General features: G+C 66.9%; 32 protein-coding genes and 1 rRNA gene. 14 read left to right on the top strand and 19 right to left on the bottom strand.

What is annotated here, in order from left to right:
• The first annotated feature begins 171 nt into the window (after positions 1–171).
• Together F7D09_RS08090 and F7D09_RS08085 are read left to right on the top strand one after the other, a co-directional pair.
• Entirely contained in the window at positions 172–1,305 is a 1,134-nt protein-coding gene (locus F7D09_RS08090; RefSeq protein ID WP_152234883.1) for a LacI family DNA-binding transcriptional regulator, read from the top strand.
• Between the two features lie 306 nt (positions 1,306–1,611).
• Positions 1,612–6,573 carry a discoidin domain-containing protein gene (locus tag F7D09_RS08085; protein WP_152234882.1) on the top strand — a complete coding sequence of 1,654 codons (4,962 nt, stop codon included), beginning with the start codon at positions 1,612–1,614 and terminating at the stop codon, positions 6,571–6,573.
• Between the two features lie 259 nt (positions 6,574–6,832).
• Here F7D09_RS08085 and F7D09_RS08080 read toward each other — a convergent pair whose 3' ends face one another.
• The 12 genes from F7D09_RS08080 to F7D09_RS08025 all read right to left on the bottom strand — a co-directional run bounded on the left by F7D09_RS08080 (position 6,833) and on the right by F7D09_RS08025 (position 18,581).
• Positions 6,833–7,375, bottom strand: a complete 543-nt coding sequence (locus F7D09_RS08080; RefSeq protein WP_152234889.1) for an ACT domain-containing protein — start codon at positions 7,373–7,375, stop codon at positions 6,833–6,835.
• Between the two features lie 126 nt (positions 7,376–7,501).
• Positions 7,502–8,266, bottom strand: coding sequence for an aspartate kinase (locus tag F7D09_RS08075; protein ID WP_152234881.1), 765 nt, complete (start codon positions 8,264–8,266; stop codon positions 7,502–7,504).
• Between the two features lie 256 nt (positions 8,267–8,522).
• On the bottom strand, positions 8,523–9,125 hold the full coding sequence (gene recR / locus F7D09_RS08070) for a recombination mediator RecR (protein WP_152234880.1): 603 nt from the start codon (positions 9,123–9,125) through the stop codon (positions 8,523–8,525).
• On the bottom strand, positions 9,125–12,355 hold the full coding sequence (locus F7D09_RS11465; protein WP_226836130.1) for a DNA polymerase III subunit gamma and tau: 3,231 nt from the start codon (positions 12,353–12,355) through the stop codon (positions 9,125–9,127). The genes recR and F7D09_RS11465 overlap by 1 nt, the downstream gene beginning before the upstream one ends.
• 226 nt (positions 12,356–12,581) lie before the next feature.
• Complete coding sequence (locus F7D09_RS08060; RefSeq protein WP_193312392.1) at positions 12,582–13,724, bottom strand: diacylglycerol/lipid kinase family protein; 1,143 nt, start codon at positions 13,722–13,724, stop codon at positions 12,582–12,584.
• Positions 13,725–13,861: 137 nt separating this feature from the next.
• Complete coding sequence (locus F7D09_RS08055; RefSeq protein ID WP_226836128.1) at positions 13,862–14,293, bottom strand: Rv3654c family TadE-like protein; 432 nt, start codon at positions 14,291–14,293, stop codon at positions 13,862–13,864.
• A 239-nt stretch (positions 14,294–14,532) separates the two neighbouring features.
• Entirely contained in the window at positions 14,533–14,877 is a 345-nt protein-coding gene (locus F7D09_RS08050; RefSeq protein ID WP_152234879.1) for a TadE family protein, read from the bottom strand.
• Positions 14,878–14,890: 13 nt separating this feature from the next.
• Positions 14,891–15,178 (bottom strand): DUF4244 domain-containing protein, encoded by a 288-nt coding sequence (locus tag F7D09_RS08045; RefSeq protein WP_152234878.1) that lies wholly within the window; start codon positions 15,176–15,178, stop codon positions 14,891–14,893.
• A 175-nt stretch (positions 15,179–15,353) separates the two neighbouring features.
• Positions 15,354–15,911, bottom strand: a complete 558-nt coding sequence (locus tag F7D09_RS08040; RefSeq protein ID WP_226836126.1) for a type II secretion system F family protein — start codon at positions 15,909–15,911, stop codon at positions 15,354–15,356.
• A complete protein-coding gene (locus F7D09_RS08035; protein WP_152234877.1) occupies positions 15,908–16,708 on the bottom strand; it encodes a type II secretion system F family protein in 801 nt (266 codons plus the stop codon). The genes F7D09_RS08040 and F7D09_RS08035 overlap by 4 nt, the downstream gene beginning before the upstream one ends.
• Positions 16,705–17,700, bottom strand: coding sequence for a CpaF family protein (locus F7D09_RS08030; protein ID WP_152234876.1), 996 nt, complete (start codon positions 17,698–17,700; stop codon positions 16,705–16,707). The genes F7D09_RS08035 and F7D09_RS08030 overlap by 4 nt, the downstream gene beginning before the upstream one ends.
• Before the next feature lie 5 nt (positions 17,701–17,705).
• Entirely contained in the window at positions 17,706–18,581 is an 876-nt protein-coding gene (locus F7D09_RS08025) for a septum site-determining protein minD, TadZ-like protein (protein WP_152234875.1), read from the bottom strand.
• A gap of 1,004 nt (positions 18,582–19,585) precedes the next feature.
• Here F7D09_RS08025 and F7D09_RS08020 point away from each other — a divergent pair.
• From F7D09_RS08020 to F7D09_RS08010, 3 genes are all read left to right on the top strand, one after another.
• Complete coding sequence (locus tag F7D09_RS08020) at positions 19,586–21,823, top strand: RNA degradosome polyphosphate kinase (RefSeq protein ID WP_152234874.1); 2,238 nt, start codon at positions 19,586–19,588, stop codon at positions 21,821–21,823.
• A 333-nt stretch (positions 21,824–22,156) separates the two neighbouring features.
• Entirely contained in the window at positions 22,157–23,176 is a 1,020-nt protein-coding gene (locus F7D09_RS08015) for an NUDIX hydrolase (protein WP_193312393.1), read from the top strand.
• A gap of 1 nt (position 23,177) precedes the next feature.
• Positions 23,178–23,867 (top strand): hypothetical protein, encoded by a 690-nt coding sequence (locus F7D09_RS08010; RefSeq protein ID WP_152234885.1) that lies wholly within the window; start codon positions 23,178–23,180, stop codon positions 23,865–23,867.
• 779 nt (positions 23,868–24,646) lie between these two features.
• On the opposite strand, the gene F7D09_RS08005 is transcribed toward F7D09_RS08010, so the two are convergent.
• The 3 genes from F7D09_RS08005 to cbiM all read right to left on the bottom strand — a co-directional run bounded on the left by F7D09_RS08005 (position 24,647) and on the right by cbiM (position 27,902).
• Positions 24,647–25,345 carry an energy-coupling factor ABC transporter ATP-binding protein gene (locus tag F7D09_RS08005; protein WP_152234873.1) on the bottom strand — a complete coding sequence of 233 codons (699 nt, stop codon included), beginning with the start codon at positions 25,343–25,345 and terminating at the stop codon, positions 24,647–24,649.
• A 173-nt stretch (positions 25,346–25,518) separates the two neighbouring features.
• Complete coding sequence (locus F7D09_RS08000) at positions 25,519–26,499, bottom strand: energy-coupling factor transporter transmembrane component T (RefSeq protein WP_193312391.1); 981 nt, start codon at positions 26,497–26,499, stop codon at positions 25,519–25,521.
• Positions 26,500–26,522: 23 nt separating this feature from the next.
• A complete protein-coding gene (cbiM, locus tag F7D09_RS11185; protein WP_193312390.1) occupies positions 26,523–27,902 on the bottom strand; it encodes a cobalt transporter CbiM in 1,380 nt (459 codons plus the stop codon).
• A 697-nt stretch (positions 27,903–28,599) separates the two neighbouring features.
• Between cbiM and F7D09_RS11460 the strand changes: the two genes are divergently transcribed.
• From F7D09_RS11460 to F7D09_RS07960, 7 genes are all read left to right on the top strand, one after another.
• On the top strand, positions 28,600–29,385 hold the full coding sequence (locus tag F7D09_RS11460) for an urease accessory protein UreE (RefSeq protein ID WP_226836124.1): 786 nt from the start codon (positions 28,600–28,602) through the stop codon (positions 29,383–29,385).
• A gap of 159 nt (positions 29,386–29,544) precedes the next feature.
• The gene (locus F7D09_RS07985) at positions 29,545–30,405 is read left to right on the top strand and encodes an urease accessory protein UreF (RefSeq protein WP_152234871.1); all 861 of its coding nucleotides are present in this window, start codon (positions 29,545–29,547) and stop codon (positions 30,403–30,405) included.
• A 227-nt stretch (positions 30,406–30,632) separates the two neighbouring features.
• Positions 30,633–31,241, top strand: coding sequence for an urease accessory protein UreG (gene ureG / locus F7D09_RS07980; RefSeq protein WP_152234870.1), 609 nt, complete (start codon positions 30,633–30,635; stop codon positions 31,239–31,241).
• A gap of 358 nt (positions 31,242–31,599) precedes the next feature.
• The gene (locus F7D09_RS07975) at positions 31,600–32,436 is read left to right on the top strand and encodes an urease accessory protein UreD (RefSeq protein WP_152234869.1); all 837 of its coding nucleotides are present in this window, start codon (positions 31,600–31,602) and stop codon (positions 32,434–32,436) included.
• 318 nt (positions 32,437–32,754) lie between these two features.
• Positions 32,755–33,240: an FMN-binding protein gene (locus tag F7D09_RS07970; protein ID WP_193312389.1), complete on the top strand. Its 486-nt coding sequence runs from the start codon at positions 32,755–32,757 to the stop codon at positions 33,238–33,240.
• A 427-nt stretch (positions 33,241–33,667) separates the two neighbouring features.
• On the top strand, positions 33,668–34,753 hold the full coding sequence (locus tag F7D09_RS07965; protein WP_152234867.1) for an FAD:protein FMN transferase: 1,086 nt from the start codon (positions 33,668–33,670) through the stop codon (positions 34,751–34,753).
• A 77-nt stretch (positions 34,754–34,830) separates the two neighbouring features.
• A complete protein-coding gene (locus F7D09_RS07960; protein ID WP_152234866.1) occupies positions 34,831–36,165 on the top strand; it encodes a ferric reductase in 1,335 nt (444 codons plus the stop codon).
• Between the two features lie 297 nt (positions 36,166–36,462).
• Here the strand turns inward: F7D09_RS07960 and F7D09_RS07955 are convergent, their stop codons facing one another.
• Positions 36,463–43,845, bottom strand: a complete 7,383-nt coding sequence (locus tag F7D09_RS07955; RefSeq protein WP_193312388.1) for a leucine-rich repeat protein — start codon at positions 43,843–43,845, stop codon at positions 36,463–36,465.
• A 546-nt stretch (positions 43,846–44,391) separates the two neighbouring features.
• Between F7D09_RS07955 and F7D09_RS07950 the strand changes: the two genes are divergently transcribed.
• On the top strand, positions 44,392–45,111 hold the full coding sequence (locus F7D09_RS07950; protein WP_152234864.1) for a hypothetical protein: 720 nt from the start codon (positions 44,392–44,394) through the stop codon (positions 45,109–45,111).
• A 438-nt stretch (positions 45,112–45,549) separates the two neighbouring features.
• Here F7D09_RS07950 and ureC read toward each other — a convergent pair whose 3' ends face one another.
• On the bottom strand, positions 45,550–47,274 hold the full coding sequence (gene ureC / locus F7D09_RS07945; RefSeq protein WP_152234863.1) for an urease subunit alpha: 1,725 nt from the start codon (positions 47,272–47,274) through the stop codon (positions 45,550–45,552).
• Between the two features lie 10 nt (positions 47,275–47,284).
• Entirely contained in the window at positions 47,285–47,965 is a 681-nt protein-coding gene (gene ureA, locus F7D09_RS07940) for an urease subunit gamma (protein ID WP_152234862.1), read from the bottom strand.
• A 170-nt stretch (positions 47,966–48,135) separates the two neighbouring features.
• Between ureA and F7D09_RS11180 the strand changes: the two genes are divergently transcribed.
• Positions 48,136–48,288: a hypothetical protein gene (locus tag F7D09_RS11180; RefSeq protein ID WP_193312387.1), complete on the top strand. Its 153-nt coding sequence runs from the start codon at positions 48,136–48,138 to the stop codon at positions 48,286–48,288.
• Positions 48,289–48,527: 239 nt separating this feature from the next.
• Here the strand turns inward: F7D09_RS11180 and rrf are convergent.
• A 5S ribosomal RNA gene (gene rrf, locus F7D09_RS07930) occupies positions 48,528–48,644 on the bottom strand.
• Positions 48,645–48,653 lie beyond the last annotated feature (9 nt).

The following is a 48,653-nucleotide window of genomic DNA, read 5'->3' as shown; positions in this document are numbered from 1 at the left end:
AACACTGGCACTGCTACCCTTGACCATGGAGGCTCCTTCGCTAGAACGGATAGGTTTAAGGCACCACCCATTCTGCCTAGAAGCCTCTCGTCATATCAACCCACCCATCAAAACAACAAACACGGTCAATTTTCCCTGACCGTAGCGAAAAACACGAGTATCATGGTCGGCATGAGGGGTACGACGACGAACGGCGACATCCAGACGTCGCAGGGGGCACGCACTGCGCCGCGCGTCACGTCACGTCCCACGCTGAGCGACGTGGCCGCGGCGGCCAACGTATCGGTGGCGACGGCATCCAAGGCGCTCAACGGCACCGGGCGGATCTCGGCGAAGACGCGACGCATCGTCCAGCACGCCGCCGCACAGCTCGGATACCGCAAATCCGCGGGGTCGGCACGGCGCTCCGGCACCGCGGCGCGGGCGCGCTCGGGGCTGGTGGGGCTGATCACATCCGACTACAACGGCCGGTTCTCGCTGCCGCTGCTCACCGGCGCCGAAAGCACGCTGGGAGCCTCGAACCACGCGGCCCTGCTCATGAGCTCGCACGGGCAGCCGGCGCTGGAACGCAGCCACATCGACCAGCTGGCGGCCCGCGGCGTGGACGGGCTGATCGTGGTGGGCGACACGACGAACCCGCGGCAGCCGCTCAAACCGTCCACCACCATGGGACTGCCGGTGGTGTACACGTACGACCCCTCGACCGACCCGGCCGACTGCAGCGTGGTGTGCGACAACATCGGCGCCGGCGCGCAGGCGATCGAATACCTGCTGAGCCTGCGGCGCCGCTATATCGCGGTGATTGCCGGATCGGACGACTTCCAGGCGGCGCACGACCGCGTCAACGGCGCCTGGCGCACGTTCACGCTCTACGACTTCCAGCCGGTGGACGTGCTGTACGACTCGTGGAGCGAGGAGTGGGGCGAGCGGGCGGCCCGGCTGCTGGTCGAGCGGCACCCGCACCTCGACGCGATCTACGCGCTGAGCGACGAGATCGCCCGCGGGGCCGTGCGCGGCCTGATGGCGGCCGGCAAACGGGTGCCGCAGGACGTGGCGGTCGTCGGGCACGACAACTGGTACGTGTTCTGCTCGAACTCGCACCCCACGCTCACCACGTTCGACAACAACATCGCGCTCATCGGCAAGACGGCCGCGAAGTACCTGCTCGACGCGCTGCGCGGGCGGCCGCACCACGGGATCACGGCGGTGGAATGCCCGCTGATCGTGCGCGAATCGACCGAGACCGAGCGCAAGACCACGCTGGACAGCTCGGACAAGCTCTGGCGTCGCGGCGGCGGCAACTGAGCCGGCACCGCAATCAGCCGTCTTTTGTCACAGCGGGTAGGTACACGCTGTGACGTGATTGCGAAAACCCAATGATCGCAAGGGTTGCGGCAGTCGTGTCACAGCGGGTAGGTACACGCTGTGACGAAACGGGGGACACAGGGAACAAGCCCGCGCGGTTTAAGTTAACATTCTTTACATTTATCTGTACCAGGCCTTAAGATTGACCATTGAAAACCTGCATAGACGTAGGTGTCTGACGTTGGCGGTTCGGCCTCAATGGGGAAGGAAAACCAGCGGAGGAGCAACAGATGAAAGGTACATGTAATGGAGCATGCAGTAAAGAGGTTCAAGGCGTGCGCTCTCGCGACGATCGTCGCGATGGCACTGTCTCCCTTTGCGTTGCAGGCGCAGGCGAAGGCCGCCGACGCGGCCGGAGTCGGCGGTGACGTCTCCGTCACCCAGACCGACAACTCGCTGACCGTCGGCAACGGCGCGCTGTCACGCACGTTCTCGACGGCCTCGAACAAGCTGTCGACCACGGAGATCAACAACAAACGCGCCAACGTTAAATACACGCCGGCCAGCGGCAGCGAGGAGTTCGTCGTCAAGATGACGAAGAACACCGGCGACACCAAGCCGCCGACCGCCATCGACCGCACCGGCTGGGAAGCGAGCGCCTCCAGCGCCGAGACGAGCGGCGAGAACTCGCCGGCGTCCAACGCCATCGACGGCAACACCAGCACGATCTGGCATTCACAGTACAGCAGCGGCAATATACAACTACGAACCGGCCACTGGCTGATGCTGGCCCTCGGCAAGGAGACGACGTTCAAGGCGTTCTCCTACACGCCGCGCCCGTCCGGCGCCAACGGCAACGTCAAGGGGTACAAGCTCATGTACTCCAACGACACCACTGCCCCGTCCGCCACCGACGCGAACGCCTGGACGGAGGCCAAGTCCGGCGAGTTCACCTATGACGGCGTCAACCCGATCTACGTGAACCTCGACAGCGCCGTCACCGCACGGTACGTCAAGTTCGTGCCGACTTCCTCGGTCAACGGAGCCAAGTTCGCCGGCTGCGCCGAGTTCAACCTGTACGCCGACACGTACACCGCACCCAGCGCCGGCCAGGACTATGACTTCGCCGCCAGTGAGCTGACGCTGGCCGGCAAGCCTGAGGTCAAGGACACGACCGCGACCATCAACAAGGTGAAGAAGACCGGCAAGGAGGTCGTGTTCACCTTCAAGCCGCACCAGTTCCGCGACGTCGACTACACGATCAGCGAGCACGTGGTCATGTACAACGGCGACCACTACATGCGCAAGTTCCTGTCGATCTCAGTGCCCAAGGCCCAGCAGGACGACGCGATCCTCGACTACATCGACCTCGAGTCGCTCAAGGTCACCGCGGGCAAGGACACCACGTGGACGATCCCGACCAACGCGGGCGGCGTCGTCGCGATGGACCAGTTCAAGGCGAACCTCGGCCAGCCGATCTACGTGGACGGCATGTTCATGGGCTCCGAATTCCCCGAGACCGATACGCAGATCGTGAACAACACCGGCTACATGCGCTACTACACCGGCAAGTCGTTCGCCCGTCTCGTCACCGACCAGCAGGCCGGCGCGAGCGCGGACGGCCAGTCGATCGTGTACAACACGTGGCAGACGGTCGTGGGCGCGGCCCGCAGCACCGACAACTCGGTCATCCAGTCCGACTTCTATGACTACATCACCGACATCGCCACGCCGACCGAGTTCCGTACGCAGTACAACTCCTGGTTCGACAACATGATGAAAATCGACGACACGAACATCCTCGACTCGTTCAAGGCCGTCGACAAGGACCTCAACGCGGCGGGCGCCGAACCGCTCGGCTCGTACGTGGTCGACGACGGCTGGAACAACTACAACCCGACCGAGACGTCCGTTGACGTGGAGCGTTCCGGCACCGGCAAGAACACCGCCGGCTTCTGGACGTTCAACTCGAAGTTCCCGAACGGCCTGACCCCCTCCAGCAAGCTCGTGCAGAAGCTCGGCAGCAACTTCGGCGTGTGGGTCGGCCCGCGCGGCGGCTACAACTTCTACGGCCAGCTCGCCGACATCCTCACCGCCAGCGGCAAGGGCTCCAAGGCCGGCGGCTCCATCGACGTCGCCGACCGCGAGTACGTGAAGAACTTCGCGAAGATGTCGACCGACTGGCAGGACAAGTACAAGGTGAACTACTGGAAGTGGGACGGCTTCGCCGACCAGGCCCAGTTCAACGCCTTCCCCGCCACCGATGGCGTCCCCGGCTACGCGAACCGCCACATGACCGGCGGCACGAACAACATGTACCACGTGACCGACCTGTGGGAGGCGTGGATCGACCTGTTCGACCAGGTGCGCGCCAACGCCGAGAAGAACGGCATCGACCTGTGGATCTCGCTCACCTGCTACGTGAACCCCAGCCCGTGGTTCCTGCAGTGGGCGAACTCCGTGTGGCTGCAGTGCGTCTACGACCAGACCGACGCGGGCGCCAGCGCCAGCAAGATGGACCGTCAGCTCACCTACCGTGACGCCACGTACTACGACTTCATCAAGAACCACGAGTTCCAGTTCCCGCTCGGCAACGTGTACAACCACGACCCGATCTACGGCAAGGAGGGCACGAACATCACGGCGACCACCGCGACCGACGTGCAGTTCGCGAACTACCTGTACACGCAGGCCAGCCGCGGCACCGCCTTCTGGGAGCTGTACTACTCCGACAGCCTGATGAGCGAAGGCAAGTGGCAGGTCACCTCCGAGTTCCTCAAGTGGGCGAAGGAGAACCACCACATCCTGCGCAACGCGAAGATGTTCGGCGTCTCGCCGAACTCCGCAGTGAAGCTCAACACCACGACCAACAACAACGATCTCGGCGGCGCGTACGGCTTCTCCGCGTTCGACGGCGAGGACGGCCTGGTGATGGTCCGCAACTCCTCCACCACCGCCAAGGACATCACCTACAAGTTCGACGCGACCAACGGCGTGCAGATCGACTCCGGCACGTACAACGTGACGCTTGACCGCGTGTACAACCCGAAGGACTCCGCCGAGGCCAAGGACACCCCGAGCGACGCGAAGGTGACTTCGACCACGACGTTCGACTACGGCAAGTCCCACACGTTCAACCTGCAGCCGGACGAGTCCATCACGTTCCGCGTGAGCAAGACGACCGACAAGACCGCGCCGAAGATCGCGTCCATCGCCGCCGACGGCAAGACGGATGTCCGCGTGAAGTTCGACGAGCCGGTCAAGGCCTCCGCCGACGTCCCGTTCGAGCTCACCGGCGCCGAGATCGCGTCCGTCAAGGCCTCCGCCGACCGCGCGACCTTCGACATCACGCTCAAGGACGCCCCGGCCAACGGCACCAAGCTCACCGTCAAGGCGGGCGACAAGATCGCGGACCGCGCCGGTAACAAGGCCGACGACACCGCGTCCGTCACCTACCGCGCCGGCAACAAGGTGACCTCCTCGCCGGAAGCCGACTATGACGGCACGACGAAGAACCTCGGCACCAAGGGCCGTTCGCTCGACAGCGCCGGCGGCTTCACCGTCGACCTGGACGTGACGACCACCTCGACGAACGCCACGCTCGTCGCCCAGCCGAAGGGCTACACCGTCGCCATCGACAAGGACGGCTACCCGACCGTCGCGCTCAACGGCGCGACCGCCACGGCCGACGTCAAGGTCAACGACGGCAAGAAGCACAGCATCACCGCCGTCAAGGAGAACAACGGCATGCTCAAGGTCTACGTGGACGGCGCCCTCGCCGGCTCCGTGTACAAGGCCGGGAACATGACGTACACCATCCCGGCAGGCCGCGCGACGACCGGCTCCAAGGCGTTCGCCGGCAAGCTCGCCGTGGCCGTCTACGACACCGCGTGGGGCTATGACGACATCGCCGCCGCGGACGCCCCGGCGACCGTGGAAAACGTGGCGCTCAACAAGAACGCCAGCGTGCACTGGATGGACGGCTCCGAGGCCCCGACCGATCAGGGCCGCCCGGCGTCCATGGCGGTCGACGGCAACAGCACCGACACTGCTAACAACTATGTCGGTTTCGGCTCCGATGACAAGACCGAGGGCTCGTACCTGCAGGTCGACTTCGGCGCGGTGTACGACATCGAGAACACCGAAGGCGGTGCTGAGGGCGCTGCGAAGATGTACCGCTACTGGGCCGACAGCCGCACGTACAACGGCACGGTGGTCATGCTGTCCGAGAACGGCACGTTCGCCGAGGGCGACCGCACGATCATCTACAACTCCGACAAGGAGAACTTCTTCAAGTTCGGAGCAGGCACCGAGAACACCTACGCCGAGACCAGCGCCGGCAAGGCGTTCAACGTGCCGGCCGGCACGAAGGCGCGGTACGTGCGCGTCTACATGCACGGACGCAACGGCGGCAACACGAACCACATCGTCGAGCTGCAGGTCTTCGGCAAGAAGATCGCCGGCGAGACGACGCCCGACGCCGTGGACAAGTCCGAGCTGCAGGCGCGGCTTGCCGAGCTTGCCAAGGTCGATACCACCGGCAAGACCGCGGACAGCGTCGCCAAGTTCAAGGCGGCGGTCGAGGCGGCCAAGAAGGTGCTCGACGACGCCGACGCCACGCAGGCCCAGGTCGACGACGCGGTGAACTCGCTCGAGGGCATCGAGAAGGTGCTCGTGGACGAGACGCCGGAGGTCACGGTCGACAAGAGCGCGCTCAAGGCGCGGCTCGAGGAGCTTGCCAAGGTTGACCTGACCGGCAAGACCGAGGCTAGCGTCAAGGCGTTCAAGGACGTCATCGCCGCAGCGACGGCCGTGTACGAGGACGCCGACGCCACGCAGGCCGAGGTCGATCAGGCGCTGAAGAGCCTCGAGGGGCTCGAGAAGGTGCTTGTGGACGAGCCGGTGAACCCGGAGCCGGGCAAGGTCGACAAGACGGCGTTGAAGAAGCGGCTCGAGGAGCTCGCCAAGGTGAGCACCGACGGCAAGACCGCCGCCAGCGTCGCGACGTTCAGGAAGGCCATCGCGGCGGCCCAGGCCGTCCTCGACAACCCGAACGCCACGAAGGCTGACGTCGACGCCGCGCTGAAGAGCCTGGACGGCATCGAGAAGGTGCTGACCGACGAGAAGACGCCGCAGCCGAAGCCGCAGCCGAACAAGAAGCCGGGCCTGTCCAACACGGGCGCTGACGTGACGGCGGTGGCTGTCGCCGCAGCGGCCGTCGCGCTGGCCGGCGCCGCCGCGCTCACGCTGCGCCGTCGCCGCAGCTGAGCCGGCCGTTGTTGGCCGAGCCGTCGACTCGGCCAACAACGTAGCGTAAACGAAACGGGGCCCTCACCATGCATGTGGTGAGGGCCCCGTCATATGACATCGCCGTATCAGACCATGCCGTCGTAGCCGCTTGCGTCACGCGGGCCGGGCGAGCCGCGTGACGCAAGCGGCGAAACCATTGCGAGACAAAGGACCGCGCACTCACGTCACATGGGCCGGGCGGCCCGCGTGACGTGAGTGCGGCTCAGCAGGGTGCGGCTCAGCGGCCGGTGCCGCCGTAGACGACGGCTTCGATCTGGTCGGAGTCCAGGCCGTAGGCGGTGTGCAGCGCACGCACCGCGTCGTTGAGCTGCTCGAGCGGCACGAGGGCGGCGATGCGAATCTCGGACGTGGAGATCATCAGCACGTTGATACCCTTCTCGCTGAGCGCGGTGAAGAACTTGGCGGCGAGGCCGGAGTGCGTCTTCATGCCGACGCCCACGACGGCCACCTTGCCCACGTTCGTGTTGATGTCGAACGCGCGGTAGCCGAGCTCGTCATGCTTGTCGATGAGGACCGTCTCGACCTGCTTGACGGTCGATTCCGGCACGGTGAAGGAGATATCTGCGGTGCCGACGGACGCGCCGGCCTGCACGATCATGTCGACGTTCACGCCGGCCTGGGCCAGCTCGGTGAACACCTTCGCCGCCATGCCGGGTTCGTTCGGGACGCCACGGACGGTCGCCAGCGCCTCGCTGCGGTCATGCGCGACGCCGGAGATGACCGGCGCCTCCGGGCCGAGGTCGGGGAACAGGTCGCCCATCGACTTGGTGCTGGTGGTCGTGGCGGCCGCTTCACTGGTTGCCGCGTTGCTGTCGTTGCTCATGTTATGCCTTTGCTCGTGTGCTGTTGCTCGGATTGGAATGTGTGGGGGTGGCTACGCGCCGCGTCAGTCGAGGTTCGGCAGGCTGCGCGGGTCGACGCCGTCGGGGACGATCAGCGTGCCGGTGCGGTGCGAGAAGGAGCTGCGCACGTGCAGCGGCATGTCGAACCGCTGCGCGTATTCGACGCATCGCAGCGCCAGCACCTTCGAACCGCAGCTCGACATCTCCAGCATCGACTCGTAGTCGATGACCGGGATGCGGCGGGCGGCGGGCACGATGCGCGGGTCGGCGGTGAACACGCCGTCCACGTCGGTGTAGATTTCGCAGATGTCGGCGCCCAGCGCGACGGCCAGCGCGACGGCGGACGTATCGGAGCCGCCGCGGCCCAGCGTGGTCGCGTCGCCCTTCGAGTTGATGCCCTGGAAGCCGGCGACGATGGCGACGTCGCCCTGGGCGAGCGCGTTCTTCACACGGTCCGGCTTGACGGCGCGAATGTGCGCGGCGCCGTAGCGGGCGTCGGTGAAGAAGCCTGCCTGCTGGCCGGTGAACGAGTGCGCACGGTCGCCGGCCGCGTGGATGGCCATCGCGAGAAGGCTCATGGAGATGCGTTCGCCGGCGGTCATCAGCATGTCCATCTCACGTTCCGGCGGGTTCGAGTCGATGCTGAGGGCCTGGTCGATCAGGTCGTCGGTGGTGTCGCCCATGGCGGACACGACGACGGCCACCTTGTTGCCCTTTTTCTTGGTCTCGACGACGCGTCTGGCCACACGCTTGATCGAATCGGTATCGGCGACCGACGAACCGCCGTACTTCTGCACGATGAGAGCCACTGCTGTCCAATCTTCTCGTGGGTGTTCTCTATAAGCGCCCATACTACGCAAGTGGGACGATTATACGATTTGCGGCGGTTGGGTGCGCTCACATTCGCCACATTGCGGACGGCAGGGACGGGCGCAAGCGGACGGCGGACGGCGGCACAGCGAACGGCTCGTCATTCTGCCTTCTTTTGTCACAGCGGGTAGGTACCCGCTGTGACGGAACAGGGAGCGAGTGAGAGGGGTGGCGTACGTCAGGCGGCGCAGCACGTCAGGCGGCGCGGCGGCCTTCCAGTGCGCGGCCGAGCGTGATCTCGTCCGCGTACTCGAGGTCGCTGCCGACCGGCAGGCCGCTGGCAAGGCGCGTGACCTTGATGCCGAGCGGCGAAAGCAGCCGGCTGAGGTACGTGGTCGTCGCCTCGCCTTCGATGTTCGGGTCGAGCGCCAGGATGACCTCCTGCACCTCGTCGGTCTTGAGCCGGTCGAGCAGCTTGGGGATGTTGAGGTCGGCGGGCCCGACGTTGGCCATCGGGTTGATCGCCCCGCCGAGCACATGGTAGAGGCCGCGGTATTCGCGCGTGCGCTCGATGCTCATCACGTCCTTCGGCTCCTCCACCACGCAGATCATCGTGCGGTCGCGGCGCGGGTCCGCGCACACCGGGCAGGGGCTGGTCTCGCACACGTTGCCGCAGACGTCGCAGAACCGTACCTTCTCCTTGACCTCCGTGACGGCGTCGACCAGCTGCCGCGCCTCCTCGTCGCTGGCGGACAGCAGGTAGAAGGCGATGCGCTGCGCGCCTTTCGGGCCGATGCCGGGCAATGACGCGAACGCGTCGATCAGCCGCTGGATCGCCCCGTCATATGCCAATGCCATCAGTTCGCCTCCGTCTGCTTGTCATGCTGGATGTTGCGCGGGTTCTTCGGATCGTCGGCGGCGAACTCCTCGGTCTTCTTCACCTCGAAGAACCGTTTGAGGTCGTCCACGCTCATCGCCTTCGCCGTGCCGAGCGAAACATCGTCCATCGAGTATTCGTCGTCTTCGGGCGCGACCGTCGGCACGGGGATGTCCTCCTGCGCATACGGGTCGGCCTGCGGCGACGCGAAACCCGCGCGGCCGGGGTGGCGGCCGTTGGCGGGGTTGCCTTCGTTGCCGTTCCAGCCGGACGACGAACCCGCATGGACTTGGGGACCGCCGGCTTGCGGCGCGGCGGACTGCCATGGGTCAGCCTGATGGGCCGGTCCGCTGAACTGGCCCGACCGGCCGGGTTGCTGCTGCGGTACCGGCTGCATGCCCGGTCCGGGTTGCGCGGCCGTGCCGTCGTTAGCCCACGGGTCGTCCGTATCATCGACGGTCGTCGCGGCGCCGCCGTGTCCGACAGGCCGCCCGGCAAACCGTTCGTCGCCGGACTGACCAACGACGCCTGACGCCGGCGCATGACCGACGCGCGATGCAGCGGCATCCGCGGCATGTGTCGCGTTGCGCGGAGACTGCGCGGCCGGCTCTTCGTTCGCCCACGGGTCGGTGTCGTCGCTCATGTCGGGTACGGCGACATGCTTGACATGACCGGCTTGCGGCATCGGGCTCCGACCTGCGGACGAGCCGGATCGGCCGCCGCCTACGCTGGAGGCCGGTGCGGCGAAACCGCTGTCGGTCGACGCGGCGACGTTTCCGTCAGGCGACATGTCGCCGTTCTCCGGCATCGCCCAAGGGTCGCCATCCGCGGCGGCATCACCGCGCGCGGGGACAACGTCGGCGCCCATCGCAACGTTCTCGGCAGCGTTTGCATGTCGCGGCGATGAACCGTCGCCGGCGTGGCCCGCCGCATGATCGACGGACAAGGGCGCCGCGAAACCGTCTTCGCCCTGATGCACCGGCTGCCGGGCGGCTGCCGGGCCAGCGGCAGGGGCGTTCAGACGCCCATCAGCGGCGTGATCCGACGATGAGACAGCCCGATGAACCTCGTCCGACGACGCCGATTCGGCGGTCTTGTCGTCGGACGTTCCGGTGGTCTTCGGCTCCTTGGCGACGCCGGCGCTCACACCGCCCAGCGAACCCAGCGACGCAGCGAGGCTAGCCTTCGCGATCTGCGCGCTGATGCGCTGCTGCTCCTCGGGCGGCAGCTTGTTCAGCGGCGGAGCGAGCTGGCCGTCGGCCATGCGCTTGGTCGGCGCCAACTGCACGTGGTCGCCGAACTCCTTGCGCACTTCGGCGCGCAGGATGTTGACCACGTTGGTCGTACCGTCCACCGCCTCGCCGGCGACCGCCTTCGCGAACGCGTACTTGCTGAGCGCCTTGTCGAACTTGATCCACAGTTTGCCGGCGCCGGTGCGTTCGTTGAGCTCCATGTGGACGCGCGGCACCACGTCGCGGCCCACGTATTTCGCCACATCCTGCGGCAGGCGCTTGACCAGATCATCCCAGCGCTGGTCGATAGTGCGCGTGTCGTCGGCCTGCGCGGAGCCGGCCATTGCGGAGCCGACCATTGCGGAGGCGGCCGGCTGCGCGTTGGCAGCGCCCGCGCCGGCCGCGGCGTTCCCCGGCTGCACGGTCGCCGCCGATGCTGATGCCAGCTGGTGCGCGGGGGACGCCATGGACGGCGAGCCGCCGGGCTCCTGCTGCGATGAAGTCTGAGCCATAGACGAAGTCTGAGCCGTAGACGAGGCCGTCTGCGCCGGTGCGGCCGCGAAACCGTCCTGACCGGCAACGTCGGCCGTCGCCTGCGCCGAAGATTGCGGAACTGCCCCGGCTGTATCGGGAGCCGGCTGCACGTCGCCTGACGATGTACCGGCGGCAGCCGCATTCGGCCCATGCCCTGCGTGGTCATGGGTTGCGCCGGACGCCGGGGTTTCGGCCACACGGTTGCGCGTCGAGCCGATGAATCCGCCGCGACGGGCGGACTGACCGGACGGTTGAGAGGACTGCGATGCCGCGCTGGAAGACGCCCCGGCAGGCTGCTGCATGGCCGGCGAACCGCCGACCGCCTGCGGCAGACCGATGTTCTCGCGTCCGGCGAGCAGGCGGGCGGCAAGCAGCTCCAACCTCATACGAGGTGAGATAGCGCCGGTCATCGAGCCGAGTGTCGTATTGATGGTCTCGGCCATGCCGGTCAACGCGCCCAGTCCGAGTGCGGACGCCTGACGACGCAGGTCGTCCATGTCCTCGGCCTCCGCGGCGTCCGACAGCACGCTCTCCGCCTGTGCGCCGCCCAACGTCAGCACCAGCAGGTCGCGCACGCGGGCGAGCAGGTCCTCGACGAAACGCCGTGGGTCGAATCCACCGACCACGACCTTCTGCACGACCCCGTAGAGCGCCTCGCCGTTGCGGTCGATCACCGCGTCGACGGCCTCGCCGATCAGCGCCTCCGGCGTGAAGCCGAGCAGCGCCACCGCGGAATCATGGGTGATGACACCGTCCACCGCGCCGACCATCAGCTGGTCAAGCACCGACAACGTGTCACGCACCGAACCGCCGCCGGCGCGCATCGCCAGCTTGAGCACACCCGGCTCCGGCTTGATCTGCTCCTTGTCGCAGATCTGCTCGAGGTACGGGCCCATGACCTCCTGCGGCACCAGGCGGAACGGATAGTGGTGGGTGCGCGAGCGGATCGTGCCGATGACCTTGTCCGGCTCGGTGGTGGCGAAGATGAACATCACATGCTCGGGCGGCTCTTCGACGATCTTCAGCAGCGCGTTGAACCCCTGCTGGGTCACCATGTGGGCCTCGTCGAGGATGAAGATCTTGTAGCGGTCGCGCGCGGGCGCGAATCCGGCGCGTTCGCGCAGTTCGCGGGCGTCGTCGACGCCGTTGTGGCTCGCCGCGTCGATCTCGACCACGTCGATGGAGCCGGGGCCGCCGGTGGCGAGGTCCTTGCAGCTCGGGCATTCGCCGCACGGGTGCGAGGTCGGTCCCTTGGCGCAGTTGATGCAGCGCGCGAGGATGCGCGCCGAACTGGTCTTGCCGCAGCCGCGCGGGCCCGAGAACAGGTAGGCGTGCGTCAGCTTGCCCTTGTCGAGCGCGCGCATCAGCGGAATCGTGACCTGATCCTGGCCGATGACCCCGTCAAACGTGTCCGGCCTATACCGTCGATACAGTGCAAGTGCCATAAGCTCCAACCCATCGCCCCGGTCATCGCCCGAGTCGTCCTTGAAAATCGTTCCTCATTCAATATACGTGCAGGCCGGATTTGACTTGGCCCGCGCGCCTGATCCTGCCATCGACACGCGCACGCCGTCAGCCGGCTGCCATGTCAGCGACCGGCATCGCGACGTCAGCGAACGCAACGCCGGCGACCGCAACGCCGGCGACCGGCGGTGTCAGCGGCTTGCGACGTCAGCGGACCGCGCTGTCGACGAACGCGCCGGTGAGCGGATCGCGGCCGTCGCGCACGATGGCCGCCGTGATGTGCTCCTCGGTGCGCGCCGCATGCCAGCGTTGGACGGCGGGCGGCACGAGCACACGCAGGGCGCGCTGTTCGACGCACACCTCGACCGGCAGCCGGCCCACATACTCGCCGTCCGCCATGAACACCGGAGGCTCGTCGCCTTGCGCGGCCCGCGTGATCTCCACGCGGCGGATACGACGCCAGCCGAACACCTCACTGGCCAGCAGACGGCCGTTGTAGGCGTTGGACAGCGCCTTCGCGCACTGCCGCGCGTTCGGCATGCAGGTGATCCAGATCAGATCCAGCATGCCGTCGTCGAGCAGCGAGTACGGCGACACTTCCAGTCCGCCGCCGATGTAGCGCGCGTTGGCCACGGTCAGCAGCGGCGTGATGATGTCGCGTTCGTCCACCGTTCCGTCGGCAAGCTCGGCGCGCACATGGTAGCCGTACCGCTTCATGTGGGTCAGTTCGCCCAGCACGGCCGCGATGTAGCGCAATGAGCCGCCCGGCAGGCGGGAATGATTCGCGCGGTCGTTGATGCTCGCGTCCAGTCCGCAGTTCAGCATGCCCGCGTAATACCGGTCGATCGGCTCGGCCAAGGCATGGCCTTCGCCGTCCACGATTGGCTCGCCCGATGCGCTGCGCACCGCCAGACCGCCTGTCAGCGAGCGCACATGACCCATGTCGACGTCCATGTGCGTGTTGCAGGCGATGGCGCCCACGATGCCTTCGACGGCGACCTTGACGCGGTTCACCGGCAGGTGCAGGCCACGGGCGAAATCATTGCCCGACCCGATGGCCACGATGCCCAGCGGCACGCCACTGCCCTGCACGGCGTTGGCGCCAAGCGCGATCATGCCGTCGCCGCCGATCACCACAAGGGCGTCGTACCGCGAGCGCCATGCGCGGGCCACATCCAACGATTCGTCGAAACTTCCCCCGGTCAGGTCCATCACGTCAAAGCCGCGTTCACGACCCGCCTCGGACAGCATTGCGAACACCTGCTCGCTGACAGCGGCGCCCCGCCCTTTATTGGATGCCGGATTGCCGATCACCGCCACCATCTTCGTCGCTTTCATAGCCTCAAACATAACGCATGAGAGACGTCACGCGCCAGAAGCGGGGCGAGCGGATGCCTGCGGGCGGGCGCCGGCACCGGGCTGCATCATCATGCGAGGCTCCCCGGCCGGCTCCCGCCGTCAGCGTCAGGCGGAACGCTATGGCGGGGCTAGGGCGGGGCTACGCAGTCGACGGGGCCTGCCCGCGAGGAGCGGGACACCCGGGATGCGACGGGGACTTTGGTGGCCATGGATACCGTGACCGACACGTCATCACCGTCCACCGTGCAACGCTCCAAGCTGGCGGTGCCATATGCCGCCACCCGGACGGCCACGGCGCAGGGGTCGTCAGTGGTGCCGGCCCAGTACGACTGCGCCGCGGACAGCGCCGCAAGATCGGATGCCGACCGGGCCCTGGCCTGGCAGAGCAGCAGATGGCCCGCCGCCGCGGCGACCGTTATGAGCACGCCGGCCAGCATGATGAGCATGACGCCGGCCATGGTCCCCGACCCCTCATCATGCTTGCGCAGCCATGGCGGGATGGCCGCGAGGCGATGTCGGGCGGATTCGTGCCGGCGATGCGCCGGCGTCATTGCCATCATCGTGTTCCTCCTTTCCGTCGTATGGGCGGGTGGATGGCCCTCATGCGGGTGACGCTCCCCCAGTCAGCTCCGCTGACAGCCCCCTCCACCGAGGGGGCCAAGGTGGCGGGCCAGTCAGCTGCGCTCAGACAGCTTCCTCCACCGAAGGGCCAAGGTGGCGGGCCAGTCAGCTGCGCTCAGACAGCTTCCTCCACCGAAGGGCCAAGGCAGCGGCCAGTCGGCTGTGCTGACAGCGGTTTTCAATTGAGGACGGCGGTGGCGGAGCCGGTGACCTTGGTCGGCAGGACGCCGAACGGGTCGGGCAGCACCGGGCATTGCACGGTGACGCGGATGCCGTCACCGGACCGCGACACCGACGCCGCCGCGCCGCTCCCGGCGACCGCGCGTGCCGTCGCCTGCGGGTCGCCGCCGCCCGAGACCAGCTGCTCGCGGGCCACGGCGGACGCCGCATCCTGGCAATCCATGGATACGACCACGGTGCGGGTCATGCCCAGCAGCACCACGGCAACCATGGCCACGGCGGGCAGCACCATCGCGAATTCCGCAGTGGCGGCGCCCTCGTCATGCCGGGACAGCCATGTCATCGCCGCCCCACGATCATCCGACGTTCAACGCCTGCTTCACGATGTTCGTGAGCAGCGTCTTGATGGTGTCGGACTTGAGGATGACCAGCAGCAGTGCACCGAAGCCGGTGGCGGCGAGCAGCACGACCGTATATTCGGCCGTGACCGCCCCCTCCTCGGGCCGCGCGGTCAGCGTGCGCAGCCGCGAGTCGATCATGCAGGCGCGCCGGCGGACGGCGGAAGCAGCGGAGGATGGCAGGCGGCGCAGCCTCGCCAGACGGCCCCCACCGTCCGCGATCATCGTCGTCTCGTCGATGTTCATGACAGTTCCTTTCCCTTCATACGGATCCCGGCCGGTCGACCGGGTTCCTCCACTATCGCCGACCGGTCGGCCCGGCGAAAGCCGTGCGAGGCAATGTGGTCGGAGCCTGCCGGTTATCCACAACGCCGGCGTGTCATCCACAGTGATTGTGGACAACTCAGCCGGCTTCGACCACTCAGCCGCCCGTGGCGAACGTCGCGACCGTGGGGATGATGCCCAGAAACACGAACGCCGGCAGAAAGCACAGTCCCGTAGGCAGCAGGAGCCGCACCGACAGTGCCGCCGCCTCGCGTTCGATACGTCCGCGCGCATCGGCATCCCACTGCTGCAAGGCGGCGGACAGCCGCATGGACGGCGACACCCCATGCCGCCACGATGGCTCCAACGCGTCCCTGATCGTCACCGCGACGTCGGCCCGATCGCCGAAATCGCAGGACCGCCACGCCTCATCCCAACTTGCGCCGCCGTGCAGCGCATCGCAGACTGCCTGCAATCCGTCGCCGAGACGGCCGCCCACGGCCTGCCCCACGCTGCTCAACGAGCCGGTGATTGACATGCCGCCGCGCAGCGAGACCATCAGCAGGCCCAACACAAGCGTGATGGATGCGTTCCCGGACCGCGCATCGGCTGCGGACCGCCGGTCATCGTCCGGCATATTGGCCGCCACGCCACGGCCGCGACACAGCAGACAGCATGCCGCGGCCGCCGCCGCGGCGATAATGGACCAGCTCATGGCGCACCCGCATCCGCACGGCCATGGCCATCGCAATCACCACGACCGACACGGCCTCCACGGCCGCCGCTCTGGCCGTCACCACCGGCTCGCAGCATCGCCGCCATCCAGACCGCGCCGACCACATAGCCGAACCCGCCCAACGCCAGACAGACATGACCCTGCGCCGACGAAAGCAGGAACCGCAACGGGCCTGCGCCCATCAGCTCGCCAAGCAGTATCGTCGCGGCCGGCAGCCCCATGAGCAGCGACACCGTGGCTTTGGGCACGGCGAACGCGGTGCGACGAGCATCACGCATCATGCAGGAGCGTCGATGATCCCGGCCGACCACATCCAGACAGTCCGCCAGCGAGCAGCCCAGTCGGCCGCTCAGCGAGGCAGCCATCATGCAATCCGCGGCGACGGTGGCTACCTGCGCGGCAGTCTCGTCCTTGGATTTTCGGCGGTCAAGGACATCGCGGATGCGGCGTTCGCTCAGCGACTGCGACGCGAAACCGTCGCCGCCCAGCGAGGCGAACGCGGCGTATGCCGTCGCACCGGCCCGGGAGGCCGCCGCGACGGCGGCGATGGACGCCGCCAGCCCCATGCCCGGCGCCGACTGCCCTGCCAGCCCCTGCGTTTCCCCTTCACCGTCCGCCTGCGCAGCAGCCTTCCGCAAGACGCCGGCGAGCGCCGCTGTCGCGGTATCGGGAACGTCTCCGGCAACGGCGGACAGCCGCTCCGCCGCGCGTGGACGGGTCAACAGCAGCGTCATCGTCAACACGGCGACCATCATCGCTTCAGCCGATAGCATCATGCCGACCACCTCCCCGCGAATCGTTCCCAGGCCGGGCCAGGCATGGCGGCGCCGGCGCCATCCCACACGGCGACCGCCTCGCCGACGAGTTCGTCGCCATGCACGAGCAGACGACCGATCTGTGCGATCCGACGTCGCCCGTCCACACGGTCCAGATGCAGGACGACGTCGAACGCCCCTTCGGCCAGGACGGCGAGCGCCCGGGCGTCAAGTCCGGCGAGCATGCCCAACGCGGCGAGACGTGCGGGCACCCGTCGCACCCCGTCGGCGTGCAACGTGACCATGCCGCCCTGATGCCCCGAGTTGAAGGCACGCAGCAGGTCGGCGATCTCTTCGCCGCGGCACTCCCCCAGAACCACGCGGTCGGGCCGCATCCGCAGCGTGGCCTTGACCAGATCCGGCAGGCCGATGGCGCCGGCTCCCTCCACGTTCGCTTCGCGGCTCACCAGCGACACGTGGTTGCCGTGGGCAAGACCGCCCAGCTCGCGCACCTCCTCCACGGTGACGATGCGGTCGCGCGGGTCGCATCGGGACAGCAACGCCTTCAGCAGCGTGGTCTTGCCGGTGCCGGTGCCGCCGGAGATGAGTATGCGCGCCCGGCGCACCACCAGCGAGTCCAGCAACGGCAACCACGATCGCGGGAACAGGCCGCGGTCGCATAGGTCCTGCAGACCGGTGCGGCGACGGTCCGGGAACCGTATCGTCACCGCCGCGCCCTGCGGCACCAGCGGGGCGACCACCGCGTGGACGCGCACGCCGTCGCCGCTGGAGGCATCCGCTATCGGACAGGCGTCATCCAGACGGCGGCCCAGTTGGGCGCATAATTGCACGGCGTATTCGCGCACGATCTGCGGGGTGCGCAGCGGCGTCGCGAGATGATGCTCCTCCATGCCGTCGCCGCGATCAGCCCACACCCTCCCCTCGCAGGTGATGGCGACGTCGGTGACCGTCGGGTCGCGCGAGAGCGCATCCAACGGCCCGAATTCGATCATGGCGTTCACCTCCCGTCGGCCTTGCTTCGGTCCGACGCCGCTTCGATGGCGTCCGCGAGCGCATCCACTGCGGTTCGGGATCGTCGCCCTATGGCGCGGATCCCCAATCCCCGGGCCATGTCGGACTGCAGTTTCCGCTCGTGCGTCACCGTGCCCAGCAGTTCGGCGTGAAGATACGATTCGGCTTCTTCACGGCCGACCATGTCACGCCGTGACGGGGAGCCGCGGGGCGTCACGCCCAGCATCAGCGGCGCGCGGCCGCCATAGTCGCCGATCGTTCCCAGGGCGGCGCGCCCCCGGGCCAGACCAAGCACGGTCAGCTCCACGAGCAGCACCGTCGTGCAGGGGTGCAGCATCGGCATGGACGTCCATGCGCCGATGCCGCCCGCATCCGCGATGACGGTGTCGTTGGCCTTGCCCAGGGCCCGCAGCACGGCGGCCATCGTCCATGGTTCGGGCCGTTCGCCACGCCAGGGGTGACTGGCCAGTACGGGCATGCCCTCCCAGTGCGGCAGCTCCCGGTTCAAGGCGGCCGCGTCGAGACGGCCCAACGGGGCGTCGATGGTCTGCAGCCGCAAGCCGTCCTCCTGTTCGATGCCGATGAGCACGTCAAGACCACCGGCGTCGGTGTCGCAGTCGGCCAAGGCGCAGCTTCGACCGCGCTGCTTGAGACGCCACGCGGTCATGGCGGCGAGCGTGCTGGAGCCGATGCCGCCCGAAGCAGCGCAGAACACGGTGATGTTGCCACGTTCGGTCGGCGTCAGCATCGGCGTCTCATCGTATGCGACCGCACTTTCCGACGCGTTGGCCAGCAGCACGGCATCCGCCGAGACGTCCAGCGACCGGTCGGCTGCGCATGGTTCGAGGTCACGCGGCAGCACAAGCGGCCGCTGCCTTGCGCGGCCGGGCGGCGCGGCACGGCTGTTGCGTGCCGTGACCGCGGGCGATGGCGGCAACGGCAACGGTGATGACGGCAACGGCAGCATCGAGGACGACGATGACGGCGCGCGGGTCCGCGGAGGCGGGTTCCTCCGGTCCGGCAGGCCGCCGCGCGCGGGCAGATGCGCCCTTGGCGGCCCCGGGGACGACGGCGAATGTGAGACGGTACGCATGTTCATGAGGCCGATTGAACCGTACGTCATGAGGCGGCGGCAACCCGAACGGGGTCATGTGGTCGGAGCTTGGCGGTTATCCACATCCCGGGCGTGTCGTCCACAGGAATTGTGGATAACCGGGGCGGCGGGGCTAGAAGCGGGTGACGCTCCCCCAGTCACGGCCTGCGGCCGCGACAGCCCCCTCCACCGAGGGGGCCAAGGGGGCGGGACGAGCGGTTTGCGGGCGACGCTCCCCCCCCCGTCTTCGCTACGCTCAGACAGCCCCCTCCACCGAGGGGGCCGAGGGATGCGGGACTGCCGTGAACAAACGAAAAGGCCCGCCGGAGCGGGCCTTTTCAGCAAGTCAACCCCGAGCAGATCGCTGCACAACTTCCTCGTCGTAACGGTAAGTCTTTCCAATGCCCGTTCAACGTAACAGTCCTTCGTGACCATACACTCTTGTGGGCCTGCTCTTGAGTTTTCCTTGCACCTCATAAATTAGTCCGCCACCCCGGCCGTCGCAACCTGCACGGCACCCTTGTGCGCTTTTTATCGCAAATGTGCGCATCCGCGCGCAAATCAGCCCAATCCGTGCGTTCCTGTGCGCCAAAAACCGTGATTTGTGCGGTTCTGTTCGACTTCCTCCACGCCACGGCGTGTCGCCCGTCGCACCCCGCCGCGCCCCGACATCCGCCACCGCCGCGCGACCGCCGCCGGCCGATGGTAAACAACCGCTGAATTCTCACACGCCACAGGCGAAAACCGGCCCCGGCGCGCCTAAAGTAGAATGCATGGCACAAACATTTGACGCACCGTCCAAGGCGATTCTGCGCAGCCAAATCGCTGAGCACATCGCCGAGACCGACAAACCCGACAAGCGCGAGCCTCGGGCCGGCGAGGAGCCGCTGCCCCAGGACCGCTACTTCGACCGCGAACTCAGCTGGCTGAAGTTCAACCAGCGCGTGCTGGAACTCGCCGAGGACGAGGACCAGCCGCTGCTGGAACGCTGCAACTTCGCCGCGATCTTCGCCTCCAACCTCGACGAGTTCTTCATGGTCCGCGTCGCCGGCCTCAAGCGCCGCATCGACACGGGCATCGCCGTCACCGCCGCCAGCGGCCTGAGCCCCCGCCAGCAGCTGCGCGCCATCAGCGAGCAGGCCCACCGCCTGCAGAACGAGCACGCGCACTACGTGATCGAGAAGCTGCTGCCCGCCCTCGGCGAGGAGCACATCGTGCTGCTGAGCTGGGACAAGCTGACCACCGCCGAACAGGAGCGCCTGTCGCGCTACTACCGCCAGCAGGTCTTCCCCGTGCTCACGCCGCTCGCCGTCGACCCGGCCCACCCGTTCCCGTACATCTCCGGCAACTCGCTGAACCTCGCCGTGCTCGTCGAGAACCCGACGTCCGGCAAGTCGCACTTCGCACGCGTGAAGATCCCCGGCAACATGCCGCGCCTGGTGCCCGTCGACGACCTGACCGACGAGGAGAGCCGCGAGGAGCGCTTCGGCTTCATCACGATGGAGAACCTGATCATCGCCCACCTGGAATCCCTGTTCCCGGGCATGATCATCAAGGAGGCGCGCTCGTTCCGCGTCACCCGCAACGAGGACATCGACGTCGAAGAGGACGACGCCGAGAACCTGCTCAACGCGATGGAGAAGGAGCTGCTGCGCCGCCGCTTCGGACCGCCGATCCGCCTGGAGATCTCCGACGCGACCAGCCCGTTCCTCTCCCAGCTGCTCGCCGACCAGCTCGGCGTCAACCCGGAGGAGGTCTACCGCCTGCCCGCGCCGCTCGACTTCACCGTGCTGTTCGAGCTGCAGTCGCTGGACCGTCCGGATCTGAAGAACCGCCCGTTCATCCCGACCACGAACCGACAGATCGCCGAGGTCGAGTCGAGCCGTGCGCAGGACATCTTCGCCGCCATCCGCGAGCGCGACATCCTGCTGCACCACCCGTACGACTCCTTCTCCACGTCAGTGCAGGCGTTCCTCGCGCAGGCGGCCGCCGACCCGAAGGTGCTCGCCATCAAGCAGACGCTGTACCGCACGTCCAGCAACTCGCCGATCATCGACGCGCTCATCGACGCCGCCCACGCGGGCAAGCAGGTGCTGGCGCTGGTCGAGATCAAGGCGCGCTTCGACGAGGACGCGAACATCGCGTGGGCCCGCAAGCTCGAACGCGCGGGCGTGCACGTCGTGTACGGCATCGTCGGCCTCAAGACCCACTGCAAGCTCATCGAGGTCGTGCGCCAGGAGCAGGACGGCCTGCGCCGCTACTGCCACGTGGGCACCGGCAACTACAACCCGAAGACCGCCCGCCTGTACACCGACCTTGGCCTGCTGACCTGCGACCCGGTGGTCGGCCAGGATCTGACCCGACTGTTCAACCAGCTGAGCGGCTACGCGCCGAAGTCCAGCTTCCACCGTCTGCTCGTGGCGCCGCGCACCGTGCGCACCGGCCTGATCCAGCGCATCCGCCGCGAGGAGGACGCCGCGAAGGCCGGCAAGGAGGCGTGGATCAAGATCAAGGTCAACTCGCTGGTCGACGAGCAGACCATCGACGCCCTGTACCGCGCCAGCCAGGCCGGCGTGAAGATCGACATCGTGGAGCGCGGCATCTGCGCGCTCAAGCCCGGCGTGCCCGGCATGAGCGATAACATCCGCGTGCGTTCGATCCTCGGCCGGTTCCTGGAGCACAGCCGCATCTACGCGTTCTGCAACTCGGATGGACCGCAGATCGGCGAGGGCCCGATCTCCGGTCCGGAGGTGTGGATCGGCTCCGCCGACCTCATGCACCGCAACCTCGACCGCCGTGTGGAGGCGCTGGTGCGCATCACCGCGCCGGAGCAGATCGACGAGCTGATCCGCTACGTGGACCTGCAGATGGCCGATTCGACCGCCTCGTGGCACATGCAGCCGGACGGCACGTACGTGCATCACTCGCGCGACGACGAAGGCCGTCCGCTGGTCGACTGCCAGGAGTACCTGATCCGCAAGCACACGCGCCGCCCGCGTGCGAACAGCTGACACGGCGGACGTGACGGACACGGCGGAACGGCGTCCGTGAACGCTCACTCCAAACCGGTGCTACAGTAGTACCAACTATCTCGACGATGGCCGGCCCCACACGGGGTCGGCCTTCGTCGTTCCTTGGGACAACCGGAAAAACAACGTAGCCGAGACATACCGGACCACCCCGGAATGAATCGATACACAGTCGCAACGCGACAACCGACGGCCACCAGCACGACGTGGTCAGGACGCACGCTGGGGCATAATGGAAGGGTGAGTGGCGAAGTGAAGATCGTAGAAGCGGCCGGAGCAGTGCTCTACCGGCGCAACACGGATTTTCAAGGCTGGATGAAATTCTCCGACACCGGACGGCAGCCGGACACGGCGAGCGCCGAGTCCGTGTTCGACACACTGCAGGTGTGCATCGTGCACCGGCCGAAATACGACGACTGGAGCTGGCCGAAAGGCAAGCTGGAGCCGAACGAGACGCACCGGCATGCGGCCGTGCGCGAGGTCGGCGAGGAGACGGGCACGCCCGTCGCGCTCGGCCCGTTCCTCGGCGAGGTCGAATACCCGCTCGCCGAAGAGGGCAAGAAGAACCGTTCCAAGGACCGCACCGTCGACACGAAGCACATCCTGTTCTGGATGGCCAGCCCCATCAGCGACGAGGAGAACGCACGGCTCGTCGACGCCTTCGGCCCCGTGCACCGCGCCGACCTCGGCGAAATCGACCAGGTGATGTGGGTGTCCGTCCAACGCGCCCACCGCATGCTCACCCACTCGACCGACCGCGACATCCTCGCCCTGTTCGTCGACCGGGTTGAGCAGGGCGCCGTGGACGGCGACATGCTGCTGCTCGTGCGACACGGCAAGGCCGAGGCACGCAAGGCGTGGAAAGGCAGCGACGGCAAGCGGCCGATCACGCCGAAAGGCGCCGCCGCAGCCTACGCGCTCGACCGCGAACTCGCCTGCTACAACCCCACCCGACTCGTCACCTCGCCGTGGCTGCGCTGCCAGCAGACCATCCAGATGCTCGCCTGGCAGACCGGGCTGCCGCTGCACATGGCCGAGCCGCTCACCGAGGACGCGTTCGCCGCCGACCCCGACGCCGCCTGGGAGTGCTTCCGGTACGAGCTGGAGTTCACGATCCGGCATCACGGGGCGACCGCCGTGTGCATGCACCGACCGGTGATCGGCGGCATATTCGAGCATCTGCGCGGACTATGCGCCGCGAACTCGCTCGCCAAGAAACTCATCCCCACATCGCCCTACATGCCCACCGGCACCGCCATCGCGCTGTTCGTGGTGCAGAAGGGCGAGGAACTGTCCATTATCGACGTACAGAAAGTCACGCCACTTGTCTACTAGCTTGCATTACGGTTCAGGTTCCGTCGTCTCCAGCCGCACCGGCTTCACGCCGACCGGCTCCCCGCGCCCATCGCGCCCCGGCCAAATCGACCCGGGCATCATCGACGGCATCGCAGGCGGCGCCGACCCGAGCGTGGTCAGTGAAATGAGCCACGCGTCGGCGGCCGCACTGCTCGACCGCGTGCGGCACGACGCCGACACCGATCCGCAGATCGTGCAGCGCGTGCTCACGCTCGTCGACCGCGAAGGCGTGGACCTGATCGCCGAACTGTGGAGCCGCTCCGAGCCGGATTCGCTGCCGGGCATCATGTGGCGGCTGTACACGTTGCGTTCGTGGATGCGCCGCGACCGCGACCTGATCTCACGTCTGTGGCGGCTGGGCGAACCGGTGGCGACCACGGCGTCGGCAATCGCCGGCATCGACCAGGCACCCGACGAGGACGACATCGCGCGGTTGGCCGATTCGATCCTCTCCGGCGCGTTCACCGGGGATTTCGCCGTGGCGTTGGACCGTGCGAGCGCGTTCACCGACGTGGTGGCGCAGGGCCTGCACGTGGAGGCGAAGCGCATGAGCGCGATCGAGCAGCGCGAGCGGGCGGCCCGGCTGCTGCATACCGCCGGCAATCTGATGGTCACGTCGCGCGACTTCCGGCACGGCGCGCAGCTGTGGCGGCAGGGGAAGCTGGATTAGGCGGGGCGCCGCGCGGGCGCTGTGGTTGCGGTCACGGTGGCGGCTGCGGCGGGACCGCGACGGAAACTGCGGTAGAAGTGGTGAGATGGCCGTCCGTGGCGTCCGTTTTCGACTGCGTGCAGGCGGATTATGGTCAGAAACGACCGCCAGCAGCGTCGTTGGCGTCCGTTTTCAACCATCAGACGCGCAGTTCTAGTTGAAAACGACCGCTGCAGGCACTATTCGCGGTCGTTTTCGACCAAGAGCTGCGGGATGTTGGCGGGAAACGACCGCCAGAGGGAAGGCGAATCCGTCACTCTGCTCGCCCAATCACGGTGACGCACCACTGAAACCCCTTGCAAACACTGGGGTTTCGTACCCGCGTCACCGTGATCGGGCGAGCAGAGTGACGCAAGAGCGACCGACGATATGCGACCAGACGGACCGGTGACGACGCGGGGTCGCCCCGGCAACACGCGGCCGGGCGGCATCACCGCGGAATCGGTTATACTGATATCCGCGCCGGGCCATGCATAGCCCCGGGCTCCATTTTTTGCCGCTGCGAGCGGCCTTTGCGCCGACAGGCGCTTTCGTGGTTCGGCGCTTCACTTTTCTTGACGGCGTAAATGTCGACGTCTTCCTCTCCCCTTCCCCATGAATTGCGGTGGCGCCATCGGCGGCGCTAATCATCGAGCCCATCGGCGGCGCATCCCCAGCGCAAGATATTACGGATGAAGCGCCCGTTTTCCGTAAATCCTTGCGCCCGCATGTGGCCGCACCATCCGGCACCATCACCTGCATTATTCGGCGGCCGGCTCGATCCGCACAATCCGTGCGCCGAGCCGCTCCACGATATCCTGGTGATGCGTGGAGATCAGCACGGTCTTGCCGGCGGCGACGAACGCTCGCAACACGTCGACCACAATGTCGGTGTTACGCTCGTCGAGACCGTCGGTCGGCTCGTCCAGCACGAGCAGGTCGGGATTGAGCGACAGGCAGCAGGCGATGGCGACGCGCTTCTTCTCGCCGCCCGACAGCCGGTACGAAGCTCGCCCGCGCAACCCCTCCAGCCCGAACAGCGAGACGACATCATCCACCCTTCGGGACACCTCGTCTTCCGGCAGCCCCATCTGCATCGGACCGAACGCGATCTCCTCCTCGACTGACGGACAGAACAACTGGGTATCCGAATTCTGGAACACGAATCCCACATGCTGATGCAAAGACTTGGCGAACGCACTGTTGCGCCGCTCGACGGCCGCGCGCTCGACCGGCACACCACCCAGCCGGTACGTGCCGGCATCCGGGAACTCCAGAGCGTTGACGATCCGCATGACCGTGGTCTTGCCGCTGCCGTTCGGTCCCAGCAGCGCCACGCATTCGCCGCGCGCGATCGTCAGCGAAAAGCCGCGCAGCACCTGCCGCACCGAACCACCACCGACCCCTCGATACGAAAAATCGATGTCGTGCAGCTCGATCAACGGGTCACCGTCGAACATCGCCGCCTCCTTTCCCGACTCATGATACCGGGATTGCCTGCCGGGAGCGACCGCGCCGGATAGCTGGATATGTCCGCCTCAGCCGCGGCATCGCGATCTGCCGCACCGCAACCCATGCGCCGCAGCCTGCACCCGCGCGCCCGCACCCCGCGCACCGCTCACCCACACCCCGCTCACCCGCAGTACACGGCGAAGGCGACCATCATCACGACACCCACCGCATAGCAGCCGTTCGCCCACGTCAGCCACGGCTCGCGGCGCACGCGATACCGGCCGGAAAAGCCGCGGCACACCATCGCCTCAGCCATCTGCCGCGCCTGCGTATGCGCCCGCAGGAACAGCACGCCCAGCAGCCGTCCGGCCGACATCAGCTTGGCCCGGTCTCGTCCGACACTGCGTAGCCGCAACGCCTCCAGCAACTCGACCATCGACCGTCCGAGCACGTCGACGAACTGAATCGTCACATCACACACGTACACCACGGCGTTCGGCACGCCCAGCGCACGCAGGCCGCCGATCAGCCGGTTCCACGGCACGGTGAGCGCAAGCACGGCCACCGGCGTCACCGACACGAACGCGCGCACAACCAGCCGCATCGGCGCACTGTACTGGCCGACGAACACGGCCGGCAACGCGACAGCCAAGCTGAGCAGACAGACGGCCAACGCCGGTTTGAGCAGTGCGACGATCAGCGACGCCGGACGCACGGCCAGCGACACGAGCACGACCGCGAGCATGACGTAGGCGAACAGCATGTTGCGTGTGAGTCCGGCGCAGAGGATCACCGCGAGCACGCCGACAAGACGCAGCGCAGGAGACACGGCGCACAACGCGCGGTCGAGCGGACTGCGGTCGAGCGGCATCGCGGCGCCGACATCGGCGAGCATGCCGCCAAGGTGCGTCAGGTTGCGGCCGATGAACGACGAGCGGTCGCGCGGCGGACGATAGTCTTCCGACCTGCGTAGCCAGTCCGGGAGCGCAAGCGGCGGCGCTGCGGGGTGCGGACCAGCTTGGGATGCGGCGGCTGGCGACGATACTGACGACAGCGCTGTTGACGACAACGCTGCTGACGACGCAACGGACGACGCCGCAGCCGCTTCGCCGTAGCCGAACGGCCGCCGGTCGGCCGACTGCGCGTTCCCGGCCGGCGTCATCCGGGCAGACGGTCGCGCGATCATCAGGCGGCGCCCCTCCCGGCTTGCGCGCTGCGGCCGCCCCGCGCGGCGGCGGCCAGCAGACGGAAGACGATGGTCAGCACCGCGACGCCGATCACCGCGGACAGCACATAGCCGGCCGCATCCGGCAGGCCGCGCAGCGAATAGTCAGGCAGCAGCGCGTTCCACGTGAAACCGTGCGCGATGTACTGCGGCACATAGTCAAGTCCCGTGGCGGCCATGAAATCCTCGGCTCCCCACTCGCCCCACGCATCGCCGGCGGCCAGCAGACCCAGCGGCGAGAGCAGCGCGACGACCGCCAGACCGATGCGCAGCGCACGGCGACGCAAGCCGACGCGCGAACCGCCACTGCGAACGGCGTCACTGCGCGAATCATCACTGCGGACGGCACCACTGCTCGAATCGCCGCCGCGCAAACCGCCGCCACGCAAGCCACCGCGGACATCAGCCACGCCCGACCCAGCGGAGCCGCGCACACCGCGAGCGCCGGCGACCGCAGCAGCCGGCCGCACGGCACCCGCGACCGCGTCCGCACCCACAACAGCACCCACAACAGCACCCACGCCAGCTCGCGCCGAAACGTCACCATCCGCGCCTGCCGCCTCACCGGCCGTCGCCCGCGTCCCCCACGCGCGCACGGCCTCCGGCGCGGCGTCGCGCACGAATCCGACCACCACGACCGTGATCAGCCCTTCGACCACGCCGGCGACCGCCAGGTGCGGAATCAGCATGGCGGGCACCGTCACCGCAATCGGGAACGGAAAGTACAGCGCCTGGCCGTTCGCGGCGCGGAACAGCAGCGGCTGCACGCCCAGTTCCAGCGCAACGCACAACGCCGCCGCGCACAAACCAACGTATCCGCCGGCGAACGCGCCCACACGGTCGGCCAGGCGGTTTCGCGCCGCACGCCGATCACCGCGCACACCCAGCGCACCCAGCCGTCGCACACCGGCCGCCAGCCCATACGCGACGAACGGCAGCACGACCGCCATGTTGAAGCAGTTCGCACCCAACGTCAGCAGGCCGCCGTCGCCGAAGAGCAGCGCCTGCAGCAGCAACGCGACCGACACTGCGACCGTCGCGTACTGAGGCCCCAGCAGCAACGCGATGAGCGCGCCGCCGACGCCGTGGGCCGTGGTGCCGCCGGGCGTGGGCACGTTGAACATCATGACGAGGAACGAGAACGCGGCTCCGGCGCCGAGATACGCCATGCGTTCCGGCGTCGCCTCGCGCATCACGGACCGCAGGCACAGCGCCCAGATGGGGATCATGACCACCCAGAAGACCGCCGAGGTGGACGGCGAGATGAAGTTGTCGGGGATGTGCATCGCGAGCGTGAGCGTGCCGTCGGACGGCAGCGTCGTCGCGGGGACGTCGATCATGGGTTCCTCCGTTCGTTGGGCTCGCGTCTTCGGGGTGGCGCCGCCGCGTGGCGTGGAGGTCACGCGGTTGCGCGGCATCGGCGTGACGCGGGAATGGTTATGTCATAGCACACTTATGATTCGGCGGCGGGGAGGTCGTCCGGCAATCGGCGGCAGGGCGGAGGGGCGTGTGCGCCGGATTACGAAAGGCCGAGGCGGCGGCGTTCGCGAATGACGGGCGCCGGGCATGAAACCACGGAGTTTTGGGCGGTATTCCGTATTCTTAGGAGCAGTGTCTGGCCGCCGTACGGCAAACGCCGTCGATGCGGCCGCGAAAACGGCGCGATTCCAACGCTCTTCCGCACGCAATGACTCCGCGTACACACGACGGGAACCTACGAATACGGAATATGCCTCGGCGCAGGCCGGTTCTGCGGCCGCGGCCGGCTGCGGAATCGGCAACCTCTCCCGTGCCACCGCTCCTAGCCGAGGCCCCGCGATCCACACAGCGCCCCGAAGCGCCGCGTTCCACGATGTGAGAACGCCGGCAACCCGCGGGAACAGCGGGCTTTGCGGCTTGCGGCCGGCTTTGGCGTGCGCCTGTTACATTGGGGCGCGATGCGCGCACCTACACTGTTACGCAACCGCCGCCCGGCCCGACGGCGCAGGCGATGACAGCGGCAGACGGCCACAGGCAACGACAACAGAAGGAGCGCGGATGATAGCCAAGGAAATCACCGGGAACATCATCGACAACCCGCCGAACGACGGCAAGCTGAGCGTGCCGATCGAATTCGACTGGTTCGAGACCGACAAGAAGCGCATGCGCAAGGTCGCCGAGGACGGCACCGAGTTCGGTGTGATGGTCGGCCGGACCATCAAGGACGGCGATGTGCTGGCCGAGACGGACGACAAACGGTATTTTGCGCGGATCCGCACCGCGCAGCTCATCGAGATCCCGGTGAGCACCATGAAGGAGATGGGCCGCCTGTGCTTCGAGCTGGGCAACCGGCATCTGAGCCTCAAGGTCGAAAACGACCGCGTGCTCGTGCCGTACGACCATCCGACGATGGAGTACACGAAGAAGATCGGCTTCGAGCCGCGCATCATCGAGGGCGGGTTCGACGGGTTCCTCATCGTCAAGGCGCACGCCGGTTCGGGCACGATCGTGCCGGGCACCGGCAAGACCACCGGCGATCTGGCCGAGGAGGAGCAGGAGGCCGAGGCGGACGCCGCGTTCGCCGGCGAACAGGCCGCGGGGCATCTGGACGTGCACGCGCACGCGGCGGACGAGACGGACGCGGCCGACGGTCACGATGATCGTCATGCGCACGATCACGGCGACCACGCGCACGGCCATCATCACCACATCGTCGAAGAGCCGAACGTGGACGCCGACCACCCATACCAGCTGAAACCCGGCGAATACGAGACGAACGGCGTGCTGCACCGGCCGGACGGCTCGCACAGTCACGACGGCGGCCGTACCTGGCACACCCACTGAGCCGCCGGAGCTTCGGCCGGGTGCCCCAATCGTCGCCCCGAGCGGATCGTCGCCCGACGCAGGACTCTCGTCACTCCCCCGAGGTACGTCGGCGCCGCAGCCATCCGGCACCGCAGCAGCCCACCGCACAGCCAACCACAGAACAGCCGGAAGGATCATATGGACGTCAACGAGACCGAGTCGCGCAGGCTCGCCATGCTGCAGGTGTGCGACAGTGTGTTCCCCGTGGGTGCGTTCGCATTGTCGAACGGCATGGAGACGTTCGTGCAGCGCGACTTTCTGCGGCGCGGCGCGGATTTCGAGCAATATATGAAGAACTATCTCGAGGTCGCGCCGTACAAGGAGATCGGGCAGATGGCGCTGGCCGGACGGTATGGCGTCGAGGCGCGCGAGTCCGGCGGCACAGTGTCCGGCGACACAGTGTCCGGCAGTGCAGTGTCCAACGACGCAGTGTCGGACGATGCGGCGTCCGGCGAGCGGCTGGAGCGGCGGCTCGTCGAACTGGACGAGCTGGCGAGCGCCCTGCAGTCGGCGCGCGAGATCCGTGAGGGCAGCGAGCGCATGTGCACGCGGCTCATCAAGCTTGTGCGGCAGATGGATGCGGCGGACCGCGCGGCCGGCCATACGACATGGGCGTCCGCCACCGAACGAGCGTCCGCCGCCGCGGCCGGGTCCCCTTTGCTGGACCGGTACGCGAGGCTGATCGGCGAGGGCCGTTGCCGCGGCGTGCACGCGATCGCGATGGGACTGTACGCGGCCGACCATGCGCCTGACGTGCGTGACGCGGCGATCATGTACGGCTATTCGCTGCTGAGTGCGTTGACGATGTGCGCGGCGAAGGCGATTCCGCTCAGCCAGTACGCCGGCCAGGTGGCGTTGCATGACTCGTTTCCGCGGCTGGTGCAGGCGGTGGATGTCGCGATGATGTTGGAGCCCGACGACCTCGGCATTTCCGGCGCCTACCTCGACATCGCCGCCATGCAACACGAAACCCTCTACTCGAGGCTCTACATGAGCTGACCAATCCCAATCCCCTCCCAATCCCCTCCCCTCAAAACCGGGACCGGCGACGTCGCACCCAGCGAGGTGGCTGTGGGCGGTGGATATATGATGCTCGACCGTAGGCTTGGCCGAACGGCCTTGAGTGTGTCGAGCATCATATATCCACCGCCCACAGCCACCGTTCCCCGCACCGTCAACAACCCAAAACCACACACCCACACAACCCAACCCAAAGGAGAACCCACATGTCATACGTACGCATCGGTGTCGCCGGCCCCGTCGGCTCCGGCAAGACCGCGCTCATCGAGCGTCTCACCCGCAAGATGGCCGACGAATACAGCATCTGCGTGGTCACGAACGACATCTACACGAAGGAGGACGCGGAGTTCCTGATCGAGCACAGCCGTCTCTCGCCTGACCGGATTGTGGGCGTGGAGACGGGCGGCTGCCCGCACACTGCGATCCGCGAGGATTGTTCGATGAATCTGGAGGCGTGCGAGGCGATGGCGGCCGCGCATCCGGACGTGCAGATTATGTTCGTGGAGTCGGGCGGCGACAACCTGTCGGCTACGTTCAGCCCGGACCTTGCCGATGCGACGATCTATGTGATCGCCACGGACGAGGGCGACAAGATTCCGCGCAAGGGCGGTCCGGGCGTGACGCGCTCGGATCTGCTGGTGATCAACAAGGCCGATCTTGCGCCGCTCGTGCACGCCGACCTGGATGTGATGGCGCGCGACAGCAGGAAGATGCGTGGCGACCGTCCGTTCGTGTTCACTGACCTGATGGGCGGCGCCGGCGTCGATGAGGTGACCGACTGGATCAAGAAGTCGGTGCTGTTCGAGGACATGTGACCAGCGCGGCGACATGCGGCTGTTCGGGTACGATTCGTCAGGATTTTTTGACCGAACGTACCCGGACCACCCCACCCGAGCACGGTCCGTTCGGTTTTCACAACGGAACGTACCCGGACCAGCATCCACGGGTACGATTCGTCAGAATTTCCCAACCGAACGTACCCACAGCAGTCCTACGAGTACGTTCCGTCAGGATTTCTTGACCGACCGTACCCGGACCACCCATCTTGAGTACGGTTCGTCGTGAATTCCTGACGAACCGTACTCGTAGCAGTCCATCCGAGTACGGTTCGTCAGAAAATCCAAACGGAACGTACTCGTGGCGGCGAGACGAACGGCATGAAACGGAGGAGATATGGGCAGCAGCACGTTCCGTCTGCGCACGGCGTTCCGGCATGGGCGCACGAAGGTCGACGACGTGTATTTCGAGGCGCCGTTCAAGCTGATGACCCCGTTCGAGGACGGCCGGCACACGGATTTCATCGTGATGCTCGCCTCACCGGGGTTCCTCAAGGGTGACGAGGCGCATATCGCCATCGAGTTCGGCGCGGGCACGGACTCGACGATCCGCACGCAAAGCTACGAGAAGGTGCTGGACACGGCGGACGGTTCGGCGTCGCGTACCATCGACCTGACCGTGCACGACGGCGCGACGGCAGTGTTCCTGCCGTTCCCGGTGATTCCGTTCCGTGGAAGCTCGTTCGAGAACCGGACGGTCGCGCGCATCGCGCCCACGTCGACGTTCGTGTACGCGGATGTGGTGACGTGCGGCCGCGTCGGCATGGACGAGCGGTGGGCGATGCGGCGGTTCGCGAACCGTCTGCGCGTGGTCGTGGCCGGGCCGTCAGACGACGGCGAGCCGCGCGGCCGGCTGGCGTTCGCCGACCGGATGCTGCTGGAGCCTGACCGGTTCGATTACGGCGAGATGGGCATGTGGCGGTCGTTCACCCACTGCGGCGTGCTGTACGCGCATGTGCCGCACGGCACCGGCGACGACGCCGCCCGCATCGCCGCCGAGGATGCGCTGATCGAGCGGATTCGCAGGCATGCCGACGATATCGGGTTCGTGGGCGAGCTGGGCGTGAGCCGCGCGGTCGAGGGAATCTGCCTGCGCGTGCTCACCGGGCGCGGCGATGACGCGTTCGACTTCATCAAGGATGTGGCCGGCATGGTCACCGACGGCGAACAGTGACGCCGGCCCGTCACACTGTCGTGATGCCGCCCCGGCGTCACGCTGCCCGCCCGAGCAGTGTGACGCACGCGCGTCGCCCCTTGGAAATACTGGGGTTCTCGCCCCACGTCACGCTGTCCGGGCGGGCAGAGTGACGGGAAACCGCGTGGAACCGGGTCATGGCCGGCGCCACTGCGCACTGTTCGCATCAGCCAGTGAACTATGTCACATTTCAGGCAACATTCAGGTTACGGTAACGTTCTCGACAGCACCTGCCGGTTACGCTCGAACCAGTTGGGCATACTGAATCGATACATCATCATCCACAAGGAGAACCGCATGAAAGCGCACGCAACCCGCATACTCGTCGCGGCCGTGGCCGGTCTGGCCGTGATCGCCGACGCCTTCCTACTGTTCGTCAAACCGCACCAGCAGACCGCGACCGCCAGCCAACCGACGACCACTACCAGCGGCAGCGGCTCGGCCCAGAGCAACGCGGACTCGTCGGGCAGCGCCGACGCCTCGACCGTCGGCGCGCTGCAGGACGGCACGTATACAAGCGTCGCCTCGCCGAACGCCTACGGGAAGATCCAGCTTGAGGTGAAGGTCGAAGGCGGCAAGATCACCTCCATCACCACGCTGCAGGCCCCCAGTGAGGGCCGCTCGCAGTCCATCAACGCGCAGGCGCTGCCCGAGCTGACCAGCAGGGCGATCAGCGCGCAAAGCGCCGACATCCAGTTCATCAGCGGCGCCACCGAAACCTCGACCGCGTTCGTCAATTCGCTACAGGACGCCATCAACCAGTCCATCAACGCCGGGCAGTAGCCCTATCAGGCGGTAATCTCACCGATCAGCGGCCTAATCACCAACTAAAACAGACAAACACTGCACTCACGACCTATTATCGGGATACGTTTCCGCCATCACATGCCAACGTTTCGAGATGTGGGTGTTTCGTTTGGCGGAATACGTGGAGACCGGATTACGACGACCGCCCAAAAACGGCTTGATAAAGCCGTTTCTACGATTTTCCACGCACCGCATCACCACCAACAACCACAAACAAAACACCCACATCTCCGATTGGCGCCCTCGCGGGCACCCGATTCCGCGAAAACCAGCGGCGTTGCAGTGGTCAGCCGCGCCCAGCGGCCAGCCATCCCGGCCATAGCCGCGCCATCGCATCCGTCCGCCCGCAGCCAGCCGCCTCGCACACCAGTCCACCCGTCGACCGACAACCAAGGAGCCGCATATGCCACAGATTCAGGCACGGGTCATCCACGCGATGACCATCCCGTTCACTGTGCAACTGGTCACCGGCCCCGGCACGACCGGCACCGACGCAACTGCCCCTGACGCGACCGCGCCCCATGCCGCCGGCCGCAGCGCAACCGCACCCGCCGCCGCATCCACCACGCCCACCGCCCCACCCGCGCATCCCACAACCGGCACCGGCAGCCCGTCGTCTGCTCCGACGCCGGCCCTCTCGCCGCTGCTCGACTCCGTCATGCCGAAGATTGCCGCATGGCTCGACCACGTGGACCGCGCGTTCTCGCCATTCCGTGCCGATTCGCTCGTCGGCCGCGCCCGCCGCGGCGACTGGTCCGCACTGCTGACCGACCCGGAATTCGCCGAGGTGTACGCCCTCTGCCAGCAGGCGAAACGGCTGACCGGCGGCGCGTTCGACTCGATGCACGCCGGCGTGTACGATCCGACCGGCATCGTCAAGGGCTGGGCCGTGCAGCGCGCGTTCGAGCGGTTCCTGCAACCGCTGATCCGTGACGGGCAATGCGAGGCGGCGGCGATCGGCGGAGGCGGCGACATCCAGACCGGGGTGGCGGAAACGAGCGGTTTCGTCTGGCGCATCGGCGTGGAGAACCCGTTCCGCACCGGCCGGACATCGCCGTTGCACGGTTCGGCGAGCCCTCGCTCCGAGGCGTCGATCCCACTGGAAGAGACCGCACTGGCCGCAACCAGCGCAAACGCCGGCGTCGACGGCGTGACGGCCCGATCTGACAGCTATTCACGCGGCCAGACACGCTCCGGCGCAACCGCCACGCCCGCCGACGGCGCCTTCCCCACGCTGTGCACGGTGTCGCTGCGCAACGCCGGCATCGCCACCTCGGGCACGGCCAAGCGCGGCGAGCACATCACGCGCCGCGATCACGGCCTCGCGCAGGCGACCGTGATCGACGCCGAGCTCATCTTCGCCGACATGTGGGCGACCGCGGCGATCAGCGCCGGCGAGGCCGCGTTCCGCGAATCCACCGCCCGCAGCGGCGGCGATGTCACCGCCATCCTGGTCGGCACGGACCGCAGCATCGGCCATGTGCCCTGACCGCCGCATAGCCGCCGCACAGCCGCCGCACACCAACCATCAACCACAACACCCATCAACCCCCTTCCGAGGAAACCATGAAACATCTCAACACCGCCGTCGCCCTGGCTTGGGCGGTCGTGCTGTTCATCGTGCCGCTGCCGTTCCTGACCACGCTCGCGGCCGGGCTGCCCGCGCTGTACACGTCGTCGCTGTTCGGCATCGAGCTCGGCGTCGTCGCCTACACGTGGATGCTCGCCGCCGTGTATCTCGCCTGCCGCCCACGCTGGGTGGACCGCACGATCGGCCTGCCGACCATGTACATGATCCACGGCATTCTGGCGATCCTGGCGATCGCGCTGGCCATGGCCCATCAGTTTCTGCTGCCGGGCGCGGGCGAGCTGATCGGCCTGACCGGTCACACGGGCCTGTACCTGTTCACCGCGGTGGCCGTGTGGTCGCTGGTGTTCATGGCCGGCTGGCTGACCGCCCGCGTGCGCTGGCTGGCGGCGGTGAAGCACGCGTTGGAGCGCGCGTTCCGCCATGAGTTGAGCGTGTGGCTGCACCGGCTGAATCTGGTGGCGATCGCGTTGATCGTGGTGCATGTGCATGTGATCGACTACATCGCCGCGATCAAGCCGTTCCTGCTGCTGTTCGACGCGGCGACGATCGTCGTGTTCGCGTATTACGTGTGGTCGATGATCGACCGGCGTGCGTATGCGTGGCGTGGCCGCGTGGCGTCGGTGCGGACTATCGCCGACCGTGTCACCGAACTGCGCGTGAGCCTTGACGGCGCCCGGTCCGGCGACGTGCGTGCGCTGTGCTGGGAGCCGGGCGATTTCGCGTTCATCGCGTTCCCCGGCGAGCGCGGCATGCATGAGTATCATCCGTTCTCGCTGACCAATTCGTTCGCTGGGTCCGCCAACGGTCGTGCCGCCGCCGTGCCGACCATGGATTTCGCGATTCGCGCGGACGGTGACTTCACCACGCGGCTGGCGTCGCTGCGGCCGGGCGCGGACGTGCGCGTGATTCCGCCGTACGGCCGGTATGCGCAGTTCATCCGCGAGCACGATGCGGCCGGCAAGGCCACGCCGTTGGTGCTGATCGGCGGCGGCATCGGCATCACGCCGCTGATCGGCGTGCTGCGCGCGGCCAGCGGCACCGGCCGGCTTGTGGATTTTCTGTACACCGCGCGCGGCGAGCGCGACGTCATCTACCGTCAGTCGTTGGAGCGGCTCGGCGCGGCCGACGCGCACACCCGTGTGCGTATCGCGACCAGACGACCGGATGAGGCGACCATCGCCGGCATGGTGCGGCCGGGTGCGATCTATCTGGTGGCCGGACCTCACGGCATGATCGCCTTCGTGCGCAAGACGCTGCTGCGTCATGGCGTCCGCGCCGACGACATCTACTACGAGCCCTTCGCCATGTGAGCCGGCTCCACGCAACCCCCTGTCGCACCCCTGTCGCACCCCTGTCGCGCACATCCCCGCGCGCAAACCCCGTCACTCTGCCCGGGCGAGCAGAGTGACGTTGGGACGCACCAAACACGACGAGGCCCGGGGCCTTCGCGCGGAGTGACGAATCACTCCTCACGCGAAGGCCCCGGGCCTCGTCGTGCGTTACGGCGGGTTTGCCGTCCGGCGGTCAACCCCACCGGACGGCAAACCCGACCGACCCCAGCTGACCCGGACGGCCGCAATCAACCGGCCGGATCAGCGGTGGCCGGATCAGCGGTCGGCGTGACGGCCGCCGCGGCGACCGGTCAGCACCACGGCTGCGACTGCGGCCATGATCATCGCGGCGAGCGCCAGGACGGTCACGGACGCACCGGTGACGGACAGCTTGCCGCCGTTCTGTGAGCCGTTGGCGCCGTTCGCAGAACCGTTGGAGCCGTTGCCGTTACCGCCCTGGTTGCCCTGGCCGGAGCCCTGGCCACCCTGGCCGCTGTTGTTGCCGTTGCCGCCGTGGTTGGTCTCGGCCTTCTTCAGGCCGCTGATCGCGTCCGTCAGCTTGGCGAGCGCGTCGTCCACGGCCTGCTGGCTGGCGGTGTCGTCGGCGAGCACGGCTTCGGCGTTCTTCAGCGCCTCGGCGAACGGTTTCCACGAATCCGCCGTGTAGTCGGCCTGCTTGTAGGTCTTGGCTTCGGCGATCTTCGTGTCGAGCGCACCCTTGTCGGCCGTGACGGTCACGGTCGCGGCGGCGGACTCGACTTCGGCCGTGTTGCGGTCGACGCCGAGCGTCGTGGTGACCTTGACGCGGTAGCTGCGGGCGCCGGTGGTCTTGGTGTCGGCGGTGAACGTCGGCTGCGTCGCGTCCTTGACGGGCGTTTCGGCGCCGTTCGCACCGACCTCGACCCACTGGTAGCGCAGCACGGCGCCGTCCTGTGCAGCGGCGGCGTCCACGCTCAGCGTGGCCTGCTCGCCGGTCTTCACGGTGACGGACTTCGGCTGGCCGTTGATGGTCGCGGCCTTGGCGCGTTCGAGCACGGTGACGACCGCGGTCGAGCTGGTCGCGGAGGCGGTCAGGCCGCTCTCGTCGGTGGCGGTGACCGTCACCGAGTACCGGTGCTCGCCGAGCGCCGCGTCATCGGCCGTCGCCACCGTGTAGGAGGCGTCGGTCGCGCCGTCGATGGCCTTGCCGTCGCGGTACCACTGGTAGCTCAGCTTGGCGTTCGGCTGGCCGTCCACGGCCGCCGCGACGGTCAGCTTCGCGTCGCCGTCAAGCTCGCGCACGAGCGTGACCGGCTCGGTGGAGAGGTCGGTGGTGAAGGTCGGAGCGACGGCCTTGCCCAGCGTCGCGGAGGCGGTGAGCATGGTGGCGTCGCGGACCTCGACCTTGATGGCGGTCAGGTCGTCCGGCACGGTCCACTCGTAGGTGGCGTCGCCGGACCAGTCGCGCACGACCTTGGTGGTGCCGTCGGCCGCAGGCTGCACGAAGCGGTACTGCTTCGCGCCGTCCACGCCGCCGACGCCGGCCGCGGTGACCTTGATCTTGGCGCCCGCGGTCAGCTGGGAGCCGTCCGCGGCCTTGAGGCTGACGGACAGCGGCGTGTACTCCTTGAGCTTGGAGGCGTCCACGCCGAGCTCCTTGAGCTTGGCCTGCATGAGCGTGTAGCCGGCGCTCTTCGCGGGGGCGTACACGGTGATGGCGGCGGGGTCGATCAGGCTGGCGTTGGTGTTGAACGCCTTGAGGTCGTCCGGCACGACGAGCGTGTCGGGCACGCCGCCGTTGGTCATGTTCAGCGTGGTCATGCCATGGCCGAAGTACGCGGTCTCGCTCATGCCGCCGTACGTGTAGCTGTCGTTGTACACGCCGTCGACGCCGCCGCGCACGATGAGGTGCTTCGGCGCGATCGCGTTGAACGTGTTCTCGGCGATGGTCTTGATCTTGGTGCCGAAGTCGGCGACGTCAAGCTCGGTGCCGTTGAAGCCGTCGACCTGCTCGAGGCTGTCGGGGAAGGTGATCTCCTTGAGCGCGGTGTCGTTGTTGAACGCGTTCGTGTCGATGACCTTGAGGCCTTCGGGCAGCGTGATCTTCTCGAGCGCCGTGTTGTTGAGGAACGCGGCCTTGTCGATCTGCACGGTGCCGGACTTGACCGTGTACTCCTTGAGGCCGGCCGCCGGGGCGGACAGCAGCACGTGGAGGCCGTCGTCACGCTTGCCGTAGACGACGTTCTCCTCGGCGGAGAGCACGGGGTTCTTGTCGGAGACGGTGATGGTCTTCAGCTTGGAGCCGGCGAAGATGGTGCCGATTTCCTGCGTGAAGCCGGCGCCGATGTGCAGGCTGACGATCGGCGCGCCGGCGAAGCCGAGGTTGCCGACTTCGGTCAGCGAGTCGGGCATCGTCACGTCGGTCAGTCCGGTGTCGTAGAAGGCGCCGTCACCGACCGTGGCCAGACGGTTGAGATCGGTGCGCATGTCGACCTTGCTCAGCAGGCTGTCCTCGTAGAACACCTGCTCGCCGAGGGTCGTCGTGCCGCCGAGGTCGGCGCTGCGCAGCGCGGTCGCCGACGAGAACGCGTAGCTGTCAAGCGTTTCGAACTTGGCCGGCAGCGTCAGGTCGGTGAGGTGGCTGTACATGAACGAGGACTTGCCGAGCGTGCGCAGCGAATCCGGGAACGTGACCTTGGTCAGGCCGCTGTTCGAGTAGAACGCGCCGTCGGCGACGGTCTCGGTGCCGTCGGGCACGGTGTAGGACGTGTCTGCGGAGAGCTTGTTCGGGTAGGCGACGAGCGTCTTGCCGGCCTTGTCGTACAGCACGCCGTCCTTCGAGCTGAAGTTCACGGTGCCGTCGGGCACGGTGATGGTCTTCAGCGCGAGGTCGCCGGAGAACGCCTTGGTCAGCGAGCCTGCGGGCAGGTTGCGGCCGATGGTGACGTCTTCGAGCGTGTCCATGCCGATGAACGCGGTCTCGCCCAGCTGGGTGACCGAATCCGGGATGGTCAGCGAGGTGACGCCCGTGTAGCTGAACGTCTGGCTGCCGAGCGACTTGAGGCCGTCGTTGAGCTTGACGCTCTTCACCAGCGCGTTCGAGGTGAAGGCGCTGGAGCCGAGGGAGATCAGCGTGGACGGCATGGTCAGGTCGGTGAAGGAGTCGCCCATGAAGGCGCTGTCGCCGATGGTGGTCAGTGCCGGGGGCAGCTGCGCGTCGGTGACGGTGCCGTCGGCGTGGCGCAGCTTGAAGCCGCTCAGGGAGCCGGCCTGCATGAACGCGCCGGCGTCGATCACGGTGACCTTGTCGGAGACGGTGACGTCGGTCAGCTGCGAGTCGGACTGGAACGCGGAGGCGGGGATCTCGGTGATGCTGTCGGGCAGGGTCACGGAGGTCAGGCCGGAGGCGCGGAACACGTTCGGCTCGATCGAGGTGACGCTGTCAGGCAGGGTGATGGAGGTCAGGGCCGTCGCGTAGCCGAACGCGGAGTCGCCGACGCTCTTGAGCTGGCTCGGCTCGTCCTTCGTGTCGACGAAGTTGACCTTGGCCAGCTGGGTCGCGTTGAGGAACGCGGCCTCGCCGATGCGCGTCACGCCGGCCGGGATGGTGACGGAGGTGATCGAGGCGTTGGAGAACGCCTGGTCGCCGATGCTGGTCACGTTGTCCGGGATGGTGACGTCGCCGCCCTTGCCCGTGTAGGAGACGAGCTTGCCGTTGGCGTCGATGTCGAAGTCGCCGTAGTCCTGCGGGCGGGAGCTGACGGCCAGCGTGGCCTTCTTGCCGTCCACGGTCGCGGTGACCGTCGTGTCGCCGAGCTTCTTGCCGGCGGTGACGGTCGCCGTCTCGCCGGCGGCGTCCTTCGCCTTGACGGTGGCGATCTTCTCGTCGGCGCTCGTCCAGGTGATGGTCTTGCCGGCGAGCGAGTCGGCGAGGATCGCGCTCACGTCGCCGCTGTCGCCGAAGGAGAGCGAGAGGCGGTCGCGCGAGAGCACGATGCCGGTCTCGGCGCTCACGGGCGCGACGGTGACGGTCGCGGAGGCCTTGAGCGACGGGTTGTCCTTCGAGGCGACGGTGACCGTGGCGGTGCCGGCCGCGACGGCGGTCAGCGTGCCGTCGGCGGCGGCCTTGACGACCTTGTCGTCGGAGCTGGTCCAGACCAGATCGGTCTCGGTGGCGTTGGCCGGCTCGTAGCTGGCGGTCAGCTTGGTCTGCTGGCCGGGGGCGAGCGTGAGCTTGTCGGACGGCAGCGTGAGCTTCGTCATGGCGACCGGGTTGACCACCGCGTCGGTCTCGGGGCTGGCGGTCAGACCGTAGTCCCAGGCGTACAGCGGCAGCTTGTTCGGCAGCTCGCCGGTCATGCCGGCGCTCTGCCAAGCCTGCTCAAGGTCGGCGACGCTCACCGTGAAGTCCCACGTGCGGGTGCCGTCCGCGTTGGTGCGGGCGGGGTCCTTGGCGAGCACACGGTAGAAGTACTGCTTGGACGCCGGGTCGTGGAAGTCGATGCCGGCCAGCCACGTGTTGTCGGTGACGGAGAACGTGAACGTCTTCGCGTCGCCTTCGCCGTTGAGCTTGAAGTCGGTGATCTTCGGCGCGGTGGTGTCGTACGTGAACGTGTACTGCTGGCTGCTGGTCCTGGAGTCGGGACCGTCGCTGGCGGCCGTCTCCTCGACCGTGTACTGGCCTTCGGGCAGCTGCTTGCCGTCCGCGTCGGTGCCGTCAAACTTCGGCTTGTCATTCATCTGCAGCTCGGCGTAGGTGATCATGCCGGCGGACGCGAGGTACGTGGACTTCGACATGTACTTGGTCTTGTACGTCTTCACAGTCTTGCCCGCGGAGTCCTTGTACGCGTAGTCGAGCGTCTTGGCGTTGCGCAGCAGGCCGGTGACGGGCAGCAGGCTGTTGGGCGCGCCGCTCTCCTCGGAGTTGGACACGACGAGCTTGCTCGGGTCGGGGTACTGCACGTCGCCTTCGGGGTCGGACGAGCCGTCGTCGAGCGGGTTGAGGCCCAGGTAGGTGCCGGTGGTGCCGTTGACGACGCCGGACGCGAAGATGTGCGACGCCTCGTCGCCGGTCTTCCACACGGGCGCGTCGAAGATCGGGGACTTGCCCCAGTCGCCGTAGAAGCCGACGTAGGGGGCGCTCAGGTCCACGCCGCCGTCGGCGGCCTTGAACATGGTGAAGCCGTCGACGAACGTGCCGTTCGGGGTGTTCGCGGAGACGAAGTCCTTGAACGCCTTGCCGGCGGTCACGGTGACGGTCACCTTGGCGGTGCCGCCTGCGGGCACGGTCACCTTGCCGTCCTTCACGTCGCCGGAGTAGGCGACGTCGATGCCGTTGCCGGTCCAGTTCTTCTCGGTGAGCGTGTACATGCCCTGGCTGACGTTGCCGCTGAGGGCCACGGCATCGGGCGTGAACTCATGCGCCTTGGAGCCGAGGTTGTGCAGGGTCAGCGTGTAGGACCACGTGCCGTCCGTGTTGGCGCCGAGCTCGCCCTTCGGACGGGCGGCGTCGGACGTCTTGTCGGAGGTCAGGTACACGTCGCTCGTGGTCGCCGCCTTGACGTCGGCGAGGCCGGAGCCCTGCTTGCGCGGCGAGTAATAGCTGCCCTTGACGGACGGGTCGGCGACCGGCTTGGCGGTGCTCATGAGCATCGTGGTGGTCATGTCGCCCTGCTGCTTGGCGTTCAGGCCGGAGAACTTCTTGTCGGCCTGGATGTACTCGTGCAGCTGCGCGGTGATGCCGGCCATCTGCGGGGTGGCCATCGACGTGCCGGACATGTACTCGTACTTGTTGCCGGGGATGGACGACCAGATGTCGCCGCCGGGGGCGGTCACCTCGGGCTTGAGCTGCAGGTCGGAGGTCGAACCCCAGCTGGAGAAGCTGCTCATCGTGTAGTCGGTCGCGGCCGCAGTGGTCAGGCCGTTCTTGATGGTGATGGTCTTGTCGGTCGCGGCGACGAGCTTCTTGCCATCGGCCTGGCTGATCATGACGGCCGGGATGGTGGTGTTCTCGACGGCGGGTGCGCCGAGGTCCTCGTCCTGGTTGTCGTAGAAGATCACGGCGGCCGGCTTGAGCGGGGCCACGGCGGTCACCTTGCTGTCGAAGGTGATGGTCTCGCCGTTGGCGCCGCCGCGCTTGAACAGCACGAACTTGCCTTCGAGGCCGTTCGGGTTGTCGGCCTTGAGCTTGGCGATGTCGTCGGCGGTGCCGATGCCGCCGTCGACGTACTGGTACTTGCCGCTCTTGAGGTCGGAGAACTGCGGCAGCTCGATGCCGGCGCTGGACTGCGCGTTCATGTAGGGGACGACCGAGTTGTCGGGCGCGTAGAAGGCGGGGTCGCCCTGCGCGTTGTCGATGCTGGCCACGGAGAACGAGTCGGCGAACGTGCTCGGCGTGCTGATGGTGCTGATGTCGGCGTCGGAGGCGTACGGCAGGTTGATGCCGGTGGCGTTGTAGTAGCCGGCGCTGAACGCGTTGCCGGCGGCCACGTTGAGGGTGATGCCCTCGTCGCGCAGCGTCTTCATCGCGTCGCCGAACACCTGGGAGGACTCGTCGGTGAAGCCGGAGTCGGAGCCGAACGACATGTTCACGGTGTCGGGCTTGAGCACGGCGGCGTCGTCGATGGCGGCCAGGATGGCCGGATCGGGCAGTTCGCCGGTCTTGTCGCGGCCGATCTTGAACATCATGAGCTGCGCGTCGGGCGCGGTGCCGCGGATCTGGCCGGAGTTGGCGGTCGCGATGCCGGCCACGTGCGTGCCGTGCTCCATGCCGGACAGCGAGCTCGGGTTCACGTCGTTGTCGTTGTCGGCGTAGTCGTAGACGTAGGGGATCTTGTCGCTGATGTACTTGCCGTGGCCCACCTGCTTGATGAGCGCTTCGGCGTCGGCCTTGGTCTCCTTGACGGTCTTCTCGTCAAGCTTGCCCTGGAAGGCCTCATGGTCGGTGTCGAGACCGGTGTCGATGACCGCGACGACCTGGCCCGCGCCTTTCTCGGACACCTGGTCGGCCTTGGTCATGTCGAGCGAGGACTGGTTCTTCGGGATGTCCTGGTCGGTGTCGTCCTTCGGGATGGCGTGGCTCTGCGCGATGAACGCGCGCTTGACGCCGGCCATCTTCTGGATCTGCGGCAGCAGCGAGGCGGGCGCCTTCACGGCGAAGCCGTCGATCGCGTGCCAGTAGTCGTATTCGGACTTGAAGGTCGGCTGCGCGGCCTTCTCGCCGTTCTCCGCGGTCGTCGCCGGCATCGAGGCGACGAGGTTGCGGATCTGGTTCTTCACATAGTCGTGGCGGTCGCCCTGCGAGACGCCGAACAGCGAACGGTACCACGGGATGCCCGGATTGCTGCCGTCCAGCTGGACGATGATGGTCTTGTTGCCCTTGGGCAGCGTCGACGTGCCCAGGGTGACTTTCTTCTTGTTGTCGGTGCTGCTCGCCTTGCCGTTGAGCGGCTTGAGCAGCGCGTCGGTGTCGGCGTCGTCGGACGCGGTCGCCTTCACGCCGTTCTTGGCGGCGTTGATGGCACCGGGAGCCTTGGAGGATTGGGTCTGGCCGGCCGCAGGCGCGTTCTGTGCGCCCTGGGCGGCGTCATCGGCCATGGCGATGTTCATCGGCACCAGCATGCTGCCGGCGGCGATCATCGCGGCGACCGAACGGACCCCCTTGGAGAAGTGGGTTGACATTCTCTTCCTTTTGTCTGTCTTTCCTTGACGCCGGCGGCCAGCCCGATTGCCAGGCATGGCCGCCGGCAAACAACGAGGGCACGTGGCCGTTCAAACGTCACGGCCACGTGCCCTCGAAATTCATGCTTAACGGTAACGAGTCAATCAGCGTTTTCACTGTTTCGCGTCACTATGTGAACGTTCTCTTGCGTTTTTCTTCGGAATTCTTTCAGGTTTTCGCGGTCCCGTTCCGCCGCGCGTCGGAACTTTTCCCATGCGGCAGTGGGGTTGCGGGGCGCTCGGCCGACGAACGACCGCAGCCGTACGCAGCCCCACGCACGCCATTGCGCGCTCGGCCACGTGCGCTCGGCCACGTGCGCTCGGCCACGTGCGCTCGGCCACCGCGGTCGGCCACCGCGGTCGTATCGCACACCACGCGCCGCACACTTGCCGCACACGCCGCACTTGCCGCGGCGGAATTCGCCGAGAATTCACCCTATGGCCGTGGCCCGGCCGCGCGAGGAACGTAGTCTGAAAGTGAACGTTCCATCAGCCAAGGAGGCACCCATGTCGGACGTTTCCTATCATGTCGACCTCGACTTCGACAGGTTCAAGAACATCTATCTTGCGCAGAACGCACGGTACATGCGCAAGACCGGCATCGGCGCGGCGGTAGTCGGCGCCCTGATGACGGCCGGCGGCGTTGCGATGACCATCAGCTCGGCGTCGGACAAGGAATCCTGGTACGTGCTCGTCACCGGCGTGGCGCTGCTCGCGTTCGGCATCGCGATGACCGTGCACCCGTTCACCTCGTTCGGCTCGCGCAAGGGCGAGGTGTACCAGTTCTTCGCGCTGTTCGGCGCGCCGGTGACCGGACGCGAGCCGCTGGCGTCGCTGCGCGTCGGCTTCGACGTGAGCGTGCAGGACTACGGCGTCGAGTTCCGGCTTGCGGACGGCACGACGCCGCGCATGCCGTGGGTGGCGCTGCTCGCGAAACCCATCGCCGTGGGCTTCGGGACCGTGTTCGCCGGCGACGACGGCAAGAACAGCTCACTGCTGTACAACATGCTCGGCGTCAACGCCTACCTGCGCGAGGGGCTTGAGGCGCTGCCGCTGATCGTGACCGCGCAGGCGGAGCAGTCGTATCCGGGACTGACCGCCGAGGTGTCGCGCCGCATCGCCGACGCCCAGACCAAGTTCGGCGCCAACGGCAACGCCAAGGGCGGCCCCGAGGCGCAGGCGATCATCGCCTGGATGGACGCCACCAACAGCAAACTCACCAACTGAGCACGCGGCTACCCCTCAGTCAGCCCCGTTGACAGCTCCTCTCACAAGGGGAGCCAAGCGAGCACTATCCCGCCTCTCTCGCCCCCTCGGTGGAGGGCCGAGCCGTCAACGACCGTCCCGCTCCTTGGCCCCCTCGGTGGAGGGGCTCCCGCGTAGCGGGTGGGGGAGCGCCACCCGCTTCACAACGGAACGTACTCGCACATCCATTTCGAGTACGTTCCGGCACGGATAAAACGACCGACCGTACTCGGATTACCCATCCCGAGTACGTTCCGGCACGGATAAAACGACCGACCGTACTCGGACCGCCTGTCCCGAGTACGGTCGGTTGGCAGAACGCAACGGAACGTACTCGTAGGGGGTGCTTCGAGTACGTTCCGTCAATAATCGCAGGCGCCGGCACGGCCACAGGACGTGACTGGAGCGAGCACACCCGCGTTAGAACAGGAAGTACCGCTGCGTCAGCGGCAGCTCGTACGCCGGCTCCGAATGCACCAGCTCCCCGTCGACCGTCACCTGGAACGTCTCCGGATTCACCTGGATATCGGCGAGCACGTCGTTGAACTTGAGATCCTTCTTGCCCACCGTGCGGCAGCCGTGCACCGGCAGCACCTGACGCTGCAGCCCAAGCTTGCCTTTGATATCGTCGTCGATGGCGGCCTGCGAGACGAACGTCGCGCAGCTCGAGCCGAGCGCCCGTCCGAGCGCGCCGAACATGTCGCGATAGTACACGGGCTCCGGCGTCGGAATCGACGCGTTCGCGTCGCCCATGCGCGAGTAGGCGATGGAGCCGCCCTTGATGACCATCTCCGGCTTGGCGCCGAACATGGCCGGCTGCCACAGCACGAGGTCCGCCATCTTGCCGACCTCGACGGAGCCGACGTAATCCGCGATGCCGTGCGTGATGGCCGGGTTGATGGTGAACTTGCTCACGTACCGCTTGACCCTGAAGTTGTCGTTGCGGTTGCCGTCGTGAGCGTCCTCCGGCAGGGGCCCGCGCTGCTTCTTCATCTTGTCGGCGGTCTGGATGGTCCTCGTGATGACCTCGCCCACGCGGCCCATGGCCTGCGAGTCGGAGCTCATCATCGAGATGATGCCCATGTCGTGCAGCACGTCCTCCGCGCCGATCGTCTCGGGGCGGATGCGCGAGTCGGCGAACGAAATGTCCTCGGGAACATTGCGGTCGAGGTGGTGGCAGACCATCATCATGTCGAGATGCTCGTCGACCGTGTTGCGCGTGAACGGCATGGTCGGGTTCGTAGAGCTCGGCAGCACGTTCGGGAAGCCGGCCGCGCGGATGATGTCGGGCGCGTGACCGCCGCCCGCGCCTTCGGTGTGGTACGTGTGGATCGCGCGCCCTTTGAACGCGGCGATCGTGTCCTCCACGCAGCCGCCCTCGTTGAGCGTATCCGTGTGGATGGCCACCTGCACGTCCATCTCGTCGGCCACGCCGAGGCAGGTGTCGATGACGGCCGGGGTGGATCCCCAGTCCTCGTGGATCTTCAGGCCCGCGGCGCCGGCGCGGATCTGCTCGCGCAGCGGCTCGGGGCTGGAGTCGTTGCCCTTGCCGAGGTACGCGATGTTGACCGGCAGCGCTTCGGCCGCCTCAATCATGCGTGCGAGGTGGAACGCGCCCGGGTTGCAGGTGGTGGCGTTGGTGCCGTCGGCCGGTCCGGTGCCGCCGCCGACCATGGTGGTCACGCCGCCGGCGAGCGCGGTGCGCACCTGCTGCGGCGAGATGAAGTGGATGTGCGTGTCGAGTCCGCCTGCCGTGACGATGAGGCCTTCGCCGGCGATGGCCTCCGTGCCTGAGCCGACCGCGAGTCCGGGAGTGACGCCATCCATGGTCTGCGGGTTGCCGGCTTTGCCGATGGCCGAGATCTTGCCGTTCTTGATGCCGATGTCGGCTTTGTAGATGCCTGTCCAGTCGACGATGAGCGCGTTGGTGATGACCGTGTCGGGTGATTCGGCGTCGAGCTGCACGGAGCTTTGCCCCATGCCGTCGCGGAATGACTTGCCTCCGCCGAACTTGAGTTCGTCACCGTAGTGCGTGCAGTCCCGTTCGACTTCGATGATGAGGTCGGTGTCGCCGAGGCGCACGCGGTCGCCCGTCGTCGGGCCGAACATGCCCGCGTAATCCTTGCGTGTAATCGTTCTGCTCATTGCTCAGCCCTCACATCCCCAGGAATCCTTGTTCTTTGGCTTTGACGAACGCCGCCTCTTTGACGACCGGGTCGTCGAGCTGTCCGTCGACGAGACCGCTGAACCCGTGGATCTCGCGCGTGCCGGCGATATCGATGAGGTGGACGCGGTGCGATTCGCCCGGTTCGAAGCGCACGGCGGTTCCGGCGGGGATGTCGAGCCGCTTGCCATAGGCGGCCTTGCGGTCGAATTTCAAGTATTTGTTGACTTCGAAGAAGTGGAAGTGGGAGCCGATCTGGATGGGCCGGTCGGCGGTGTTGACCACGTCGAGTTCGATGCTGTCGCGGCCTGCGTTGATGGTGAGGTCGCCGTCGGCGAAGAAGTATTCGCCCGGCTTGAGTTTCTCGGTCGATTCGATGGGATTGTGGACGGAGACGAGCTTGGTGCCGTCGGGGAACGTTGCTTCGACTTCGACGACGTCGATCATCTCGGCCACGCCGTCCATCACGTCCTCGGGTTTGAGCAGCGTGCGACCGTACTGCATGAGTTCGGCGACCGTCGCGCCTTCACGTGCGCGCTCGACGCATTCGGAGCTGATGAGCGCCACCGCCTCCGGATAGTTGAGTTTCACGCCGCGGTTCTTCCGCTCCTTGGCAAGCTCCCCCGCCTGATGCAGCAGCAGCTTGTCGATCTCTCGTGGTGTCAGTCTCATCGGACCCCCATCGCTGTCGGTTAGCAATTACCGGCGATTCTAAACCCCCAATGACACCGTCACGTTTCAGGAAACCGTATGCTGGCATATCATCACCCGACACATGAAACCGTTTGCGAAGACCATTTGCGTCAATGCTTTGGCAGGCAACACGGCTTTATCATGCACCGATGACCGGCGACGATTTCGTCTGCTCAGCAATCGGTATCTCCCATGCAGTACGCCGCGTGCAACGGTACGCTGCGGATGCCGTTGTCGATGCCGAAATGCTTGGTGGACAAGCGTACGGCCTGTTCCGGAGCGTACTTGCTCCGATATGCTGACAGGCTACGCGATTGGGTGTTGTCAGATGGTTTCAACTCGACCGGCACTTCGACGGCGTCGACCTCCATTTGCATGGCGAAATCAACCTCTGCAGTTGCGCTGCCGGTCGAGTACCGTATCCATCGTATTGGGTGTGTCACGCGGGCCGTGCCGGCATGAGCGAGGCCGTTCTGGGTTTGGATATGGTTGAGGCCTTCCGGGAGCTTTGCTCGACCGGAAGGCCTCAATCCAACGGTGAATGCGGCGGCGTGCTACTCTCCCACACCCTCACAAGTGCAGTACCATCGCCGTGCCAGGCCTTAGCTTCCGGGTTCGGAAAGGGACCGGGCGTCTCACCTGGGCCATGGCCGCCGCAAGAATTCGA

The sequence above is a fragment of the Bifidobacterium leontopitheci genome (genome assembly GCF_009193355.1).
GTDB lineage: Bacteria > Actinomycetota > Actinomycetes > Actinomycetales > Bifidobacteriaceae > Bifidobacterium > Bifidobacterium leontopitheci.
The sequence above is the reverse complement of the archived record's forward strand: the minus strand, read 5'-3'. Positions and strand labels throughout refer to the sequence as shown.

Excerpts from the sequence above, each read along its gene's own strand:
- F7D09_RS08090 (WP_152234883.1), top strand. The coding sequence starts at position 172 with ATGAGGGGTACGACGACGAACGGCGACATCCAGACGTCGCAGGGGGCA.
- F7D09_RS08085 (WP_152234882.1), top strand. The coding sequence starts at position 1,612 with ATGGAGCATGCAGTAAAGAGGTTCAAGGCGTGCGCTCTCGCGACGATC.
- F7D09_RS08080 (WP_152234889.1), bottom strand. The coding sequence starts at position 7,375 with ATGGGCGACCTGTTCCCCGACCTCGGCCCGGAGGCGCCGGTCATCTCC.
- recR (WP_152234880.1), bottom strand. The coding sequence starts at position 9,125 with ATGGCATTGGCATATGACGGGGCGATCCAGCGGCTGATCGACGCGTTC.
- F7D09_RS11465 (WP_226836130.1), bottom strand. The coding sequence starts at position 12,355 with ATGGCACTTGCACTGTATCGACGGTATAGGCCGGACACGTTTGACGGG.
- F7D09_RS08060 (WP_193312392.1), bottom strand. The coding sequence starts at position 13,724 with ATGTTTGAGGCTATGAAAGCGACGAAGATGGTGGCGGTGATCGGCAAT.
- F7D09_RS08055 (WP_226836128.1), bottom strand. The coding sequence starts at position 14,293 with ATGATGGCAATGACGCCGGCGCATCGCCGGCACGAATCCGCCCGACAT.
- F7D09_RS08050 (WP_152234879.1), bottom strand. The coding sequence starts at position 14,877 with ATGACATGGCTGTCCCGGCATGACGAGGGCGCCGCCACTGCGGAATTC.
- F7D09_RS08045 (WP_152234878.1), bottom strand. The coding sequence starts at position 15,178 with ATGAACATCGACGAGACGACGATGATCGCGGACGGTGGGGGCCGTCTG.
- F7D09_RS08040 (WP_226836126.1), bottom strand. The coding sequence starts at position 15,911 with ATGAGCTGGTCCATTATCGCCGCGGCGGCGGCCGCGGCATGCTGTCTG.
- F7D09_RS08035 (WP_152234877.1), bottom strand. The coding sequence starts at position 16,708 with ATGATGCTATCGGCTGAAGCGATGATGGTCGCCGTGTTGACGATGACG.
- F7D09_RS08030 (WP_152234876.1), bottom strand. The coding sequence starts at position 17,700 with ATGATCGAATTCGGGCCGTTGGATGCGCTCTCGCGCGACCCGACGGTC.
- F7D09_RS08020 (WP_152234874.1), top strand. The coding sequence starts at position 19,586 with ATGGCACAAACATTTGACGCACCGTCCAAGGCGATTCTGCGCAGCCAA.
- F7D09_RS08015 (WP_193312393.1), top strand. The coding sequence starts at position 22,157 with ATGAAATTCTCCGACACCGGACGGCAGCCGGACACGGCGAGCGCCGAG.
- F7D09_RS08005 (WP_152234873.1), bottom strand. The coding sequence starts at position 25,345 with ATGTTCGACGGTGACCCGTTGATCGAGCTGCACGACATCGATTTTTCG.
- F7D09_RS08000 (WP_193312391.1), bottom strand. The coding sequence starts at position 26,499 with ATGACGCCGGCCGGGAACGCGCAGTCGGCCGACCGGCGGCCGTTCGGC.
- cbiM (WP_193312390.1), bottom strand. The coding sequence starts at position 27,902 with ATGATCGACGTCCCCGCGACGACGCTGCCGTCCGACGGCACGCTCACG.
- F7D09_RS11460 (WP_226836124.1), top strand. The coding sequence starts at position 28,600 with ATGATAGCCAAGGAAATCACCGGGAACATCATCGACAACCCGCCGAAC.
- F7D09_RS07985 (WP_152234871.1), top strand. The coding sequence starts at position 29,545 with ATGGACGTCAACGAGACCGAGTCGCGCAGGCTCGCCATGCTGCAGGTG.
- ureG (WP_152234870.1), top strand. The coding sequence starts at position 30,633 with ATGTCATACGTACGCATCGGTGTCGCCGGCCCCGTCGGCTCCGGCAAG.
- F7D09_RS07975 (WP_152234869.1), top strand. The coding sequence starts at position 31,600 with ATGGGCAGCAGCACGTTCCGTCTGCGCACGGCGTTCCGGCATGGGCGC.
- F7D09_RS07970 (WP_193312389.1), top strand. The coding sequence starts at position 32,755 with ATGAAAGCGCACGCAACCCGCATACTCGTCGCGGCCGTGGCCGGTCTG.
- F7D09_RS07965 (WP_152234867.1), top strand. The coding sequence starts at position 33,668 with ATGCCACAGATTCAGGCACGGGTCATCCACGCGATGACCATCCCGTTC.
- F7D09_RS07960 (WP_152234866.1), top strand. The coding sequence starts at position 34,831 with ATGAAACATCTCAACACCGCCGTCGCCCTGGCTTGGGCGGTCGTGCTG.
- F7D09_RS07955 (WP_193312388.1), bottom strand. The coding sequence starts at position 43,845 with ATGTCAACCCACTTCTCCAAGGGGGTCCGTTCGGTCGCCGCGATGATC.
- F7D09_RS07950 (WP_152234864.1), top strand. The coding sequence starts at position 44,392 with ATGTCGGACGTTTCCTATCATGTCGACCTCGACTTCGACAGGTTCAAG.
- ureC (WP_152234863.1), bottom strand. The coding sequence starts at position 47,274 with ATGAGCAGAACGATTACACGCAAGGATTACGCGGGCATGTTCGGCCCG.
- ureA (WP_152234862.1), bottom strand. The coding sequence starts at position 47,965 with ATGAGACTGACACCACGAGAGATCGACAAGCTGCTGCTGCATCAGGCG.
- F7D09_RS11180 (WP_193312387.1), top strand. The coding sequence starts at position 48,136 with ATGACCGGCGACGATTTCGTCTGCTCAGCAATCGGTATCTCCCATGCA.